The sequence below is a fragment of the Streptomyces sp. NPDC000594 genome, assembly GCF_040299965.1.
GTDB lineage: Bacteria > Actinomycetota > Actinomycetes > Streptomycetales > Streptomycetaceae > Streptomyces.
Window position 1 is genome coordinate 56307 of sequence record NZ_JBEPCY010000026.1, and the last position, 53518, is coordinate 109824.

Annotated in this window: 56 protein-coding genes; 44 read left to right on the forward strand and 12 right to left on the reverse strand. The window is 71.4% G+C overall.

What is annotated here, in order from left to right:
* The first annotated feature begins 26 nt into the window (after nt 1-26).
* The 16 genes from rpsH to truA all read left to right on the forward strand — a co-directional run bounded on the left by rpsH (nt 27) and on the right by truA (nt 10560).
* Nucleotides 27-425, forward strand: a complete 399-nt coding sequence (gene rpsH, locus ABT354_RS27975; protein WP_006347222.1) for a 30S ribosomal protein S8 — start codon at nt 27-29, stop codon at nt 423-425.
* A 20-nt stretch (nt 426-445) separates the two neighbouring features.
* Nucleotides 446-985 (forward strand): 50S ribosomal protein L6, encoded by a 540-nt coding sequence (gene rplF / locus ABT354_RS27980; RefSeq protein ID WP_351498719.1) that lies wholly within the window; start codon nt 446-448, stop codon nt 983-985.
* 3 nt (nt 986-988) lie between these two features.
* On the forward strand, nt 989-1372 hold the full coding sequence (gene rplR / locus ABT354_RS27985) for a 50S ribosomal protein L18 (RefSeq protein ID WP_351498721.1): 384 nt from the start codon (nt 989-991) through the stop codon (nt 1370-1372).
* Nucleotides 1373-1439: 67 nt separating this feature from the next.
* On the forward strand, nt 1440-2045 hold the full coding sequence (gene rpsE, locus ABT354_RS27990) for a 30S ribosomal protein S5 (protein WP_323449572.1): 606 nt from the start codon (nt 1440-1442) through the stop codon (nt 2043-2045).
* The gene (rpmD, locus tag ABT354_RS27995; RefSeq protein WP_073792865.1) at nt 2045-2227 is read left to right on the forward strand and encodes a 50S ribosomal protein L30; all 183 of its coding nucleotides are present in this window, start codon (nt 2045-2047) and stop codon (nt 2225-2227) included. The genes rpsE and rpmD overlap by 1 nt, the downstream gene beginning before the upstream one ends.
* A gap of 1 nt (nt 2228) precedes the next feature.
* Complete coding sequence (gene rplO, locus ABT354_RS28000) at nt 2229-2684, forward strand: 50S ribosomal protein L15 (RefSeq protein ID WP_351498724.1); 456 nt, start codon at nt 2229-2231, stop codon at nt 2682-2684.
* Between the two features lie 259 nt (nt 2685-2943).
* A complete protein-coding gene (gene secY / locus ABT354_RS28005; protein WP_351498726.1) occupies nt 2944-4263 on the forward strand; it encodes a preprotein translocase subunit SecY in 1320 nt (439 codons plus the stop codon).
* Nucleotides 4263-4928 (forward strand): adenylate kinase, encoded by a 666-nt coding sequence (locus ABT354_RS28010; RefSeq protein ID WP_351498728.1) that lies wholly within the window; start codon nt 4263-4265, stop codon nt 4926-4928. Before secY ends, ABT354_RS28010 begins: the two co-directional genes overlap by 1 nt.
* 164 nt (nt 4929-5092) lie before the next feature.
* The gene (gene map, locus ABT354_RS28015; protein WP_351498730.1) at nt 5093-5929 is read left to right on the forward strand and encodes a type I methionyl aminopeptidase; all 837 of its coding nucleotides are present in this window, start codon (nt 5093-5095) and stop codon (nt 5927-5929) included.
* A 188-nt stretch (nt 5930-6117) separates the two neighbouring features.
* Nucleotides 6118-6339 (forward strand): translation initiation factor IF-1, encoded by a 222-nt coding sequence (gene infA, locus ABT354_RS28020; protein WP_003956442.1) that lies wholly within the window; start codon nt 6118-6120, stop codon nt 6337-6339.
* A gap of 54 nt (nt 6340-6393) precedes the next feature.
* Nucleotides 6394-6507 (forward strand): 50S ribosomal protein L36, encoded by a 114-nt coding sequence (gene rpmJ, locus ABT354_RS28025; protein ID WP_003956441.1) that lies wholly within the window; start codon nt 6394-6396, stop codon nt 6505-6507.
* A 207-nt stretch (nt 6508-6714) separates the two neighbouring features.
* Nucleotides 6715-7095 (forward strand): 30S ribosomal protein S13, encoded by a 381-nt coding sequence (rpsM, locus tag ABT354_RS28030; protein ID WP_351498732.1) that lies wholly within the window; start codon nt 6715-6717, stop codon nt 7093-7095.
* Between the two features lie 101 nt (nt 7096-7196).
* Nucleotides 7197-7601, forward strand: a complete 405-nt coding sequence (rpsK, locus tag ABT354_RS28035) for a 30S ribosomal protein S11 (protein ID WP_003956432.1) — start codon at nt 7197-7199, stop codon at nt 7599-7601.
* Nucleotides 7602-7853: 252 nt separating this feature from the next.
* Nucleotides 7854-8876, forward strand: coding sequence for a DNA-directed RNA polymerase subunit alpha (locus ABT354_RS28040; protein ID WP_351498734.1), 1023 nt, complete (start codon nt 7854-7856; stop codon nt 8874-8876).
* A 216-nt stretch (nt 8877-9092) separates the two neighbouring features.
* Nucleotides 9093-9605 (forward strand): 50S ribosomal protein L17, encoded by a 513-nt coding sequence (gene rplQ / locus ABT354_RS28045; RefSeq protein ID WP_351498736.1) that lies wholly within the window; start codon nt 9093-9095, stop codon nt 9603-9605.
* 97 nt (nt 9606-9702) lie between these two features.
* Complete coding sequence (gene truA / locus ABT354_RS28050) at nt 9703-10560, forward strand: tRNA pseudouridine(38-40) synthase TruA (protein ID WP_351498738.1); 858 nt, start codon at nt 9703-9705, stop codon at nt 10558-10560.
* Here the strand turns inward: truA and ABT354_RS28055 are convergent.
* Entirely contained in the window at nt 10543-11691 is a 1149-nt protein-coding gene (locus ABT354_RS28055; RefSeq protein ID WP_351498740.1) for a Fis family transcriptional regulator, read from the reverse strand. The two genes, truA and ABT354_RS28055, sit on opposite strands and share 18 nt — an antisense overlap.
* 56 nt (nt 11692-11747) lie before the next feature.
* Between ABT354_RS28055 and ABT354_RS28060 the strand changes: the two genes are divergently transcribed.
* The 4 genes from ABT354_RS28060 (at nt 11748) to glmM (ending at nt 16407) form a co-directional block, all read left to right on the forward strand.
* A complete protein-coding gene (locus ABT354_RS28060; RefSeq protein ID WP_351498742.1) occupies nt 11748-13370 on the forward strand; it encodes an ABC-F family ATP-binding cassette domain-containing protein in 1623 nt (540 codons plus the stop codon).
* Nucleotides 13371-13835: 465 nt separating this feature from the next.
* The gene (gene rplM / locus ABT354_RS28065; RefSeq protein WP_351498744.1) at nt 13836-14279 is read left to right on the forward strand and encodes a 50S ribosomal protein L13; all 444 of its coding nucleotides are present in this window, start codon (nt 13836-13838) and stop codon (nt 14277-14279) included.
* A gap of 41 nt (nt 14280-14320) precedes the next feature.
* On the forward strand, nt 14321-14839 hold the full coding sequence (gene rpsI, locus ABT354_RS28070; RefSeq protein WP_351498746.1) for a 30S ribosomal protein S9: 519 nt from the start codon (nt 14321-14323) through the stop codon (nt 14837-14839).
* A gap of 209 nt (nt 14840-15048) precedes the next feature.
* Nucleotides 15049-16407 carry a phosphoglucosamine mutase gene (gene glmM / locus ABT354_RS28075; RefSeq protein ID WP_351498749.1) on the forward strand — a complete coding sequence of 453 codons (1359 nt, stop codon included), beginning with the start codon at nt 15049-15051 and terminating at the stop codon, nt 16405-16407.
* A gap of 152 nt (nt 16408-16559) precedes the next feature.
* On the opposite strand, the gene coaA is transcribed toward glmM, so the two are convergent.
* On the reverse strand, nt 16560-17600 hold the full coding sequence (gene coaA, locus ABT354_RS28080; RefSeq protein ID WP_351498751.1) for a type I pantothenate kinase: 1041 nt from the start codon (nt 17598-17600) through the stop codon (nt 16560-16562).
* Nucleotides 17601-17671: 71 nt separating this feature from the next.
* Here coaA and ABT354_RS28085 point away from each other — a divergent pair, with 71 nt between their 5' ends.
* Both ABT354_RS28085 and ABT354_RS28090 read left to right on the forward strand, forming a co-directional pair.
* Nucleotides 17672-18469, forward strand: coding sequence for a glucosamine--fructose-6-phosphate aminotransferase (locus ABT354_RS28085; protein WP_351498753.1), 798 nt, complete (start codon nt 17672-17674; stop codon nt 18467-18469).
* A gap of 95 nt (nt 18470-18564) precedes the next feature.
* Nucleotides 18565-18933: a holo-ACP synthase gene (locus ABT354_RS28090; protein ID WP_351498755.1), complete on the forward strand. Its 369-nt coding sequence runs from the start codon at nt 18565-18567 to the stop codon at nt 18931-18933.
* Between the two features lie 130 nt (nt 18934-19063).
* On the opposite strand, the gene ABT354_RS28095 is transcribed toward ABT354_RS28090, so the two are convergent.
* A complete protein-coding gene (locus tag ABT354_RS28095) occupies nt 19064-21211 on the reverse strand; it encodes a neocarzinostatin apoprotein domain-containing protein (protein ID WP_351498757.1) in 2148 nt (715 codons plus the stop codon).
* Nucleotides 21212-21214: 3 nt separating this feature from the next.
* Complete coding sequence (locus ABT354_RS28100) at nt 21215-21787, reverse strand: hypothetical protein (protein ID WP_351498759.1); 573 nt, start codon at nt 21785-21787, stop codon at nt 21215-21217.
* Between the two features lie 204 nt (nt 21788-21991).
* Between ABT354_RS28100 and ABT354_RS28105 the strand changes: the two genes are divergently transcribed.
* From ABT354_RS28105 to ABT354_RS28125, 5 genes are all read left to right on the forward strand, one after another.
* Complete coding sequence (locus tag ABT354_RS28105) at nt 21992-23431, forward strand: NAD(P)H-hydrate dehydratase (protein ID WP_351498761.1); 1440 nt, start codon at nt 21992-21994, stop codon at nt 23429-23431.
* 413 nt (nt 23432-23844) lie between these two features.
* Entirely contained in the window at nt 23845-25026 is a 1182-nt protein-coding gene (alr, locus tag ABT354_RS28110) for an alanine racemase (protein ID WP_351498764.1), read from the forward strand.
* Nucleotides 25027-25127: 101 nt separating this feature from the next.
* Nucleotides 25128-26360 (forward strand): alpha/beta fold hydrolase, encoded by a 1233-nt coding sequence (locus ABT354_RS28115; RefSeq protein WP_351498766.1) that lies wholly within the window; start codon nt 25128-25130, stop codon nt 26358-26360.
* Nucleotides 26332-26895 carry a tRNA (adenosine(37)-N6)-threonylcarbamoyltransferase complex ATPase subunit type 1 TsaE gene (gene tsaE / locus ABT354_RS28120; protein WP_351498768.1) on the forward strand — a complete coding sequence of 188 codons (564 nt, stop codon included), beginning with the start codon at nt 26332-26334 and terminating at the stop codon, nt 26893-26895. Before ABT354_RS28115 ends, tsaE begins: the two co-directional genes overlap by 29 nt.
* Nucleotides 26896-27192: 297 nt before the next feature.
* Complete coding sequence (locus tag ABT354_RS28125; protein WP_351498770.1) at nt 27193-27453, forward strand: hypothetical protein; 261 nt, start codon at nt 27193-27195, stop codon at nt 27451-27453.
* Between the two features lie 148 nt (nt 27454-27601).
* On the opposite strand, the gene ABT354_RS28130 is transcribed toward ABT354_RS28125, so the two are convergent.
* On the reverse strand, nt 27602-28141 hold the full coding sequence (locus ABT354_RS28130; protein WP_351498772.1) for a hypothetical protein: 540 nt from the start codon (nt 28139-28141) through the stop codon (nt 27602-27604).
* A gap of 113 nt (nt 28142-28254) precedes the next feature.
* Between ABT354_RS28130 and tsaB the strand changes: the two genes are divergently transcribed.
* From tsaB to ABT354_RS28150, 4 genes are all read left to right on the forward strand, one after another.
* The gene (tsaB, locus tag ABT354_RS28135; protein WP_351498774.1) at nt 28255-28917 is read left to right on the forward strand and encodes a tRNA (adenosine(37)-N6)-threonylcarbamoyltransferase complex dimerization subunit type 1 TsaB; all 663 of its coding nucleotides are present in this window, start codon (nt 28255-28257) and stop codon (nt 28915-28917) included.
* Between the two features lie 71 nt (nt 28918-28988).
* Nucleotides 28989-29483, forward strand: a complete 495-nt coding sequence (gene rimI / locus ABT354_RS28140) for a ribosomal protein S18-alanine N-acetyltransferase (RefSeq protein WP_351498824.1) — start codon at nt 28989-28991, stop codon at nt 29481-29483.
* Nucleotides 29476-30615, forward strand: coding sequence for a tRNA (adenosine(37)-N6)-threonylcarbamoyltransferase complex transferase subunit TsaD (tsaD, locus tag ABT354_RS28145; RefSeq protein ID WP_351498776.1), 1140 nt, complete (start codon nt 29476-29478; stop codon nt 30613-30615). The genes rimI and tsaD overlap by 8 nt, the downstream gene beginning before the upstream one ends.
* Nucleotides 30612-30917: a hypothetical protein gene (locus ABT354_RS28150; protein ID WP_351498778.1), complete on the forward strand. Its 306-nt coding sequence runs from the start codon at nt 30612-30614 to the stop codon at nt 30915-30917. Before tsaD ends, ABT354_RS28150 begins: the two co-directional genes overlap by 4 nt.
* A gap of 60 nt (nt 30918-30977) precedes the next feature.
* On the opposite strand, the gene ABT354_RS28155 is transcribed toward ABT354_RS28150, so the two are convergent.
* Nucleotides 30978-31646 (reverse strand): TetR/AcrR family transcriptional regulator, encoded by a 669-nt coding sequence (locus tag ABT354_RS28155; RefSeq protein WP_351498781.1) that lies wholly within the window; start codon nt 31644-31646, stop codon nt 30978-30980.
* A 198-nt stretch (nt 31647-31844) separates the two neighbouring features.
* Between ABT354_RS28155 and ABT354_RS28160 the strand changes: the two genes are divergently transcribed.
* The 3 genes from ABT354_RS28160 (at nt 31845) to ABT354_RS28170 (ending at nt 35022) form a co-directional block, all read left to right on the forward strand.
* Nucleotides 31845-33317, forward strand: coding sequence for an MFS transporter (locus ABT354_RS28160; protein WP_351498783.1), 1473 nt, complete (start codon nt 31845-31847; stop codon nt 33315-33317).
* 44 nt (nt 33318-33361) lie between these two features.
* Nucleotides 33362-33718, forward strand: a complete 357-nt coding sequence (locus tag ABT354_RS28165; RefSeq protein ID WP_351498785.1) for a YciI family protein — start codon at nt 33362-33364, stop codon at nt 33716-33718.
* A gap of 71 nt (nt 33719-33789) precedes the next feature.
* On the forward strand, nt 33790-35022 hold the full coding sequence (locus ABT354_RS28170) for an RNA polymerase sigma factor (RefSeq protein WP_351498787.1): 1233 nt from the start codon (nt 33790-33792) through the stop codon (nt 35020-35022).
* A gap of 74 nt (nt 35023-35096) precedes the next feature.
* Here the strand turns inward: ABT354_RS28170 and ABT354_RS28175 are convergent, their stop codons facing one another.
* Complete coding sequence (locus ABT354_RS28175) at nt 35097-36254, reverse strand: THUMP-like domain-containing protein (protein ID WP_351498789.1); 1158 nt, start codon at nt 36252-36254, stop codon at nt 35097-35099.
* A gap of 90 nt (nt 36255-36344) precedes the next feature.
* On the opposite strand from ABT354_RS28175, the gene ABT354_RS28180 reads away from it, so the two are divergent.
* The 3 genes from ABT354_RS28180 to groL all read left to right on the forward strand — a co-directional run bounded on the left by ABT354_RS28180 (nt 36345) and on the right by groL (nt 39545).
* Nucleotides 36345-37298, forward strand: a complete 954-nt coding sequence (locus ABT354_RS28180) for a polysaccharide deacetylase family protein (RefSeq protein ID WP_502983515.1) — start codon at nt 36345-36347, stop codon at nt 37296-37298.
* Between the two features lie 203 nt (nt 37299-37501).
* Nucleotides 37502-37810, forward strand: a complete 309-nt coding sequence (groES, locus tag ABT354_RS28185; RefSeq protein ID WP_323449607.1) for a co-chaperone GroES — start codon at nt 37502-37504, stop codon at nt 37808-37810.
* Between the two features lie 112 nt (nt 37811-37922).
* Complete coding sequence (gene groL / locus ABT354_RS28190; protein WP_351498795.1) at nt 37923-39545, forward strand: chaperonin GroEL; 1623 nt, start codon at nt 37923-37925, stop codon at nt 39543-39545.
* Nucleotides 39546-39684: 139 nt separating this feature from the next.
* Here the strand turns inward: groL and ABT354_RS28195 are convergent, their stop codons facing one another.
* The 3 genes from ABT354_RS28195 to ABT354_RS28205 all read right to left on the reverse strand — a co-directional run bounded on the left by ABT354_RS28195 (nt 39685) and on the right by ABT354_RS28205 (nt 42289).
* Nucleotides 39685-40671 (reverse strand): hydroxyacid dehydrogenase, encoded by a 987-nt coding sequence (locus ABT354_RS28195; RefSeq protein ID WP_351498826.1) that lies wholly within the window; start codon nt 40669-40671, stop codon nt 39685-39687.
* A 148-nt stretch (nt 40672-40819) separates the two neighbouring features.
* Nucleotides 40820-41593, reverse strand: a complete 774-nt coding sequence (locus ABT354_RS28200; protein ID WP_351498797.1) for an SDR family NAD(P)-dependent oxidoreductase — start codon at nt 41591-41593, stop codon at nt 40820-40822.
* Nucleotides 41594-41626: 33 nt separating this feature from the next.
* Nucleotides 41627-42289: an MOSC domain-containing protein gene (locus tag ABT354_RS28205; protein ID WP_351498799.1), complete on the reverse strand. Its 663-nt coding sequence runs from the start codon at nt 42287-42289 to the stop codon at nt 41627-41629.
* Nucleotides 42290-42369: 80 nt separating this feature from the next.
* On the opposite strand from ABT354_RS28205, the gene ABT354_RS28210 reads away from it, so the two are divergent.
* Nucleotides 42370-43266, forward strand: a complete 897-nt coding sequence (locus ABT354_RS28210) for a LysR family transcriptional regulator (RefSeq protein WP_351498801.1) — start codon at nt 42370-42372, stop codon at nt 43264-43266.
* A gap of 40 nt (nt 43267-43306) precedes the next feature.
* On the opposite strand, the gene ABT354_RS28215 is transcribed toward ABT354_RS28210, so the two are convergent.
* Entirely contained in the window at nt 43307-43645 is a 339-nt protein-coding gene (locus tag ABT354_RS28215) for a WhiB family transcriptional regulator (RefSeq protein ID WP_351498803.1), read from the reverse strand.
* A gap of 427 nt (nt 43646-44072) precedes the next feature.
* Here ABT354_RS28215 and ABT354_RS28220 point away from each other — a divergent pair, with 427 nt between their 5' ends.
* The 4 genes from ABT354_RS28220 (at nt 44073) to ABT354_RS28235 (ending at nt 48558) form a co-directional block, all read left to right on the forward strand.
* Entirely contained in the window at nt 44073-44684 is a 612-nt protein-coding gene (locus tag ABT354_RS28220; protein ID WP_003948568.1) for a response regulator transcription factor, read from the forward strand.
* 289 nt (nt 44685-44973) lie between these two features.
* Nucleotides 44974-45549: a sigma-70 family RNA polymerase sigma factor gene (locus ABT354_RS28225; protein ID WP_351498805.1), complete on the forward strand. Its 576-nt coding sequence runs from the start codon at nt 44974-44976 to the stop codon at nt 45547-45549.
* Nucleotides 45550-45803: 254 nt separating this feature from the next.
* Nucleotides 45804-47306, forward strand: a complete 1503-nt coding sequence (gene guaB, locus ABT354_RS28230; RefSeq protein ID WP_351498807.1) for an IMP dehydrogenase — start codon at nt 45804-45806, stop codon at nt 47304-47306.
* 127 nt (nt 47307-47433) lie between these two features.
* A complete protein-coding gene (locus tag ABT354_RS28235) occupies nt 47434-48558 on the forward strand; it encodes a GuaB3 family IMP dehydrogenase-related protein (protein ID WP_351498809.1) in 1125 nt (374 codons plus the stop codon).
* A gap of 122 nt (nt 48559-48680) precedes the next feature.
* On the opposite strand, the gene ABT354_RS28240 is transcribed toward ABT354_RS28235, so the two are convergent.
* Nucleotides 48681-49919, reverse strand: coding sequence for a nucleotide sugar dehydrogenase (locus ABT354_RS28240; protein WP_351498811.1), 1239 nt, complete (start codon nt 49917-49919; stop codon nt 48681-48683).
* Between the two features lie 363 nt (nt 49920-50282).
* Here ABT354_RS28240 and ABT354_RS28245 point away from each other — a divergent pair, with 363 nt between their 5' ends.
* Both ABT354_RS28245 and ABT354_RS28250 read left to right on the forward strand, forming a co-directional pair.
* Nucleotides 50283-51989 carry a glycerol-3-phosphate dehydrogenase/oxidase gene (locus ABT354_RS28245; protein ID WP_351498814.1) on the forward strand — a complete coding sequence of 569 codons (1707 nt, stop codon included), beginning with the start codon at nt 50283-50285 and terminating at the stop codon, nt 51987-51989.
* Between the two features lie 184 nt (nt 51990-52173).
* A partial coding sequence (locus ABT354_RS28250) for a protein kinase domain-containing protein (protein ID WP_351498816.1) occupies nt 52174-53518 on the forward strand: 1345 nt, incomplete at its 3' end.

Sequence of the window (53518 nt, forward strand, 5' to 3'; positions counted from 1 at the left end):
CGGCGAGAGAGGCCGAAGGCCAATTCATGACCATGACTGATCCGATCGCAGACATGCTGACCCGTCTGCGTAACGCGAACTCGGCATACCACGACTCCGTGACGATGCCGCACAGCAAGATCAAGTCGCACATCGCAGAGATCCTCCAGCAGGAGGGCTTCATCACGGGCTGGAAGGTCGAGGACGCCGAGGTCGGCAAGAACCTCGTCCTCGAGCTCAAGTTCGGCCCGAACCGTGAGCGCTCCATCGCGGGCATCAAGCGGATCTCGAAGCCGGGTCTCCGCGTGTACGCGAAGTCCACCAACCTGCCCAAGGTGCTCGGTGGCCTCGGCGTGGCGATCATCTCCACGTCCCACGGGCTGCTCACCGGCCAGCAGGCGCAGAAGAAGGGCGTGGGTGGGGAAGTCCTCGCCTACGTCTGGTAGTCGGGAACGGAGGAAAAGCAATGTCGCGTATCGGCAAGCTCCCCATCCAGGTTCCCGCCGGTGTGGATGTCTCCATCGACGGCCGCACGGTCGAGGTGAAGGGCCCGAAGGGCACCCTGACCCACACCGTTGCCGCGCCGATCGAGATCGCCAAGGGTGAGGACGGCGTTCTGAACGTCACCCGCCCCAACGACGAGCGTCAGAACAAGGCCCTGCACGGCCTGTCCCGCACGCTGGTGGCGAACATGATCACCGGTGTGACCAAGGGGTACACGAAGGCGCTCGAAATCAGCGGTGTCGGTTACCGCGTCGCCGCGAAGGGCTCCAACCTGGAGTTCCAGCTCGGTTACAGCCACTCGATCCTGGTGGAGGCCCCCGAGGGGATCTCCTTCAAGGTCGAGTCGCCGACCAAGTTCTCGGTCGAGGGCATCGACAAGCAGAAGGTCGGCGAGGTCGCCGCGAACATCCGCAAGCTGCGCAAGCCCGACCCCTACAAGGCCAAGGGCGTGAAGTACGCGGGCGAGGTTATCCGCCGCAAGGTCGGAAAGGCGGGTAAGTAAGCCATGGCATACGGTGTGAAGATCGCCAAGGGTGACGCGTACAAGCGCGCCGCCATCAAGCGCCGCCACATTCGCATCCGCAAGCGTGTCTCTGGCACGGCGGAGCGTCCGCGCCTGGTCGTGACGCGTTCCAACCGTCACATCGTCGCGCAGGTCATCGACGACATCGCGGGCCACACGGTGGCCTCGGCGTCGACCCTGGACAGCTCGATCCGCAACGGTGAGGGCGACAAGAGCGCCCTGGCCAAGCAGGTCGGCTCCCTGGTCGCCGAGCGTGCCAAGGCCGCCGGTGTCGAGTCCGTCGTGTTCGACCGTGGTGGCAACCAGTACGCCGGGCGCATCGCCGCCCTGGCGGACGCCGCTCGTGAGGCCGGGCTCAAGTTCTGAGCCGCCGTTCGCGCATGCGACTTACGAGTCGTTGCGTAGCTAGCGGAAATAGAGAGAGGTAATTCCAATGGCTGGACCCCAGCGCCGCGGAAGCGGTGCCGGTGGCGGCGAGCGGCGGGACCGGAAGGGCCGTGACGGCGGCGCAGCTGCCGCCGAGAAGACCGCTTATGTTGAGCGCGTCGTCGCGATCAACCGCGTCGCCAAGGTTGTGAAGGGTGGTCGTCGCTTCAGCTTCACCGCGCTGGTCGTGGTGGGCGACGGTGACGGCACCGTTGGTGTCGGTTACGGCAAGGCCAAGGAGGTGCCGGCCGCCATCGCCAAGGGTGTGGAGGAGGCCAAGAAGCACTTCTTCAAGGTTCCCCGTATCCAGGGCACCATCCCCCACCCGATCCAGGGTGAGAAGGCGGCGGGCGTCGTCCTGCTGAAGCCTGCTTCCCCCGGTACCGGTGTTATCGCCGGTGGTCCGGTGCGCGCCGTTCTGGAGTGCGCCGGTATCCACGACATCCTGTCGAAGTCGCTCGGCTCCGACAACGCGATCAACATCGTGCACGCGACTGTGGCGGCCCTGAAGGGCCTCCAGCGTCCCGAGGAGATCGCGGCCCGCCGCGGTCTGCCTCTGGAGGACGTGGCCCCGGCGGCCCTGCTCCGTGCGCGTGCGGGGGCGGGTGTCTGATGGCCCGCCTCAAGATCACGCAGAAGAAGTCGTACATCGGCAGCAAGCAGAACCACCGCGACACCCTCCGTTCGCTGGGCCTCAAGCGGCTCAACGACGTGGTTGTCAAGGAGGATCGTCCCGAGTTCCGCGGCATGGTGCACACCGTCCGCCACCTCGTGACGGTCGAGGAGGTCGACTGACATGGCGGACAACAACCCGCTGCGCCTCCACAACCTCGCCCCCGCCCCGGGCGCCAAGACCGCCAAGACCCGTGTGGGTCGTGGTGAGGCGTCCAAGGGTAAGACCGCAGGTCGTGGAACCAAGGGCACCAAGGCCCGCTACCAGGTTCCGGAGCGCTTCGAGGGTGGGCAGATGCCCCTCCACATGCGTCTTCCGAAGCTGCGTGGGTTCAAGAACCCGTTCCGCACCGAGTACCAGGTCGTGAACCTGGACAAGCTGGCCGCGCTCTACCCGCAGGGTGGCGAGGTCACGGTGGCCGATCTGGTCGCCAAGGGTGCGGTGCGCAAGAACCAGCTCGTCAAGGTCCTGGGCCAGGGCGAGATCTCCGTGGCGCTGGCGGTGACGGTTGACGCCGTCTCCGGCTCCGCCAAGGAGAAGATCACCGCCGCTGGCGGTACGGTCACCGAGCTCGTCTGAGACGGGCTCAGCGTGGCTGACAGCTGAAACACCCGACCGGGGATGCCCTCTCAAATGGGGCATCCCCGGTTGGTCGTTCCAAGGGGGGCACCGTCGCCGGTAAGGTGGCGTGCACTGTTGCTGTAAAGATGCGGGGGCTCTGTCCTCGTACCCGTAAGGTCCGCTTTCATCGGGACCGTACGGGATTGCCTGAATCGTATTCGTCGATCCTCAAGACCGTCACCTCTGACGCACTTGCGCGGGGGTCGCAGGAGGCACCGTGCTCACCGCGTTCGCCCGGGCGTTCAAGACGCCCGACCTGCGCAAGAAGCTGCTGTTCACGCTCGGCATCATCGTGCTGTACCGGCTCGGGTCACATGTCCCGGTACCAGGCGTCGATTACCAGAACGTACAGATCTGCGTCGCCCAGGCCCAGGAGAACAACAACAGCCTGTTCGGCCTGGTGAATATGTTCAGTGGCGGTGCGCTGCTGCAGATCACCATCTTCGCTCTGGGCATCATGCCGTACATCACGGCGAGCATCATCCTCCAGCTGCTGACCGTGGTCATTCCACGGCTGGAAGCCCTCAAGAAGGAGGGTCAGTCCGGAACCGCGAAGATTACGCAGTACACCCGTTATCTGACCGTCGCGCTGGCGGTGTTGCAGGGCACCGGCCTGGTGGCGACCGCCCGTAGTGGCGCTCTCTTCAGCGGCTGTCGAGTCGCCAATGAGATCGTTCCAGACCGGTCCATGTTCACCACCATCACGATGGTCATCACCATGACCGCCGGTACCGCCGCAGTCATGTGGCTCGGTGAGCTGATCACCGACCGGGGCATCGGTAATGGCATGTCCATCCTGATGTTCATCTCCATCGCGGCCGGATTCCCCGGCTCGCTCTGGGCCATCAAGGAGAGCGGCACGCTCGCCAAGGGCTGGATCGAGTTCGGCACGGTCATCGTGATCGGCTTTGTGATGGTGGCCCTGGTCGTCTTCGTGGAGCAGGCTCAGCGCCGAGTTCCGGTCCAGTACGCCAAGCGCATGATCGGCCGGCGTTCCTACGGCGGAACGTCCACGTACATTCCGCTCAAGGTGAACCAGGCCGGTGTGATCCCGGTCATCTTCGCCTCGTCGCTTCTCTACATTCCGGCCCTGGTGGCGCAGTTCTCCAGCGGGACTTCAGAGTGGAAGACCTGGATCGAGTCATACTTCGTCACAGGTGACCATCCCTACTACATCACCGCTTACTTCCTTCTCATCGTTTTCTTCGCCTTCTTCTATGTAGCCATCTCGTTCAACCCCGAAGAAGTCGCGGACAACATGAAGAAGTATGGTGGCTTCATCCCGGGTATCCGGGCTGGTCGACCTACTGCCGAGTATCTGAGCTATGTGCTCAACAGGATCACTTGGCCGGGCTCGCTGTATCTGGGCCTGATCGCTCTTGTCCCGACGATGGCGTTGGCGAGCTTCGGTGGCGCGAACCAGAACTTCCCGTTCGGCGGGACGAGCATCCTCATCATCGTGGGTGTGGGTCTGGAGACCGTGAAGCAGATCGAGAGCCAGCTCCAGCAGCGCAATTACGAAGGGTTCCTCCGCTAATGCGAATCGTCCTCGTCGGACCACCCGGTGCGGGCAAGGGAACGCAGGCCGCGTACCTCGCTCAGAACCTGTCGATCCCGCACATCTCAACGGGCGATCTCTTCCGGGCCAACATCAGCCAGGGGACAGACCTCGGGCGGAAGGCCAAGTCCTACATGGACGCGGGAGAGCTGGTGCCCGATGAGGTCACCATCGGCATGGCCAAGGACCGGATGGAGCGGCCGGACGCCGCCGGGGGCTTTCTGCTCGACGGCTTCCCGCGGAATGTCTCGCAGGCCGAGGCGCTGGACGCGATGCTGAAGTCCGAGGGCATGACCCTCGACGCGGTGCTGGACCTGGAGGTCCCCGAGGACGAGGTCGTGAAGCGGATCGCCGGTCGGCGCATCTGCCGCAACGACTCCAGCCATGTCTTCCATGTCACCTACTCGCCGCCGGCCCAGGAGGGCGTCTGCGACGTCTGCGGCGGCGAGCTGTACCAGCGCGACGACGACTCCGAGGAGACCGTCCGCAAGCGTCTGGAGGTCTACCACACCCAGACCGAGCCGATCATCGACTACTACCGGGGCCAGGGCCTCGTGGTGACGATCTCGGCGCTGGGCAAGGTCACCGAGGTGACAGAGCGGGCGATGACCGCGCTGAAGGGCCAGACCGGGGACGCCGCGTAGCTCCAGCGGTAGAGCAGTGCAGTGGTAGAGCAGTGCAGCAGTGCATGACAGCCGGCCGCGGTGTCCGATGGGCACCGCGGCCGTACTGTTGAGCGGGGGCCGCGACGGCGCGGGCCCGCGGGCGACACGGCCCATCCGAGACGACAGAGGTGGAAGGCAAGGCCATGGTGCAGATCAAGACCCCGGAGCAGATCGCGAAGATGCGTGAGGCGGGGCTGGTCGTCGCGGCGATCCACGCCGCGACCCGTGAGGCCGCCGTGCCCGGCGCCACCACCAGGGACCTGGACGAGGTCGCCCGCAAGGTGATCGCCGAGCACGGGGCGAAGTCGAACTTCCTGGGGTACGGGGGCTTCCCCGCCACCATCTGCACCTCGGTGAACGAGGTCGTGGTCCATGGCATCCCGGACGACAAGACGGTCCTGCGGGACGGCGACATCATCTCCATCGACGCCGGCGCCATCGTGGACGGCTGGCACGGCGACGCCGCGTACACCGCCTTCGTCGGCAGCGGTCACGCACCGGAGCTGGTCGAGCTGTCCCGGGTGACCGAGGAGTCGATGTGGGCCGGGATCGCCGCCATGAAGGCGGGCAACCGCCTGGTGGACATCTCCCGGGCGATCGAGACCTACATCCGCCGCCAGCCCAAGATCGGCGGCGGTCGGTACGGCATCGTCGAGGACTACGGCGGCCATGGCATCGGCACCGAGATGCACATGGACCCGCATCTGCTGAACTATGTGGCCCGCAAGCGCGGCAAGGGCCCCAAGCTGGTCCCCGGCTTCTGTCTGGCGATCGAGCCGATGGTGTCGCTGGGCACCCCGCGGACCGAGGTGCTGGCCGACGACTGGACGGTGATCACCACCGACGGCACCTGGTCCTCGCACTGGGAGCACTCGGTGGCGCTGACCGAGGAGGGGCCGCTGGTGCTCACCTCCCCGGACTGCGGCCGGGCCAAGCTGGCCGTCCTGGGCGTCACCGCCGCCCCGGACCCGCTGGGCTGATCCCGGGACCGGCCGGACCCGGCCACTCCCGGACGCGGCCCCGCGTAAGGATCACGATCCCTGGGCACACTCCCTGGATTCGTCTTTTCCCAGGGCCTGACGTAGACTGATGCGTCGGCTCTCGTGTACCCGTGTGTCCGCACATGGCGACGGGAGTCGATCAAGGTAGCCGATTCGAAGGGCGAAGCGTGGCCAAGAAGCAAGGTGCCATCGAAATCGAGGGCACCGTGATCGAGTCCCTCCCGAACGCGATGTTCAAGGTGGAGCTTCAGAACGGTCACAAGGTCCTCGCGCACATCTCCGGCAAGATGCGGATGCACTACATCCGAATCCTCCCGGACGACCGGGTCGTCGTGGAGCTGTCTCCGTACGACCTGACGCGTGGCCGGATCGTCTACCGCTACAAGTAGATCTTGTCGAGCCCCTTCCGGGGGCGTCGGCACTGACCCGGAGAACCTCACCCCATGAAGGTCAAGCCGAGCGTCAAGAAGATCTGCGACAAGTGCAAGGTGATCCGCCGTCACGGTCGGGTCATGGTCATCTGCGACAACCTGCGCCACAAGCAGCGCCAGGGCTGACGCACGCCGACCTGCACTTTCCGCAGTTCTTCGCGCGACGCGAGCATAAAACGTACATACGCAGAACACGTCCGGCCGCTCATCGGCGGCTGACGACACCTCCGGCGGGGGCCGGAGACCCGGTTCGTACCACTCCTCTGCATCGTCAGGGAGTCGGCGGGCGGGAGTGGTTCTGCGGAAGACCCCCGAACACACAGGAGCCATTGCATGGCACGCGTTTCCGGTGTTGACATCCCTCGCGAGAAGCGGGTGGAGATCGCACTCACCTACGTCTTCGGCATCGGCCGCACCCTGGCGCAGGAGACCCTCGCCGCCACCGGTGTGAACCCGAACACCCGCGTTCGTGACCTGTCCGAAGAGGACCTGGTCAAGATCCGCGAGTACGTGGACAACAACATCAAGACCGAGGGTGACCTCCGTCGCGAGATCCAGGCCGACATCCGCCGCAAGGTCGAGATCGGCTGCTACCAGGGTCTGCGCCACCGCCGCGGTCTGCCGGTCCACGGCCAGCGCACCAGCACGAACGCCCGTACCCGCAAGGGCCCGCGTCGCGCCATCGCCGGCAAGAAGAAGCCGGGCAAGAAGTAGTCCTCAGCGGACACGGCGGATGTTCCGGGGGGAGACCCCCGGGCGCCGCGATATCCAGCGGTCTTCGCTGCAGGACCGACCACCTCCCGTAGGAGTAAGAGATGCCCCCCAAGGGACGTCAGGGCGCTGCCAAGAAGGTGCGCCGCAAGGAAAAGAAGAACGTCGCTCACGGCCACGCGCACATCAAGAGCACGTTCAACAACACGATCGTCTCGATCACGGACCCGTCCGGCAACGTGATCTCCTGGGCCTCCGCCGGCCACGTCGGCTTCAAGGGCTCGCGCAAGTCCACCCCCTTCGCCGCGCAGATGGCCGCCGAGTCGGCCGCCCGCCGCGCGCAGGAGCACGGCATGCGCAAGGTCGACGTCTTCGTCAAGGGTCCCGGCTCCGGCCGTGAGACCGCGATCCGCTCCCTCCAGGCCACTGGCCTCGAGGTCGGCTCGATCCAGGACGTCACCCCCACGCCGCACAACGGCTGCCGTCCGCCGAAGCGCCGCCGCGTCTGACGCACGGGCTCGGCCCGGCCGGTTGTCGACTGGGGGTGTGGGGGTTATCCCCCTCATACCGCAGTACGGCTGCCGTCCGCCGAAGCGCCGCCGCGTCTGACGCACGGCCGTAGGCCGAAGCGCTGTCCCCGGACACGCTTCACTCTGAGTGTTCGGGCGGTACGACCCCTTCCGGGACGTGCCGCCCGTACCCTTGCACCATGCATGCCGGGCATCAAATAGCGGGTGCCCCTGACTGAAGGACCGATGCACATGCTGATCGCTCAGCGTCCCTCGCTGACCGAAGAGGTCGTCGACGAGTACCGCTCGCGGTTCGTGATCGAGCCGCTGGAGCCGGGCTTCGGCTACACACTCGGCAACTCCCTCCGCCGTACCCTCCTCTCCTCGATCCCGGGTGCGGCGGTCACGTCCATCCGTGTCGATGGCGTGCTGCACGAGTTCACCACCGTGCCGGGCGTCAAGGAGGACGTCACGGACATGATCCTCAACATCAAGCAGCTGGTCGTCTCCTCGGAGCACGACGAGCCGGTCGTGATGTACCTGCGCAAGCAGGGCCCGGGTCTGGTCACCGCCGCCGACATCGCGCCCCCGGCCGGTGTCGAGGTGCACAACCCCGACCTGGTCCTCGCCACCCTGAACGGCAAGGGCAAGCTGGAGATGGAGCTGACCGTCGAGCGCGGTCGCGGCTATGTCTCCGCCGTGCAGAACAAGCAGGTGGGCCAGGAGATCGGCCGTGTGCCGGTCGACTCCATCTACTCCCCGGTGCTCAAGGTCACGTACAAGGTCGAGGCCACCCGAGTCGAGCAGCGCACCGACTTCGACAAGCTGATCGTCGATGTCGAGACCAAGCAGGCCATGCGCCCGCGTGACGCCATGGCGTCGGCCGGTAAGACCCTGGTCGAGCTGTTCGGTCTCGCCCGCGAGCTGAACATCGACGCCGAGGGCATCGACATGGGTCCGTCCCCGACGGACGCCGCGCTCGCCGCGGATCTGGCGCTGCCGATCGAGGAGCTGGAGCTGACGGTCCGCTCCTACAACTGCCTCAAGCGCGAGGGCATCCACTCCGTGGGTGAGCTGGTCGCCCGCTCCGAGGCCGATCTGCTCGACATCCGCAACTTCGGTGCGAAGTCGATCGACGAGGTCAAGGCGAAGCTGGCCGGCATGGGCCTGGCGCTCAAGGACAGCCCGCCCGGATTCGACCCGACGGCTGCGGCGGACGCGTTTGGCGCGGACGACGACGCGGATGCCGGGTTCGTGGAGACTGAGCAGTACTGAGGCTTCCCGGGGAGCGGGGACGGTGCGGCGCCGTAGTGGCCTGTCGCGCAGTTCCCCGCGCCCCTGATGGGGCTTGAGCCGCGTTTTCGGCCGCGTGCACGCGGTGGCTGATCGCGCAGTTCCCCGCGCCCCTCAAAAACTGCCCGTAGGCACCCGCCTGCGGGGTCCTGACACCGGTACCTGGTACGGCCGGTGCAGCACACAAGGAGAAACACCATGCCGCGTCCCGCAAAGGGTGCCCGTCTGGGCGGCAGCGCCGCGCACGAGCGTCTGCTTCTCGCGAACCTCGCGAAGTCGCTGTTCGAGCACGGTCGCATCACCACGACCGAGGCCAAGGCCCGTCGCCTGCGTCCGGTCGCCGAGCGTCTGATCACCAAGGCCAAGAAGGGCGACATCCACAACCGTCGCCTGGTCCTGCAGACGATCACGGACAAGGGCATCGTCCACGCCCTCTTCACCGAGATCGCCCCGCGTTACGCCGAGCGCCCGGGTGGCTACACCCGTATCACCAAGATCGGCAACCGCCGTGGTGACAACGCGCCCATGGCCGTGATCGAGCTGGTCGAGGGCGAGATCGCCAAGAAGGCGACCGTCGCCGAGGCCGAGGCCGCCACGCAGCGCGCGGTCAAGGAAGACGCCCTCAAGAAGGAGGAGGCGCCCGCCGAGGACGCCCCCGCCGCCGAGGTCGTCGAGGACGCCAAGCCGTCCGAGGAGTCCAAGGACGCCTGATCGCCTCCGGGTGATCGCCGAACGGGTCCGTTCCCTCCGGGGAGCGGGCCCGTTCCGCATGTGCCGGGCACCCGGCGCGCTCTGAGAGGATCTAGGGGTGAGTGATGAGGTGGAGCCCGGTTTCGTCCGGGTACGGCTGGACCTTTCCTACGACGGCGCCGGGTTCTCCGGCTGGGCCAAGCAGGCGGGTGGCCGGCGGACCGTCCAGGGGGACATCGAGGACGCGCTGCGGACCGTGACCCGGTCGTCCCGGACGTATGAGCTGACCGTCGCCGGGCGGACCGACGCCGGGGTGCACTCCCGGGGCCAGGTGGCCCATGTGGACCTCCCCGTCGAGCTGTGGGCCGAGCACCGGGAGAAGCTGCTGAAGCGGCTGGCCGGGCGGCTCTCCCGGGATGTGCGGATCTGGCGGGCCGAGGAGGCCCCGGCGGGGTTCAACGCACGTTTCTCGGCCATCTGGCGCCGCTATGCGTACCGGGTGAGCGACCACCCGGGCGGGGTCGACCCGCTGCTGCGCGGCCATGTGCTCTGGCACGACTGGCCGCTGGATGTGGCGGCCATGAACGCCGCCGCCGAGCGGCTCCTCGGGGAGCACGACTTCGCCGCGTACTGCAAGAAGCGCGAGGGCGCGACGACGATCCGTACCCTCCAGGAGCTGTCCTGGGTGCGGGACGCCTCCGGGGTGATCACGGCCACCGTGCGGGCCGACGCGTTCTGCCACAACATGGTGCGTTCGCTGGTGGGCGCGCTGCTCTTCGTCGGCGACGGTCACCGGCCGGTCGAGTGGCCGGGGAAGGTGCTGGCCGCGGGGGTACGGGACTCGGCGGTCCATGTCGTACGCCCCCACGGTCTCACCCTGGAGGAGGTCGGCTACCCCGCCGACGAGCTGCTGGCCGCCCGGAACCGGGAGGCCCGCAACAAGCGGTCGCTGCCGGGGTCAGCCGGCTGCTGCTGACGCCCTGTCCTCGCCGCGCCGCACGATCTCGCGGAAGACGAATTCGGCCACGTCGTCACCGGCCTTGAAGGCGGCCTCGTCGCCCTTCTCGACCGACTTGTCGTTGGTCAGGCCGGTGGTGGTGAAGTAGGCGTAGCGGCCGTAGGAGTTGGCCGTGAAGCGGCAGACCGGGCCGCCCTTGCAGAACTCGGGGCCGCCCTTGGCCTTGAGCGGGGCGATATTGCCCCGGGAGTCCTGCACGGCCTTCTTGGCCTCGCGCTCATTGCCGAAGACGGCGACACCGACGGTGACGGCGATCTTGTCCTTGCCGTAGGTGGCGCGGAGGACCTGGTCGCAGCCGTTGCGTTCGAGGACATCGCCGAGACCGCTCTGGGTGACCTCGGAGCAGGCGTCGGCGCGGGCCACCGTGGACTTGGTGTAGACGCGGTCGCCCATGGTCAGCTTGCGGCCGGGGAAGACGGTGTCGACGGTGAGCGGCGCGGTGTCCAGCTTCTCGTCGGAGACGATCTCCTTGGCGGTGGGCGGGGGCTTCTGCTCGCCGGGGGTGCCGGAGGCGGAGGCGCCGCCGGTGGGCTTGGCCTCGTTGTTCTTGGCGTTCTTGGAGTCCTGGGGGTCATCGCCGGACAGCAGCACCACCGTGGTGACGACCGCGACGGCGGTGGCGGCCACGGCGGCGCCGACGATCGTCATCAGCCGCTTGCGGCGGTTGCGGGCGGCGGAGGCGTCGGCCAGCGCGGCCCAGTCGGGGGTGGCACTGGCCGCGGGGAGCCGCTGGGGCTGCTGGTACCCCTGCTGCGGGGCCTGCGGGGCCTGAGGTGTCTGTGGGGGCTGCTGCTGGTACGGGGGCTGCTGAGGGTGCGGATACGGCTGCCCCTGCTGGTACGGGTTGGGCTGCTGCCCCCCGGGCCCGGCGCCCTGCCCCTGTCCCTGCCCCTGGCCTCGTCCCGGTCCCTGCCCTTGGCTCGATCCCTGCCCCTGGCCCTGGCTGTACGGGCCGGGCTGCTGGTACGGCCCCGGGGTGCCCTGCTGACCACCGTACGGACTCTGCTGAGGGTTCTGCTGACCGGATCCGTACGGATTTCCGTCCTGTCCGCCGGACCCCCACTGAGGTCCCCCCTGACCGATGCTCATGCCGCGCATCCTAAACCGGTTGGGTGCCGGTGGCGCGGGAGGACAGAATCAGGGGCATGGGACATCTCGAAGCCGGACACCTGGAGTACTACCTGCCGGACGGGCGGGTGCTGCTCGGTGATGTGTCGTTCCGGGTGGGCGAGGGCGCGGTGGTCGCCCTCGTCGGGGCGAACGGCGCCGGCAAGACCACTCTGCTGCGATTGATCGCGGGGGAGCTGCAACCCCATGGCGGCTCCGTCGCCGTCAGTGGCGGCCTCGGGGTGATGCGCCAGTTCATCGGCTCGGTACGGGACGAGCGCACCGTACGGGATCTGCTGGTCTCGCTCGCCCAGCCCCGGGTACGGGAGGCCGCGCGGGCCGTGGACGAGGCCGAGCACCTGATCATGACGGTGGACGACGAGGCCGCGCAGATGCGGTACGCCCAGGCGCTGAGCGACTGGGCGGAGGCGCGCGGCTACGAGGCCGAGACCCTCTGGGACATGTGCACCATGGCGGCGCTCGGTGTCCCCTATGAGCGGGCCCAGTGGCGCGAGCTGAGGACCCTCAGCGGCGGTGAGCAGAAGCGGCTGGCCCTGGAGGCGCTGCTGCGCGGCCCCGACGAGGTGCTGCTGCTGGACGAGCCGGACAACTATCTGGACGTCCCGGGCAAGCGCTGGCTGGAGGAGCGGCTGAAGGAGACCCGTAAGACGGTCCTCTTCGTCTCCCACGACCGGGAGCTGCTGTCGCGCGCCGCGCAGAAGATCGCCAGTGTGGAGCCCGGCCCCGCCGGGTCGGACGTCTGGGTGCACGGCGGTGGCTTCGACACCTATCACGAGGCACGCGCCGAGCGCTTCGAGCGCTTCGAGGAGCTGCGCCGGCGGTGGGACGAGAAGCGGGCGCAGCTGAAGCGGCTGGTGCTGGACATGCAGCAGTACGCGTCCCGGAGCGACGAGATGGCCTCCCGCTATCAGGCGGCCAAGACCCGGCTGCGCAAGTTCGACGAGGCCGGGCCGCCGCCCGAGCCGCCCCGGAAGCAGGAGATCCGGATGCGGCTGCGGGGCGGCCGGACCGGGGTGCGCGCGGTGACCTGCCGGCAGCTGGAGCTGACCGGGCTGATGAAACCGTTCGACCTGGAGGTCTTCTACGGCGAGCGGGTCGCGGTCCTGGGGTCGAACGGCTCGGGGAAGTCCCACTTCCTGCGGCTGCTCGCGGGGGACACCTCGGTGGCGCACACCGGTGAGTGGAAGCTGGGCGCCCGGGTGGTGCCCGGCCACTTCGCCCAGACCCATGCCCATCCGGAGCTGCTGGGCCGCACCCTGGTGGACATCCTGTGGACCGAGTACGCCAAGGACCGGGGGGCGTCGATGTCCGCGCTGCGCCGGTACGAGCTGGAGCGACAGGGGGACCAGACCTTCGACCGGCTCTCCGGCGGTCAGCAGGCGCGTTTCCAGATCCTGCTGCTGGAGCTGGCGGGGACCACGGCGCTGCTGCTGGACGAGCCGACCGACAACCTCGACCTGGAGTCGGCGGAGGCGCTCCAGGAGGGGCTGGAGGCGTACGACGGGACGGTTCTCGCCGTCACCCACGACCGCTGGTTCGCCCGGTCCTTCGACCGCTATCTGGTCTTCGGCTCGGACGGGGTGGTGCGCGAGACGCCCGGCCCGGTCTGGGACGAGCGCCGGGTGCGGCGGGCGCGGTGAGTGGGGGCAGACGCCCGTAGCGGCCGATAGTGACCGGTAGCCGCCGCTGGGCAGTGGCCGCTCGGCGGTGACCGACAGTGATCGGCGGTGATGAGCGGTGGCCGGCGGTAGGATGATCCGGGTGATGGTGGCCACGGGTGGCCCGTCCGTCACTTTCGGCCACCGGCACCGGGGCCTTCCGGGCGGGTCCGGAGGTCCCGTCCGACCCCCTCGGGCAGATCGTTTTGACCCGTCCGGCGGTGCGCGGGTAGTCTTCTGCTTCGTTATGCGTATTGGCTTGCTCTATCTCACGTGAGGGGCCCTTACGCCGGTCCACCGGACCGATGACCAGCGGTAGGCGATCGGGTTGCGTCCCCGGGATCCACCACAGCTGTCGTGCATCGTTCGGGTGGCCTTGTCAGGACCCGCTCCCGGGACCCTTGGGTCCGGGGAGTCCCACTCACTGAAGAAGCGAAGGCTACGACCGTGCGTACGTACAGCCCCAAGCCCGGCGATGTGACGCGTCAGTGGCACGTCATCGACGCGCAGGACGTTGTCCTGGGCCGTCTGGCGACCACCGCCGCCACCCTGCTGCGCGGCAAGCACAAGCCGATCTACGCCCCCCACGTCGACGCTGGTGACTTCGTCATCATCATCAACGCGGACAAGGTGCACCTCTCCGGCAACAAGCGGACCCAGAAGATGGCGTACCGCCACTCGGGTTACCCGGGTGGTCTGCGCTCCGTCCGCTACGACGAGCTGCTGGCGAAGAGCCCGGAGAAGGCCGTGGAGAAGGCCATCAAGGGCATGCTCCCCAAGAACACCCTGGGCCGTCAGATGCTCTCGAAGCTGAAGGTCTACGCGGGTGAGAACCACCCGCACGCTGCTCAGCAGCCGGTCCCGTTCGAGATCACCCAGGTCGCGCAGTAGTTCCGGCCACCCCCTAAGACGAAAAGAATCTGAGGAGCATCGTGGCCGAGACCACCGCTGAAATCCCCGTCGAGGGCGAAGAGACCTACGCTGAGGTCACCACCTTCGAGTCCGAGGTGCCGCTGGAGGGTGAGTACACCTCCGAGTCCCTCGCCTCGCGCTTCGGCGACCCGCAGCCGGCCGCCGGCCTGGGCCGTCGCAAGAACGCCATCGCCCGTGTCCGGATCGTTCCGGGCTCCGGCAAGTGGAAGATCAACGGTCGCACCCTTGAGGACTACTTCCCCAACAAGGTGCACCAGCAGGAAGTCAACGAGCCCTTCAAGGTGCTCGAGCTCGACGACCGGTACGACGTTGTCGCCCGTATCTCCGGTGGCGGCGTCTCCGGCCAGGCCGGTGCCCTGCGCCTCGGCGTGGCCCGTGCGCTGAACGAGGCGGACGTGGACAACAACCGCGGCCCGCTGAAGAAGGCCGGCTTCCTGAGCCGCGACGACCGTGCGGTCGAGCGCAAGAAGGCCGGTCTGAAGAAGGCCCGTAAGGCCCCGCAGTACAGCAAGCGTTAATCGCTCGCTCGGTCTGCTTGTACATACGCCCCGGCGGCACTCCGTGCTGCCGGGGCGTACGTCTTTCCCCGACCGGGCCAGCCGCATCGGCCGGAGCGCCCCCTTTCGGCCCAGTCTGGGCATACTCGGCCCACCTGGGGCATAGAACGAACAGGAAGCGTTCATAGGCTTGCCTTTTTGGAGATTCACGGAGATTCCGGAGGACAGCTGTGGGACGACTCTTCGGCACGGACGGGGTACGCGGTGTCGCCAACGCGGACCTGACGGCTGAGCTGGCGCTGGGCCTCTCGGTCGCCGCCGCGCATGTGCTCGCCGAAGCGGGAAGCTTTGCCGGGCACCGCCCGACCGCCGTGGTCGGCCGTGATCCACGGGCCTCGGGTGAGTTCCTGGAGGCCGCCGTGGTCGCCGGGCTCGCCAGCGCGGGCGTGGACGTCCTGCGCGTGGGTGTCCTGCCCACTCCCGCGGTGGCCCACCTCACCGGGGCGCTCGGCGCCGACCTCGGGGTGATGCTCTCCGCGAGCCACAACGCCATGCCCGACAACGGCATCAAGTTCCTCGCCCGCGGCGGTCACAAGCTCGCCGACGAGCTGGAGGACCGTATCGAGTCGGTGTACGAGCAGCATCGCGCGGGCGAGCCCTGGAACCGCCCCACCGGTGCCGGGGTCGGCCGGGTCCACGACTACGACCAGGGCTTCGACACCTATGTCGCCCATCTGGTGTCCGTACTGCCCAACCGCCTCGACGGACTGAAGGTCGTCCTGGACGAGGCGCACGGCGCCGCCTCCCGGGTCTCCCCGGAGGCCTTCGCGCGGGCCGGGGCCGAGGTGGTCACCATCGGCGCCGAGCCGGACGGGCTCAACATCAACGACGGCTGTGGCTCCACCCACCTCGACCCGCTCAAGGCCGCGGTCGTGGCGCACGGCGCCCACTTCGGCATCGCCCACGACGGCGACGCCGACCGCTGCCTCGCCGTCGACGCCACCGGCACCGAGGTCGACGGCGACCAGATCATGGCCGTCCTGGCGCTGGCGCTGCACGAGGCGGGCGCGCTGCGCGGCAACACCGTCGTCGGCACCGTGATGTCCAACCTCGGCTTCAAGCTGGCGATGGAGCGCGAGGGCATCGAGGTGGTGCAGACCGCGGTCGGCGACCGCTATGTCCTGGAGGCGATGAAGGAGCACGGCTACGCCCTCGGCGGCGAGCAGTCCGGCCATGTCATCGCCCTGGACCACGCCACCACCGGCGACGGCACCCTCACCGGTCTGCTGCTGGCGTCCCGGGTGGCCGCCACCGGCCGTTCGCTGGCCGAGCTGGCCGCGGTGATGGAGCGGCTGCCGCAGGTCCTGATCAACGTTCCCGATGTCGACAAGGCCCGGGTGCACACCTCCGGCGAGCTGGCGGCCGCGGTCGCCGAGGCCGCGCGGGAGCTGGGCACCAGCGGCCGGGTGCTGCTGCGCCCCTCCGGTACGGAGCCGCTGGTCCGGGTCATGGTCGAGGCGGCCGACATCGATCAGGCGCGCGCGGTGGCGGAGCGTCTCGCGGATGTGGTGAAGTCCGCCCTGGGCTGATCCCCGGGCGTACGCGCTGTTGGAGGCCCCGCCGGTCCGCCGGCGGGGCCTCGTCCGTACCGGGCCTCCCGGGTTACCGAGCCTCCCGGGTTACCGAGCCTCCCGGGTTACCGGGCCTCCCGGGGCGGCGGGTTCAGAGCTTGCGCAGGCGTTCAGAGCTTGCGCAGCGAGAGCCGCCGCACCTTGTGGTCGGCGCCCTTGCGCAGCACCAGCGTGGCCCGGCCCCGGGTGGGCGCCACATTCTCCAGCAGGTTCGGCTTGTTGATGGTCCGCCACATCGTGCGGGCGTACTCCAGCGCCTCCTCCTCGGAGACCTGGGTGTACTTGCGGAAGTACGAGGACGGGTCCTGGAAGGCGGTCGCCCGCAGCTTGCGGAAGCGGCTGAGGTACCAGCTCTCGATGTCCTCGGGCCGGGCGTCGACATAGACCGAGAAGTCGAAGTAGTCCGCGAGACCCATCCGGGTGCGGCCGTCCTTGCCGGGCTGCGCGGGCTGGAGGACGTTCAGCCCCTCCACGATGAGGATGTCGGGGCGGCGGACGGTCAGCCGCTCCCCGGGCACGATGTCGTAGATCAGATGCGAGTAGACGGGGGCGGTGACCTCGTCCTTGCCGGACTTGATGTCCGCGACGAAACGGGTGAGCGCCCGCCGGTCGTAGGACTCGGGGAAGCCCTTGCGGGACATCAGCCCCCGGCGGGTCAGCTCCTTCATCGGATACAGGAAGCCGTCCGTGGTGACCAGCTCCACCCGGGGGTGCTCGGGCCAGCGCGCCAGCAGCGCCTGGAGCAGCCGGGCGACGGTGGACTTGCCCACCGCGACCGAGCCCGCCACCCCTATGACGAAGGGGGTGCCGTGCTGCTCGCCCTGGCCGCCCCCGGCGTCCCCGAGGAAGGTGTTGAGGGCGCCCCGCAGCTCCCCGGTGGCCCGGACATAGAGGTTGAGCAGCCGGGAGAGCGGGAGATAGACGTCCCGTACCTCGTCCAGGTCGATGACGTCGCCGAGCCCGCGCAGCCGTTCCACCTCCTCGGCCGAGAGCGGCAGCGGCGTCCGGTCGCGCAGGGCGCTCCACTCCTCCCGGCTGAGGTCGACATACGGCGTCGTCGCCGGCTGGCCGGTGCGGCGGGGGGTGCCCGCGCCGGTGGCCCGGGGGGCGTCCGCTGATGTGCTCGGGAGAGACGAAGGGATCACCCGCATATTGTCGGGGGTGGGGGACCTCCACGGGTGGTGTGCTCGGTCACGCGGTGGCGTCGCCGTAGGCTGCGGCCATGTGCGCACTCGTGGGGTATGTCGGTGGCCGTTCGGCGCTCGATGTGGTCATGGCGGGTCTGGAGCGGTGGGAGCGGCGGGCGGAACAGCCGTACGACGCGGCCGGGGTGGCGATCCTCGCCGACGGCGGTCTCGCCACCGCGCGGACGGTGGGGACCGTCGGCGATCTGGGGGAGGAGCTGCGCCGCAGGCCGCTGCCGAGTGGCTCGGCGGGGCTCGGACAGCTGCGGGCGGCGGGGGACGGATGGTCCGGGGGTACGGGAGACGGACCGTCCGGGGGTACGGGGGAGGGGGCCGGCGGGGTCCCGGAGCGGGACGCCCCGCCGCAGCTGGACCACGCGGGCCGGGTCGCGGTCGTCCAGGACGGGGTGATCGAGAACCATGCCGTGCTCCGGGCCGAGCTGGCGGGGCGCGGCCAGGTCCTCTCCTCGGGGACACCGGCGGAGGTGGTGGCCCATCTGCTGGCCGGGTCCTTCTCCTCCTGCGGGGATCTGGCGGAGGCGGTGCGGCAGGTGCACGGGCTGCTGCGGGGGGTGTACGCGCTGGCGGCGGTGGACGCGGACGAGCCGGACACCGTGGTGGCGGTGGGCCGGGGGATTCCGCTGGTGGTGGGGGTGGGCGACGGGGAGACCTTCCTCGCCCCGGATCCGGCCGCCTTTGTGGACGGGGTGTTCTCGGTGGTGGAGCCGGGGCCGGACCGGGTGGTGGAGCTGGGCCGGGACGGGGTGGTGGTGACCGATCCGCAGGGGGTGCCGGTGGATGTCCGTCCGTACGGGACCGGGGTCCTGAACTCCTGAGGGCCGGGACGGTCGATACGAGTGGGACGGCCCGGTGCGGGCGAGTGAGGATGGCGGGTGCGACAGGTGCGGCCAGTACGACGGTGGAGCGAGCGATGATCATTGGGGTGGGGATCGATGTGGCGGAGATCGAGCGGTTCGCCGCGTCGTTGAGACGGACGCCGGGGCTGGCCGGGCGGCTCTTCCTGGAACGGGAGCTGCTGCTGCCCAGCGGTGAGCGGCGGGGCGATGCCTCGCTGGCGGCGCGGTTCGCGGCGAAGGAGGCGGTGGCGAAGGCGCTGGGCGCGCCCGCCGGGCTGCACTGGACGGACGCGGAGATCTATGTGGAGGAGGGCGGCCGTCCCCGGCTGCGGGTGACCGGCACGGTGGCCGCCTGCGCGGCGGAGCTGGGGGTCCGGTCCTGGCATATCTCGCTGAGCCATGACGCGGGGGTGGCCTCGGCGGTGGTGATCGCCGAGGGGTGACGGGTCCCCGGACTCCCCGGAGGGCTCGGACTCCCCGAAGGGCCCGGAACGGCCCCGGACATGGCTCGGTCCCTCCCGGCCGATGAGCGGGAGGGACCGAGGTCCTTGAGGGGTCCCTGGGGACCCTGGGTCAGGCGCGAACCCTGCGGCGCAGGAAGAGCGCCGCCGCGCCCAGCGCGGTGAGAACCGCCGCGCCGATGGTGAAGGGCATCAGGGACATTCCGGTGGAGGCGAGACTTCCGCCGCCGCCGATGTCTCCGGAGCCGCCGGCCGTACCGCCGCCGACCGAGCCGCCGGAGCCGCCCGACGAACCGTCGCCGGTGCCGCCGTCACCCGTACCGCCGTCGGAGCCGCCGTCCCCATCTCCGCCGTCACCGTCTCCGGGGGTATCGCCGTCGCCGCCGTCACCCGGTTTGTCCGGGTCGCCGGGGTCGGGGTCGCCCCCGTCACCGGGACCCTCGGGGTCCTCCGGTGCGGTGACCGTCAGCCCGGCGGAGGCGGTCCTGACGGACCCCACCGGGTTGGAGAGCACCGCGCGGTAGCGGTTGCCGTCGTGCTCCACCGTGCCGGCGAAGCTCAGCTTCCCGCCGGTGACGCCCGCCACCGCCCGCCAGGTGTCGCCGTTGTCGGAGCTGACCTCCCAGATCACCTGGGGGGCCGGGGTGCCCTTGCCGGCGGCCGTGAACTCCGCCCGCTTGCCCGCCTCGACGGAGACCGTCTTCGGCGCGGTGGTGACACTGGGGGAGACCAGACGCTGGGACTGGACGACCTCTCCGGTCCCGTTGGAGAGCGTGAAGAGGGTGTGGGCCGTCCTGTCCAGGGCGAGCGCCTCCGGCCCTTCGCCGGTCTCCAGGTTCTGGACGACCTCCTTCTTGGCGGTGTCCACCACGGCGACGGTGCCCGCCGAGGTCTGCCCCGCGTAGAGGGTGCCGGTGACCGGGTCGAACGCCAGCTCCCTGGGGCCGCCCCCGACCTCTATCGCACCGGTGACCTTCTGCTCCTCGAGGTCCACGATGGACACCGTGCCCTCCGCCATATTGGCGACATAGCCGATGCCCTTCTCCGGGTCGACGGCGACGCCCCGGCTGTTGAGCGGGTCCCGGCTGAGTTCGAGGGTGCTCACGAGCCTGCCGCTGTCCCCGTCGATCCCGTGGAGCTGATTGCTGAGGTACTTCTTCTCGGTGCCGGGTTCGGTCACCCAGCCGATGCCGACGGCGTAGGCCCGGTTCTCCTTGGTGTCCACGGCGAGTCCGCCCGCCGGGATCGGCAGTGCGGCGTGGGTGCCGACCTGCTTCCAGGTGGTGGTGGAGTAGACCGTCACCCGGTGGTCCGACTTCTGGTGGTTCGAGGTGGCGAAGTAGAGCCGGTCGGCGCCCGGGTCGGCGGCGATCAGCGCGATGTTCTCCTCCGACAGCGGAGTCCGGTTGTCGGTGATCTCCCCGGTGTCCGTGGCATAGGTGGCGATCCGGGTGCCGAGCCCGAGGTGCAGGGTCTTCGACTCCGCGTCCAGCGCCAGCGCGGTGGCCACTTCGGGCAGGGCGACGGGGTCGCCGATCCGCTCACCGTTGGTGGTGTCGTACGTCGTCAGATGGTGGTCGGTGCCGTCGCTGCTGCTCAGGTAGAGCCGCTTGGCCTTCGGGTCGACCTCGATGTCCAGCGCGCCGCCGGAGGGCGGTTTGATGGTCCGTACCGCGTCATGGCGGACGGTGCCCGGCGGGACCTCGGGCTTCGGCACGCCGCCGCCGGTCCCGAAGGTGATCGGCACGATCACATCGGCGCTCCGGTCGGCCGAGGCGGTGTGGTCCGCCCGGGTGACGACCGCGCAGGCGGCCTGGGTGCAGTCGGCGTTCTTGTCCTGGGCCTTGAGCTTCAGGTCCAGGGTGAAGCCGCCCTTGCCGTCCTTCACGGTGAAGGGTTTGACGAGTTTCTCGGCACCGGTCGGCGGGTTGTTGGTGATCCAGTACGAGGATCCCGACTTGCCGGTCATATCGGCGCCGCCGATGCAGGGGCTGGGTGCCTTGCCCGGCTCGGGCAGCACACAGATGGCGAGATAGACGCCCTGGCCCGGGTCGTAGCCGGTGCCGGTGATGGTGACCTTCTGCCCGGCGGGGTCGATGTCCTTGGTCGCGGAGACCGTGAGTTTCTGCCCCGAGGGCCCGGTGGCCTCGCCGGGATCGTCCGCCCGCGCCGTGCCCGCGGCGGCGAGCCCCGCCGCGAGCAGCAGCGTGGCCACCACGACCCGCCGCGTTCTCCGGGGTCCTGTGGTGAGTCTGGGCATGGATTAGGAGAACGTCACCGGCACGTACACGTCGTACTTGCGGTCGTTGCTGTCGAAGTGGTCGGCGCGGGTGACGATGGCACAGGTGACGCCGCCCTGGCCGCAGGTGACGGTGCTGGAGATCTGCGCCTTCACATGGATGTTCACCGAGAAGCTGCCGCGGTTGCCCGGGGCGTTGGTGTACTTGGAGGAGTTGCTCGGGGACATCCAGGACCAGTCGTTGTTGATCCAGTGCGAGGCGCCGGTCGTGCCGTTCTGGTCCTGGCCGCCCAGGCAGGGGGTGGGCTTGCTGTTCCAGGTGGCCGGGTTGTTCACGTTCACGCCCGCGGGGACCGCACAGAGGCCCACGTAGATGCCCTGGGTCTTGTTGTACCCGGTGCCGCTCACCGTGACGTTGGTGCCGGAGGCCGCGGCGGTGTTCGGCGCGGTCACGGAGAGGTTGTAGGTCGCCCCCGCGTCGGTGACCGTGCGGTTCACGGTGGCGGCGGAGGCGGTGGAGGCGAGGCCCAGGGTGAGGGCGCCGGCGCCGATGACGGCCACGGCGGCACGGCTGACGGTGCGAGCGGCAGAGCGCATGGGAAGTACACCTTTCTAGGCGCGGACACTGACCGGTGTCCGCTTAGGTAAGGCAAACCTAAGTTCGAAGTAAGGGTTCGTCAACCCTCCCCGCGTGTCGCCCCATCGGGCAAGTCCGTCTGGGAATGGTGCTTTTGACCCGCTCTGGCGGCCGGATCCCCTGACGGGGTGCCGGGCCCGGTCCTCCGGGGGCAGACTCGGGCCATGCGAACCGCTCACCGTGTGGAGAAGGTCAGACAAGCCGAGGCCGAACTGATGGCACGGCTGCCGGAGGGCGCGCTGATGCAGCGGGCCGCCGCCGGACTCGCCGCCGCCTGCGCCGATCTGCTCGGACGGGTCTACGGGGCCCGGGTCGTGCTGCTCGTCGGCAGCGGCGCCAACGGCGGCGACGCGCTCTGGGCCGGGGCCCGCCTCGCCCGCCGGGGCGCCGGGGTGCATGCCGTCCTGCTCGCCCCCGACCGCGCCCACGCCGCCGGGCTCACCGCCTTCCGCGCGGCGGGCGGGCGGGTCGCCGACGACCCCTTCGCCGTCCTCGCCGGGGCCGATCTGGTGCTGGACGGCATCACCGGCATCGGCGGCAGCGGCGGGCTGCGGCCCGACGCGGTACCCGTCGCCCGCGCCGCCCGGGGCTCCGGCGCGGTCGTCGTCGCCGTCGACCTCCCCAGCGGGGTCGAGGCCGACACCGGCGAGGTACGCGGCGAGGCGCTGCGCGCGGACGCCACGGTCACCTTCGGCACCTGGAAGCCGGGGCTGCTCATCGACCCGGCGCGGGAGTACGCGGGGACCGTCCGCCTGGTCGACATCGGAATCGGCCCCCAGCTCCCCTCCCTGCCCGAGGTGGCGGCGTTCCAGCACACCGATGTCGCCCGGCTGCTCCCCGAACCGGCCGCCGAGAGCGACAAGTACCGGCGCGGTGTGGTCGGGGTCGTCGCCGGCTCCGCGCGCTACCCCGGCGCCGCGGTCCTCGCCGTCGCGGGCGCGCTGCGCGGGGGAGCGGGCGCGGTGCGGTACGTGGGGCCCGCCGCCGACGCCGTGATCGCCCGCTTCCCCGAGGCCCTGGTGCACAGCGGGCCGCCCGCGCGGGCCGGACGGGTGCAGGCGTGGGTGGTCGGCCCCGGGCTCGGTGAGGACGCCGACGCGGTACGGGAGGTCCTGGCGTCGGAGGTGCCGGTCCTGGTCGACGCGGACGGGCTGCGGCTGCTGGACCCGGCGGCGGTACGGGCCCGCAGCGCCCCCACCCTGCTCACCCCGCACGCCGGGGAGGCGGCGGCGCTGCTGGGCCGCGACCGGGCGGCGGTGGAGGGCGCCCGTCTGGACGCGGTACGGGAACTCGCCGCGCGCTTCGGGGCGACCGCGCTCCTCAAGGGCTCCACCACCCTGGTCGCCGCCACCGACGGAACACCGGTCCTCGCCAATGCCCTGGGCACGCCCTGGCTGGCCACCGCGGGCAGCGGCGATGTCCTCGCCGGACTGGCCGGCTCACTGCTCGCGGCCGGACTGCGCACCCCCGACGCCGCCGCCGTCGCCGCCTACCTCCATGGCCTCGCCGCCCGCCTCGCCGCGGCCCGGGGTACCCCCATCACCTCCTTCGACGTCGCCGACACCCTGCCGGCGGCCTGGCACGACATCCGTACGGCGCCCTGAGCCCGCCCGTCCCGGTCCGGGGGCCGACCGCCCCGGGGCGCCGGGCCCGTCGCGGGCCTCCGGCCGGCCCGGGCCACCGCCGGGGGCGGGCTGTGCGCGGATGGGCGCCCCGCTGGGCTGGGGCGGCAGGGCCGTGGCGGGTCCTCGCCGAGGGCGCCGGCGGCGGGCGGTTCGGATGGCTCCGGGCCGGGCCCGGGCGTGGTGGCCGGGCTCCCGGGGCGGGGCTGTGGCATCCCGTGCGCCCGATTGGCCGGGGCGGCGGATCCGCGTCCTCCCGAGGGGCCTCGTCGCGCGAGGCGGGGCCAGGCGCACGGAACGAGAGGTTCCGGGTGTGGGGGGCGTGAGGAAGGGCACAGCGGGGTGCGGGAGTCGGCGCCGGGGGCCGGTCCGGCGGCTCTGAGAGACTGTGCGCGATGACCCAGACAACACCGCACATCCGAGCCCGTGCCGAGATCGATCTCGCCGCCCTGCGCGCCAATGTGCGCGCGCTGCGCGACCGGGCCCCCCGGTCCGCGCTGATGGCCGTGGTGAAGGCCGACGGCTACGGCCATGGCGCCCTTCCGTGCGCCCGTGCGGCCATCGCGGCGGGCGCCGGCTGGATCGGGACCGCCACCCCCCAGGAGGCGCTGGCGCTGCGGGCCGCCGGGATCCCCGGGCGGATCATGTGCTGGCTCTGGACCCCCGGCGGCCCCTGGCGGGAGGGGATCGAGGCGGATCTCGACATGTCCGTCAGCGGGCGCTGGGCCCTGGACGAGGTGGTCGCCGCCGCCCGCGCCACCGGCCGCACCGCCCGGATCCAGCTCAAGGCCGACACCGGCCTCGGCCGCAACGGCTGCCAGCCCGCCGACTGGGCCGACCTGGTGGGTGCCGCGCGCGCCGCCGAGGCCGAGGGCGCCGTCCGGATCACCGGCCTCTGGTCCCACTTCGCCTGCGCCGACGAGCCGGGCCACCCCTCCATCGCGCACCAGCTCACCGCCTTCCGGGAGATGGTCGGCCACGCCGAGAAGGAGGGCGTCGACCCCGAGGTCCGCCATATCGCCAACTCCCCGGCGACCCTGACCCTCCCCGAGGCCCACTTCGACCTCGTACGCCCCGGTATCGCCGTGTACGGAGTCTCGCCCGCCCCCGAGATCGGCACCCACCAGGAGCTGGGGCTGCGCCCGGTGATGACGCTCGCCGCCTCGGTCGCCCTGGTCAAGCGGGTCCCCGCGGGCCATGGCGTCAGCTACGGCCACCACTACACCACCCCGGAGGCGACCACCCTCGGCCTGATCCCGGTCGGCTATGCCGACGGGGTGCCGCGCCATGCCTCCGGCCAGGGCCCGGTCCTGGTCGGCGGCCGGGTCCGGACGGCGGTGGGACGGATCGCGATGGACCAGTTCGTCGTGGACCTCGGCGGGCAGGAGATCCCCGAGGGCAGCGAGGCGCTGCTCTTCGGCCCCGGCACCCGGGGCGAGCCCAGCGCCGAGGACTGGGCACGGGCCGCGGGGACCATCGCCTACGAGATCGTCACCCGCATCGGTGCGCGGGTCCCCCGGGTGCACCTCCACGAGGAGCCCGTGCCCGGCGCAACGGCCGCCACCACCGGGGGCTGACCGCCGGTCCGCCCCGGTCCGCCCCCAGAGGTGCGGCGCCGGGCGGCGTCCAGGGCACCGACACCCATCACAGGCACGCACCCGGGAGAACGGACGGCACGGTGAGCGAGACCAGCACGGGGGAATCCGTCGTGGCCGCGGTGGACGCCGCCGCCTCCACCGCCGGCACCTGGAGCCGCGCGGGCATCGCTGGGGCAGCGCTCGGCGTGCTCGCCGCGGGCGCCGCCGCGGCCGTCGCCGTGGACCGGCTCACCGTCAGCCGCTCCACCCGCCGCAAGGCCCGGCTCGCCCTGGATGTCTCCGGCCCCTACGGCGCCCTGCGCGGCACCCCCGGCACCGCCCGCGCGGACGACGGCACCGCCCTCCACTACGAGGTGGACGAGGTCGACCCGGAGGTGGCGCAGCCCCGCCGCCGCAGGCTCTTCGGCCGTCGCCCGCCGACCCCCGTCACCGTGGTGTTCTGCCATGGCTACTGCCTCAACCAGGATGCCTGGCACTTCCAGCGGGCGGCCCTGCGCGGCCTGGTCCGTACCGTCCACTGGGACCAGCGCAGCCATGGCCGCTCCGCCCGGGGCGCCGACCAGACCGGCCCCGACCCCGTCCCCGTCACCATCGACCGGCTCGGCCGCGATCTGCGGGCCGTCCTCGACGCCGCCGCACCCGAGGGGCCGCTGGTGCTGGTGGGGCACTCCATGGGCGGGATGACGATCATGGCCCTGGTCGACCAGTTCCCGGAGCTGGTACGGGAGAGGGTGGCCGGGATCGCCTTCGTCGGCACCTCCAGCGGACGGCTCGGCGAGGTCAGTTACGGTCTGCCGGCCGCCGGGGTCAACGCGGTCCGCCGGGTGCTCCCCGGAGTGCTGCGCGCCCTCGGCTCCCGGGCCGAGCTGGTGGAGCGGGGCCGCAGGGCCACCGCCGATCTCTTCGCCGGCCTGATCAAGCGGTACTCGTTCTCCTCCAAGGAGGTCGACCCGGCGGTGGTCCGCTTCGCGGAGCGGATGATCGAGTCCACCCCGATCGATGTGGTCGCCGAGTTCTATCCGGCCTTCGACGAGCACGACAAGGCCGCCGCGCTGCCCGCGCTCGGGGATCTCCCGGTGCTGGTGCTCGCGGGGGAGCGGGATCTGGTCACCCCCAGCGCGCACAGCGAGGCCATCGCCGATCTGCTGCCCGGCGCCGAGCTGGTGATCGTCCCGGACGGGGGTCATCTGGTGATGCTGGAGCATCCGGAGGTGGTCACCGACCGGCTGACGGAGCTGCTCGCGCGGGCCGGCGCCGTACCCGCAGCGGCTAACGTTGTTCCGTATGGAAGCACCGCACAGCCCGGCGGCTGAGATCGCCGCCGCCCGCCTCGCCGTCGACTCCGCCGAAGAGATGCGGGAGCTGGGACGACGGCTCGCCGCCCTGCTCCGCCCCGGTGATCTGGTGATGCTCACCGGAGAGCTGGGCGCGGGCAAGACCACGCTCACCCGGGGCCTCGGCGAGGGGCTCGGGGTACGCGGCGCCGTGACCTCGCCGACCTTTGTGATCGCCCGGGTGCACCCCACACTGACGGGTGGTCCGGCCCTGGTCCATGTGGACGCCTACCGTCTCGGCGGCGGGCTGGACGAGATGGAGGACCTGGACCTCGATGTCTCGCTGCCCGACTCGGTGGTGGTCGTGGAGTGGGGCGACGGCAAGGTCGAGGAGCTGTCCGACGACCGGCTGCATGTGGTGATCCACCGGGTCATCGGCGACGGACCCGCCACGGGTGCCGCCCCGGGTACCTCCGAGGACACCGACGGCATCGGGGAGACCGACGACCGCCGCACGGTGACCCTGACCGGCTATGGCGCCCGCTGGGCCGGGGTGGCCCTCCCGGCCGTCTGACCCCGGCACCGGCTTTCTCCCTCCCCGCGACACCACCGCCACCGCCACCGCACCGCCTCCCGCCCGCACCGGCGCCCTCCGCCCGGTGCGGCGATCAGCCATGCCCGCGCCCGGTGGGCCCCCGCCCGCGCCCGGTCGCGCGACCGATCCCGGGGACACGCGGAACGCCGGACCCTGGATTTTCCGACAAGTCGTCGGGAAAATGTTGCGCACGCCGTGCCGCCCGTGGTCACATGGTACGGAGGCGTGGTTAGGTATACCTAACTAACCTGCCCCCGAAACGCAGGAGGCGACCCCATGCCGGCATCCGAGCGCGACATCGAGCACCAGGCCGGGCGGCGTCCGGCCACCGGGGAGCGGTCGACGGTACGGGCGGTCCACACCGCCCCGCGAGCGCTGTTCGCCACCCCGGGGACCTCGGGAACCCCAGGGACCTCGGGAGGGCTGTCCATGCGCGATCTGCTGGCCTCCTGCGCGGCGGCCAGCGCCCTGTCGACCCCGCCGCGCTACACCGTGCGGACCGACACCGTGCGCCCCGAGGCCCCCGAGGCCGCCTGACCCCCGCCCCGTACCCCGTACCCGTAACGCTGTCCCGCGCGGGCACCCGTACCCCCGTACCCCGCCGTCCACCCGTCGCCGCAGTCCCTCGTACGGGCGAATTCCCCGCCGGGGCGGTCCCGGGGTGGCCCCGGGTGCGACGGGGGTTCTACGGCACCACGACGACCTTCGAGCCGATCGTGGCGAAGCGCCACATCGCGTCCCCGTCCGACCGCATCATCCGGATGCCACCGGTCTTGCGGCGCCGGTCGGGCTGGGCCAGTGAGCCGTTCACCGCGGCGCTGAAGCCGACCACCACATCCCCCGCGTGCGCGAACCGCACCACATGCTCGATCGCCACCCCGTCCGACCCGGTGACCTGCCCCGACCGTGAGGTCACCGCATAGCTCCCCACCCGGGGGTGCACGGTCGACGGCATCACCTCAAAGGTGCGCAGCACCTTGCGCGCCCCGCTGACCAGCCAGATCCGGCGGTCCGAGAGGTCGTACACCACCCGCATCCCGGAGCCCGAGCCCCGGGGCAGCTCCGTGCTGCCCGGCTTGCGCTCCGGCAGCTGCTGGGGCGCCGCCGCCGCCCGCGCCCGCTGGCCCGAGGGGGCGTTCGCCGAGGCGTGGAAACCGAGGAAACCGATGGTGACGAGAGCGGCCGCCGACAGCCCCGCCACGAGTCCCGCGCTGCTGGGTGCCACCACGTCCACCTTTCGCGGCCTTTTGAATGGTTATGTCTTCGGGCGACGGTAGCAGCAGGGGCCGGTCCCGGCGGGGCGCAATGCCCCGGGCGCGGGGGCCGTAGGCTGTTTGCGTGCTCTTGCTCGCCGTAGATACCGCCACCCCCGCCGTCACCGCCGCCCTGCACGACGGCTCGTCCGTCGTCGCCGAGTCCAGCAGGGTGGACGCGCGCCGCCACGGCGAACTCCTGCTGCCCGCCGTCGACCGGGTCCTCGCCGAGGCGGGGGTGAAGCTCGACGCCGTCACCGCGGTGGTCACCGGTGTCGGCCCCGGCCCCTACACCGGGCTGCGCGTCGGCCTGGTCACCGCCGCCACCTTCGGCTCCGCGCTCGGCGTACCGGTGTACGGGCTGTGCACGCTGGACGGGCTCGCCCATGCGAGCGGGCTCACGGAGCCCTTCGTGGTGGCGACCGACGCCCGCCGCAAGGAGGTCTACTGGGCCAGGTACGACGCCGCCGGCGAGCGGGTCTCGGGCCCGGCCGTGGACCGCCCCGCCGAGATCGCCGAGCAGCTCGCCGGGTTGCCCGTGGTGGGCGCCGGCGCGCTGCTCTACCCCGACAGCTTCCCCGACGCCCGCGGCCCCGAGCATGTCTCCGCCGCCGCGCTGGCCTCGCTCGCCGCGGCCCGGCTGGCCGCCGACCCCTCCGGGGCGGACTTCCTGCCGCCGCAGCCGCTCTATCTGCGCCGCCCGGACGCCCAGGTGCCGAAGAACTACAAGGTGGTCACCCCCCAGTGAGCACCGTCGCCGACCCCGTCCGGGGCGCGGGCGGGGACCCGGAGCCGGGCGGGGAGCCCGAGCTGCGCGAGATGCGCTGGTGGGACATCGGGCCCGTGCTCGAACTCGAACACACCCTCTTCCCGGAGGACGCCTGGTCACCCGGGATGTTCTGGTCGGAGCTGGCCCACGCCCGGGGGCCGCGCGCCACCCGACGCTATGTCGTCGCCGAGTCCGGCGGGCGGATCGTCGGCTACGGCGGTCTGGCGGCGGCGGGCGACCTCGGGGACGTCCAGACCATCGCCGTCGCCCCCGGACAACAGGGCACCGGCCTCGGCTCCCGGATCCTGACCGATCTGCTGCGGCACGCCACCGCCTTCGAGTGCGACGAGGTCTTCCTCGAAGTGCGGGTCGACAACACCAGGGCGCAGAAGCTGTACGAGCGGTTCGGCTTCGCGCCCGTCGGCTTCCGGCGCGGCTACTACCAGCCCGGGAATGTCGACGCGCTCGTCATGCGGCTCCCTCTGCACGAAAACCCGCACGGAAACCCGCACGGAAACACCGAAGGAATGCTCTCCGATGGCTGACGAACCTCTCGTACTCGGTATCGAGACCTCCTGCGACGAGACCGGGGTCGGCGTGGTGCGCGGCACGACGCTGCTCGCCGACGCCGTCGCCTCCAGCGTGGACTCCCATGCCCGCTTCGGCGGGGTGGTCCCCGAGATCGCCTCCCGGGCGCATCTGGAGGCGATGGTCCCCACGATCGAACGCGCCCTGAAGGAGGCCGGGGTCTCCCCCCGGGACCTGGACGGCATCGCGGTCACCGCCGGGCCGGGGCTCGCGGGCGCGCTGCTGGTGGGGGTGGCGGCGGCGAAGGCCTACGCGTACGCCCTCGGCAAGCCCCTGTACGGGGTGAACCACCTCGCCTCGCACATCTGTGTGGACCAGCTGGAGCACGGGAAGCTGCCCGAGCCCACCATGGCCCTGCTGGTCTCCGGCGGACACTCCTCGCTGCTGCTCGCCCCGGACATCACCAGCGATGTCCGGCCGCTGGGCGCGACCATCGACGATGCGGCGGGCGAGGCGTTCGACAAGATCGCGCGCGTGCTCGACCTGGGCTTTCCCGGCGGTCCGGTGATCGACCGGCTGGCCCGGGAGGGCGACCCGGCGGCCATCGCCTTCCCGCGCGGGCTCACCGGCTCCCGGGACCCCGTGTACGACTTCTCCTTCTCCGGCCTCAAGACCGCCGTGGCCCGCTGGATCGAGGCGAAGAAGGCGGCGGGCGAGCCGGTGCCGGTGCGCGATGTGGCGGCCTCGTTCCAGGAGGCGGTGGTGGATGTGCTGACCCGCAAGGCGGTCCGCGCCTGTGTGGACGAGGGGGTCGACCATCTGATGATCGGCGGCGGGGTCGCGGCCAACTCCCGGCTGCGGGCGCTGGCCCTGGAGCGCTGCGAGCGGGCGGGCATCCGGCTGCGGGTGCCCCGGCCGAAGCTCTGCACCGACAACGGGGCGATGGTGGCGGCGCTGGGCGCGGAGATGGTGGCGCGGAACCGGCCGCCGTCCGATCTGGAGCTGTCGGCGGACTCCTCGCTGCCGGTGACGGATCCCCATGTGCCCGGTGACCCTGATGCGATGGGCCACAGCCACAGCCACAGCCACAGTCACAGCCACAGCCATGACCATGTTCATGAGATCAGCAAGGACAATCTGTACTCATGAGCGGGGGGACGAGCGTGACGGGTGTGACGGGCGGTACGGACCGGGTGATCGCCCTGATGTGGGAGGCGCGTGCGGTACGGGGCCGGGGCGCGGAGCTGCTGGCCTGGGCCCGCACCCGGGAGCTGCCCGGGGAGCCGCTGCGGCGTGAGTCCTTCGCGGCGGGGGAGGACCGGGTCCTGGTCATCACCTGGTGGCGGGCGGACGGGACCGGCGCCGAGCCGCCCGAGCTGCCCGAGCCGGCGGCGGAGCTGATCGTACGACCGGTGCACCGCTGGCGTTTCGAGTCACTGGGCACCGGCTGACACCCGGCTGGCCCGTCACCCGCTGATCCACTGCCGGCGGGCCCGTCACCGGCTGACCCATTACCGGTGGGCCCGGCTCAGCAGGCCGTCGACCACGGCGGTCAGCTGCTCCACGATGTCGTACCGCTGCATCCCCTCCCAGCGGTCGGCCAGGGCGGTCAGCCTGGGCAGCTCCTTCGCGTCCTCCTCGGTGAGGGTGGCCGGGAAGGAGGGCCGGTGGTCCGGATCGGCCGCCCGCCGCTCGCGGGCGGCCCGGAATATCAGATCGCCGTACACGAAGTGCCAGATCGTGCGGTACGCGTGGACGGCCTGCTCCTCGCCCAGCCCGCCGGCGATGGCCGAGTCGATGATCGATTCGGCCATCCACAGCGCCTGCCGGTCGGTGAGATCACCGCGTACCAGCACCTTCAGCACCCAGGGCACCCGTTCCAGCAGGGCGTGCATATGGGCCGCGACCGTGATGATCCGGTCCCGGGGACTCTCCGGCAGCGGCGGGCGGGGCAGTGCGTTCGAGGCGCCCGCGAGGGTGAGCAGCAGCAGCTCGTCCTTGTCCCGGACATGGTGGTAGAGGGCCATCGGGGTGCTGCCGACCTCCTTGGCCACCCGTCGCATCGAGAGGGCGTCCACCCCTTCCTCGTCGATGATCCGGCGGGCGGCGGCGACGATCGCCCCGGGGTCCAGCCTGCGGGGACGGCCTGGGGTACGCCTCTTCTTCTCTCCCTCGGTCATCCGCTTCTCTCCTTCGGCCACCTGCGCATTCTCCATCGGATCGCCATCGGATCGAACGTACGGCCCGGTACGGGGCCGGGGTCGGCGCTGCGCCGGCCACCGGGTTCCGGCCGGGCCGGATCTATTTCTATACGCGTACAGTAATCTGATCACGGGACCGGGGGACGGGACAGGAGCAGGAGAAGAGGGAGGGGTCCGATGGAGAGCCGCACGGAGAATCCGCGCTGGCTGCTGGCGGCGGTGCTCGTCGTGCAGTTCCTGGTGGCGCTGGACATGTCGGTGGTCAATGTGGCCCTGCCGGACATGCGGGACGACCTCGGTTTCACCTCCGGCGGGCTGCAATGGGTGGTGGGGGCGTACGCACTCGCCTTCGGCGGTCTGATGATGCTCGGCGGGCGGCTGGCCGACCTGATCGGCGGGCGGCGGCTGCTCCCGGCGGGGCTGACCCTCTTCGGTCTGGCGAGCCTGGTCGGCGGGCTGGTCTCGGAGCCGGGCGCGCTGATCGCCGCACGGGCCGCCCAGGGGGCCGGCGCGGCGGCCGTCTCACCGGTCGCCCTGGCGCTGATCACGCTGAGCTTCGCGGAGGGCCCGGCCCGGTCGAAGGCGCTGGGGCTGTGGGGGATGTCGGGCGCGGTCGGCGGCGCGGTCGGGGTGCTCGCCGGCGGGGTGCTCACCGATCTCGCCGGATGGCGCGCGGTGATGCTGGTCAATGTCCCCATCGTGCTCCTCGCCCTGCTGGCCGCCGCCCGCGCCGGGCTCCCCGGCCCCCGGGAGCGGCCGGCGGCCCGGCTGGACACCGCCGGGGCGCTGCTGGTCACCGCCGGGATGTCGCTGCTGGTCCTCGGCGTGGTCCGGACCGAGAGCCACCCCTGGGGATCGGCCGCGACCCTGCTGCCGCTGGGCGCCGCCGTGGTTCTGCTGATCGCGTTCGTCCTGGTGGAGCGGCGCGTTCCGCAGCCCCTGCTGCGGCTGGGGCTCTTCGGGATCCGGCCGGTGCTGGGTGCCAATCTCTTCACCCTGCTGCTCTGCTCCGGCCAGTTCTCGTCGTTCTACTTCTGCTCGCTCTATATGCAGCAGGTCCTGGGGTACGGGGCGACCGCCACCGGGGCCGCCTTTCTGCCGTTCAGCGCGGGGGTGGTGGCGGGCGCGCTCTTCGCCTCCCGGGTCGTGGCCCGGACCGGTGTCCGCGATCTGCTGGTGCCGGGCGGGCTGCTGAGCGCCGCCGGGCTTGCCCTCTTCGCCGTCACCGCGACCCCGGACGGCAGCTTCCTGACCTCGATCCTGGGGCCGTCGCTGCTGGCCAGTGTGGGGATAGGGATGAGCTTCGTCCCCCTGGCCACGGCGGCGGTGACCGGGGTCGCCCCCGGTGAGGCGGGTATGGCCTCCGGGCTGCTCAACAGCTCCCGCCAGCTCGGCGGCTCGCTGGGGCTCGCGGCCCTGGTGACGGTCGCCGCCTCGGTCACCGGCGACGGTACGGGCCGGGCGGCGCTCGCGGCGGGCCACCGGGCGGCGTACGGGGTCAGCGCCGTACTGATCGCCCTGGGCACGGTGCTGGCCTGTGTGCTGATCCCGGGCCGGTCGGCGGCGGCCCGGATGGCAGCGGCGGAAAAAAGTCAGAAGAATTCCGGGGGAGATGTCGATCCGGAGGTCTCCCGTTCGACATCAGGGTGAGAGACGGGGAAAGGCCCCGGCTCGACCCCGACCGAGGAGTCACCATGCCCCGCTTTCTGACGATGGTCCGCATCGACGAGCAGAACGTCCCCGCCGAGGGCATCAGCGAGGGGCTGATGGAGCGGATGGGGGCGCTCATCGAGGAGATGACCAAGGCGGGCGTCCTGCTGGAGACCGCCGGACTCACCCCGACCGCCGAGGGGACCAGGGTCACCTGGTCCGGGGGGCGGCTGAGCGTCACCGACGGGCCGTTCACCGAGACCAAGGAGGTCATCGGCGGCTATGCCATCCTCCAGGCCAAGGACCGGGCCGAGGCGATCGAGTGGACCAAGCGGTTCCTGAAGGTCCACGAGGACTACTGGACCATCACCTCGGAGGTCCGCCAGATCACCGAGGGCTGATCGCCACAGGGTGCGCAGGCTGATCACCGGAGGGTTTTGCCCCGCGCCCGGGCGGGTGTTCTGATGGGCCGGTGACGGCACAGGACGCCGTGGAGGCGGTCTTCAGGATCGAGCGGGCGCGGATCATCGCCGGGGTCACCCGGATCGTCCGCGATGTGGGCATCGCGGAGGAGATCGCGCAGGACGCGCTGGTCGCGGCGTTGGAACAGTGGCCCGGGGAAGGCGTTCCGGAGAACCCGGGCGGCTGGCTCCTGGTCACCGCCCGGCGCCGGGCCGTCGACCTCGTACGGCGCAAGGAGACCTACGCGCGCAAGCTCGCGGAGGTCGGCCGGGCGCGGGAGGACATCCCCGAGCCGGAGCCGCCCGACCCCGACTCCATCGATGACGACATGCTGCGGCTGATCTTCACCGCCTGTCATCCGGTGCTCTCCACGGAGGCCCGGATCGCGCTCACCCTGCGGCTGGTGGGCGGACTGACCACGGCGGAGATCGCCCGTGCCTTTCTGACCGGCGAGGCGACCGTCGCCCAGCGGATCGTCCGCGCCAAGCGGTCCCTGGCCCGGGCGGGGGTCCCGTTCGAGGTGCCGGAGGGACCGGACCGTACCGCCCGGCTGGGCTCGGTCCTGGAGGTCATCTATCTGATCTTCAACGAGGGGTACGCGGCGACGGCCGGCGACGATCTGCTCCGCCCGGCGCTCTGCGAGGACGCGCTGCGCCTGGGCCGGGTGCTGGCGGCGCTGATGCCGAAGGAGTCCGAGGTACACGGGCTGGTGGCGCTGCTGGAGCTCCAGGCCTCCCGTACCGCCGCACGGACCGGTCCGGACGGGCGGCCGGTGCTGCTCGCGGAGCAGAACCGCACCCGCTGGAGCCCGCTGCTCATCCGCCGGGGGTTCGCGGCGCTCGACCGGGGGAGCGAGCTGGCCGGGACCCCGGGGCCGTATCTGCTCCAGGCGGCCATCGCCGCGTGCCACGCCCGTGCGGTGCGGTACGAGGAGACGGACTGGGCCACCATCGCGACCCTGTACGGGCTGCTGGCGCGGGCGGCGCCGTCCCCGGTGGTGGAGCTGAACCGCGCGGTGGCCGTCTCCATGGCGTACGGGGCCGAGGAGGGGCTGGCCCTGGTGGACGCGCTGGCGGCGGACCCGGCGCTGAGCGGCTATCACCTGCTGCCCAGCGTCCGGGGCGATCTGCTGGCCCGGCTCGGCCGGGAGGCGGAGGCCCGTTCGGAGTTCCGCCGGGCCGCTGCCCTGACCCGTAACGCCCGTGAGCGGGTCCTTCTCCTGGCCCGCGCCGAACAGCCCTGAGCCGACCGCGCGGCGAACGGCCCTGAGCCGGACAGCCCTGACCCGCGGGCCGGGCCCGGGCCCGGGCCCGCAGGTCACCTGGACAGGAGCATGCTGGGGGCTCCGGCGACCCGGGTGAGGAAGACGGTGGCCGCGTTCGGCCCCTGCGGCCGGACCCGGCGCCGTACCTCCTCGGGCTCCACCGCCGATCCCCGCTTCTTGACGGTGAGGGTGCCGATGCCCCGCTCGCGGACGAGTGCCTTGAGGCGCTTCAGATTGAAGGGAAGCACCTCGGTGATCTCGTAGCCGGTGGCGAACGGTGTGCCGGGGTGGTGCTCGTCGGAGGTGATGTACGCGATGGTCTCGTCGATCAGCCCGCCGCCCACCTCCTCGGCGACCTCGGCGACCAGATGGGCCCGGATGACCGCGCCGTCCGGCTCGTACAGATAGCGGCCGACGGGGCGGACGGCCGGGTCGGGCAGCCCCCGTCCGATGAGGGTGTGGCCGCCGGGGAGCAGGGTGGCCCGGACGGTCCCGGGCTCGGTGCCGTGCCAGAGGACGGCCTCCTTGACATCGCCGTCGCAGGAGATCCACTCGGCGGCGAAGTCATCGGGGACCAGCTCGTGGGGGATCCCGGGGGCGATCTTCAGCGCGGCGTGCGGGCGGGCGCGGGCGGCCTCGATCGCCCAGGACAGCGGGGGTGAGTACGCCTCGGGGTCGAAGATCCTGCCCCGGCCGCCGCGCCGGGCGGGGTCCACGAAGACGGCGTCGTACCCGCCGGTGTCCACCTCGGTGACATCCGCCTCGCGCACCTCGATCAGATCGGCGAGACCGAGCGCCTCCGCGTTGGCGCGGACGGTCGCCGCGGTCAGCGGGTCGCGGTCGACGGCGAGGACCCGGATCCCGGCGCGGGCGAGGGCGATGGCGTCCCCGCCGATGCCGCTGCACAGATCGGCGACCGAGCGGACACCGAGCGCGGCCAGCCGCCGGGCGCGGTGCTCCGCGACGGGCCGTCTGGTCGCCTGTTCCACGCCGTGGGGCGTGAAGTACATGCGGTACGCGTCCTGCGCGCCGAATTTCGCCACCGCGCGCTGCCGGAGCCTGGCCTGTCCGATGGCCGCCGAGACCAGTTCGGCGGAGTGGTCGCGGCGCAGCCGGGTCGCGATGGCCAGCTCCCGCGCGGGGTCGTGGTCGCGGAGGGCGTCCAGCAGGGTCTGGCCCTCTTCGGTGAGGAGCGGGGAGAGGTCGTTCACCTGGCCATTGTGGGCCAGCCGGGGGACGGTCCGCCGCCGCTGGCGGTGTCGGAGGGGCCCGGGGCGGTCGCCCTGACAGGATCCAGCGCCATGAAGCAGATCAGACAAAACGAAAAAAATACTGCAAAGTGCAGACGGGTGAAACGCCGCCGGACCGCGACCGCCGTCGCCGCGCTGCTCGCCGCCGTCGCCGCCTCCGCCTGCACGGCCGGGCCCTCGGGGTCCGCCATGTCATCGGGGGCATCCGGCTCCGGGCCGCGCACCGCCCGTCAGCAGGCCGGGCCTCCCGGGGCGCCGGCCTCCCGGGCCGAGCGGGAGCGGCACAGCCGGGCGCTGCGGGCCGCGGCGGCGGCCAAGTGGGGGCTGGAGCGGGTGCCGCTGGTCGCGCCCCCGCCGCCCGCCCGCAAGCCCCGGCTGACCACCCGGGACGGGTTCGAGGTCGCGGGCCACGACCGGCTGCCGCCGGTCTTCACCACGGTGCCGGTGACCGAACGGGTGGTCTTCCTGACCATCGACGACGGCCGGGAGAAGGATCCCGAGCTGCTGCGGATGATGTCCGAGCTACAGATCCCGTACAGCTCGTTCCTCAGCGACTATCTGATCCGCGACGACTACCCGTACTTCCGGGAGATGCGCGACCGGGGGGTCGCCCTGCACAACCACACCGTGAACCACCGGTACATGCCGGCCCTGGACTACGCCGAGCAGAAGCGGGAGATCTGCGGCCAGCAGGAGCTGCTCGCCCGGCGGTACGGGACCCGGCCGCCGCTCTTCCGTCCCCCGTACGGCAACTACAACCAGAACACCCTGCGCGCGGCGAAGGAGTGCGGGGTCAAGGCCGTGCCCCTGTGGGCGGCGGAGGCGTTCCCCGACCGTATGGAGTGGCGGGAGTGGGACCGGGACCTCCATCCCGGGGACATCATCCTGACCCACTTCCGGGGGACGGACGAGTGGGACGGCAGCATGGCGGACATGATCCGGCAGGTGCTGCGGACCGTGACGGAGAAGGGGTACGCGGTGGCCCGTCTGGAGGACTACGTCTGACCCTCCTGGGGGCGGCGCCAGGGTACGTATCTGGCACTCCGCTTGACCGAGTGCTAAGCGCGGTCATAGTCTCGGGTCTGGCACTCCCCATTGGAGAGTGCCAACACAGCGACGGGCAGGTCCGGCACCCGCGACGACGGATCGACCTGGTCGCCACCTCAGACAGTAAACCCCGTGAGATCTCCGAAGGGGGAGGTCGGATCGTGACGACCACCAGCTCCAAGGTTGCCATCAAGCCGCTTGAGGACCGCATTGTGGTCCAGCCGCTCGACGCCGAGCAGACCACGGCCTCCGGCCTGGTCATCCCGGACACCGCGAAGGAGAAGCCCCAGGAGGGCGTCGTCCTCGCGGTCGGCCCGGGCCGCTTTGAGAACGGCGAGCGCCTGCCGCTCGACGTGCAGACCGGCGACGTCGTGCTCTACAGCAAGTACGGCGGCACCGAGGTGAAGTACAACGGCGAGGAGTACCTCGTCCTCTCCGCCCGCGACGTGCTCGCGGTCATCGAGAAGTAATTCACCCCATTTTTTGAGCTGCGCCCCTGGCCCCCTGACTCTGAAAACTCCGGGCGCTGGGGGCGCCGTTCGTTATCGCGGTTCGCATCACGAAGAGGACTGAGACGCTCCCATGGCGAAGATCCTGAAGTTCGACGAGGACGCCCGTCGCGCCCTTGAGCGCGGCGTCAACAAGCTTGCCGACACGGTGAAGGTGACGATCGGCCCCAAGGGTCGCAATGTCGTCATCGACAAGAAGTTCGGCGCCCCCACCATCACCAACGACGGTGTCACGATCGCCCGTGAGGTCGAGCTCGACGACCCGTACGAGAACCTCGGCGCCCAGCTGGTGAAGGAGGTGGCGACCAAGACCAACGACATCGCGGGTGACGGCACCACCACCGCCACCGTGCTGGCCCAGGCGCTGGTCCGCGAGGGCCTGCGCAACGTCGCCGCCGGCGCCTCCCCCTCTTCGCTGAAGAAGGGCATCGACGCCGCGGTCAAGGCCGTGTCCGATGAGCTTCTCGCGACCGCCCGTCCGATCGAGGACAAGTCCGACATCGCCGCCGTGGCCGCGCTCTCCGCGCAGGACCAGCAGGTCGGCGAGCTGGTCGGCGAGGCCATGGACAAGGTGGGCAAGGACGGTGTCATCACCGTCGAGGAGTCCAACACCTTCGGCCTGGAGCTGGACTTCACCGAGGGCATGGCCTTCGACAAGGGCTACCTCTCCCCGTACATGGTCACCGACCAGGAGCGGATGGAGGCCGTCCTGGAGGACCCGTACATCCTGATCAACCAGGGCAAGGTCTCCTCCATCCAGGACCTGCTGCCGCTGCTGGAGAAGGTCATCCAGGCGGGTGGCTCCCGGCCGCTGCTGATCATCGCCGAGGATGTCGAGGGCGAGGCGCTCTCCACCCTGGTGGTCAACAAGATCCGTGGCACCTTCAACGCCGTCGCCGTCAAGGCCCCCGGCTTCGGTGACCGCCGCAAGGCGATGCTCCAGGACATCGCCGTCCTCACCGGCGCCACCGTCATCGCCGAGGAGGTCGGCCTCAAGCTCGACCAGGCCGGTCTGGACGTGCTGGGCTCCGCCCGCCGCGTCACCATCACCAAGGACGACACCACCATCGTCGACGGTGGCGGCGACTCCGAGGACGTCAAGGGCCGCGTCGCCCAGATCAAGGCCGAGATCGAGTCCACCGACTCGGACTGGGACCGCGAGAAGCTCCAGGAGCGCCTGGCCAAGCTGGCCGGCGGTGTCTGCGTGATCCGTGTCGGCGCCGCCACCGAGGTGGAGCTGAAGGAGAAGAAGCACCGTCTGGAGGACGCCATCTCCGCGACCCGCGCCGCGGTCGAGGAGGGCATCGTCTCCGGTGGTGGCTCCGCGCTCGTCCACGCCGTGAAGGTGCTGGAGGGCAACCTCGGCAAGGAGGGCGACGAGGCCACCGGTGTCGCCGTCGTCCGCCGCGCCGCCGTCGAGCCGCTGCGCTGGATCGCCGAGAACGCCGGCCTGGAGGGCTACGTCATCGTCTCCAAGGTCGCCGAGCTGGAGAAGGGCCAGGGCTACAACGCCGCCACCGGCGACTACGGCGACCTGGTCAAGGCCGGCGTCATCGACCCGGTCAAGGTCACCCGCTCCGCCCTGGAGAACGCGGCCTCCATCGCCTCCCTGCTGCTCACGACCGAGACCCTGGTCGTCGAGAAGAAGGAAGAGGAGTCCGGCGACGCCGGTCACGGTCACGGCCACTCGCACTGAGGCACGGCGCCGTAAGGCGCCCACGGGGCCCTGGCGCTCCGTCCGGCCCGGTATCCCCGTCGCGGGGGTACCGGGCCGGGCCCGTTTCACCGGCCTTCTCTTGGTGTCCCGGGTGTCGGGGCCCGTGCTCCGGGAGCGCTCAGGCCCCGTGCTCCAGCGCCTCGGGTCCCACCGGCTCCGCGAAGGGCAGCCCCCGGGCGAAGCGCTCCAGCTCGTCCAGGGCCGCCTCCGCCAGCCGGTGCAGCTCCCCGCCGAGCGAGCCCGCCAGATGCGGGGTCAGCAGCACATTCGGCAGGGTGTAGAGGGGCGAGCCCACCACCGGGGGCTCCGGGTCGGTCACATCCAGGACCGCGTGCAGCCGCCCCGGCACCAGCTCCGCCAGGAGCGCCCGCTCGTCGATCAGCGAGCCGCGCGCGGTGTTGACCACCGTCGCTCCGTCCCGCAGCAGCGCCAGCCGGCGGCCGTCGATCATCTGGCGGGTCTCCGGCAGCTCGGGGGCGTGCACCGAGAGGACATCACTGGCCCGGCACAGCTCGTCCAGCCCCGTCCGCACCACGCCCAGCGCCGCCGCGTCCCCGTCCGTGAGGTACGGGTCGTGGACCAGTACCCGCAGATCGAACGGGCGCAGCAGCTCGATCACCCGCCGTCCCACCCGGGAGGCGCCGACGACACCGACCGTCCGGCCGTAGTTGCCCCGCTCCACCGGCACCCGCCGCCAGTCGGGGAGGGCGCGGGTCCGTGCGTACGACCGGGCGGAGGTGAGCACCCCTTTGCCCGCGAGGAGCACGGCGGCGAGGGTGTACTCGGCGACCGGCAGGGCGTTGGCGGCGGCGGCCGAGGAGACGGCGATACCGCGCCGGCGGCAGGCGTCGGTGACATGGTGGCGCACCGATCCGGCGGCATGGACGACCGCCCGCAGCCGGGGTGCGGCGGCGAGCGCCTCGGGGCCGATCACCGGTGCTCCCCAGCAGGTCAGCAGGGCGTCGGCGGTCGCAAGGGCGGCCCGTACGGCGGGGGACGGGTCGGTCAGGTCATGGGCGACCAGCTCCGGATCGGTCCGGGCCAGCGAGGTCAGCCGGGTGCGCTGGGCGGGGGTGAGGAGTCTTTCGGCCACCCCGGGGCCCATGGCGAGCAGCACCTCGGGCCGCGTGCCGCGAGGGTCGGTGCCGGGCGATCCACTGGGGGATTCACTGTGGGGTGCACGGGGAGGTACGCCGGGAGGGCCCATGCGGTACGGCTGCCCGCGCGCCCGGTGCCGTATGCCGACAACGCGGTCAGCGCGGCCCGTACTTCCGTCCCGCCGAGGAGCTGACCCCGCCCAGCAGTCCGCGCGGTGCCAGCTTCACCAGCCCGGTCAGCGCCTTGTACCGGGGGTCGGGGATGGAGACCGTACGGCCCCGGGTGAGGTCGGTGAGGGCGGCGCCCACCACCTTGTCCGCGTCCAGCCACATCCAGCCGGGGATGTTGTCGGTACCCATCCCGGCCCGCTGGTGGAACTCGGTCCGTACGAAACCGGGGCAGAGCGCCATCAGCCGTACCCCCGAGCCGCTCAGCTCCCGGGCCACGCCCTGGGTGAACTGCACCACCCACGCCTTGGAGGCGCCATAGGTGCCCCGGGGGAGGAAGGCGGCCACCGAGGCCACATTGATCACGGCGCCCCGGCGGCGCTCCTTCATGGACTCGGCCGCCGCCGAGGTGAGCCGCAGCACCGCCTCGCAGTGGACCTTGAGCATGGTCAGCTCATCGGCCATGGAGGCTTCGAGGAAGGGGCCCTTGTTGCCGAAGCCCGCATTGTTGACCAGCAGGTCCACGGCGTTGCGACGGTCCGAGAGCCGCTTCTCGACCAGGGCGATGCCATCGTCCAGCGAGAGGTCGGCGGTCAGCACCTCGACCTCGACGCCATGGCGGTCGTGCAGCTCGGTGGCGTGTTCCTGGAGCCGCTTGGTGTCGCGCGCCACCAGCACCAGGTCGTGTCCGTCGGCGGCGAGCCGCCGTGCGAACGCGGCGCCGATGCCCGCGGTCGCTCCCGTGATCAATGCGGTCGTCATAGGGGAACCGTAGTGCCCCTTGGCCGTGGACGGTCAGGCACGACCGTACTTCGCCACATATTCATCCGCGATCCGCCGCAGTTCACCATGGAGGGCGTCGCCCGCCGCCAGTACCTCGGGGAGCAGGGTGCGCTCGGTGGTGGCCGCCCGGAAGCCCATGCTCGCCGTCACCCCGTGGTCGGGCCGGTACACGATCTCCACCCGGTCGCCCGCGCGGACCCCGCCCGGCTCGATCACCCGCAGATACGCCCCGGTCCTGGCGCGCTGGGTGAATCTGCGGACCCAGCCCTTCTCGCCCAGCCAGCCCTGGAAGGTACGGCAGGGGATCCGGCCGTCCGTCACCTCCAGGAGCGGCCCGCCGCCGATCCGCCAGCGCTCGCCGATCAGGGCGTCGCTGACCTCCAGGCCCTCGGTGGTCAGATTCTCGCCGAAGATCCCGTTGTGCAGGGGGCGGCCCAGCTCCCGCTCCCAGTCGTCGAGATCCTCCCGGGCGAAGGCATAGACCGCCTGGTCGGAGCCGCCGTGGTGGCGCAGGTCGCCGATCATGTCCCCGGCGAGCGCGCTGCCGCCGATCCCGGACGGCCCGGGCTCGGCCACCTGGACGGTGCCCTCCACGGGACGCTTGTCGATGGCGGTGGGGCGGTCGCTGTACTCCACAGCCCGGGTGCGGCCGACATTGACGGTCAGAACTCTCATGGCTCTACGCTACGGGTCATCACCTCAAATGCTCCAGTGAATAATTCGGTGGACCCCCAAGTGGGACTTATGCTTGAGGGGTGATCGAAGCCCGTCATCTCCGAGTCCTGCGCGCGGTGGCCGCCACCGGGTCGTTCTCCGCCGCCGCCCGCACCCTGGGCTGCACCCAGCCCGCCGTCAGCCAGCAGATGAAGGCCCTGGAGACCTCGGCGGGGACCCCGCTGCTGATCCGTACCGGCCGGGAGATGCGCCTCACCCAGGCGGGTGAGGCGCTGGTGCGCCATGCCTCGGGCATCCTCGCCGGGCTCACCGCCGCGGAGGAGGAGATCGCCGCCATCGCCGGGCTGCGGGCGGGGCGGGTGCGGCTGGTCTCCTTCCCCAGCGGCAGCTCCACCCTGGTGCCCACGGCCCTCGCCGCGCTGCGCGCCGCCCATCCCGGCACCCGGGTCTCCCTGGTGGACGCGGAGCCGCCGCGCTCGGTGGAGATGCTGCGCGAGGGGGACTGCGATGTGGCGCTGGCCTTCCGGTACGCGGGGGCCGAGCGCGAGGGGGAGTGGGACGACCTGGTGGTCCGGCCGCTGCTGACGGACCGGCTCGTGGGGCTGGTCCCGGAGGGGCACCGGCTCGCGGACGCCGGTGCGGTCACCATCGGCGACCTCGCCGACGAGCCCTGGATCGCGGGGTGCCCGCGCTGCCGCCGGCAGCTGGTGGAGGTCTGTGAGACGGCCGGTTTCACCCCCCGTATCGACTTCGCGACGGATGACTATCCGGCGGTGATCGGCCTGGTCGGAGCGGGTCTCGGGGTGGCGGTCCTGCCGGAGCTGGCGCTGGAGTCGGTACGTCCCAAGGGGACCCGCACGGTGGTGGTGGAGCCCCGGGTGGCCCGCGAGATCGTGGCGCTGACCCTGCCGGATCTGCACCGGGTGCCGGCGGTCGGCGCCACCCTGGAGCAGCTGGCACGGGCCGCCAGCCGCTGATCCGCCGCACCGCTGTTCACCCCGGGGTGGATCCCCGGGCTCAGCTCTGGGCCGGGTCGGCCGCCCCCCGGGCCGGGGCGCCCGTCGCCGGGACCAGTCGATGCCGGGCCCGGCCCATCAGCTCCTCGCGCTCGTCCTCGGTCAGCCCGCCCCAGACCCCGTACGGCTCCCGTACCGCCAGGGCGTGCGCGGCGCACTCGGCGCGGACCGGGCATCTCATGCACACCTCTTTCGCCGAGTTCTCACGCGCGCTGCGCGCCGCGCCCCGCTCTCCTTCGGGGTGGAAGAAGAGCGAACTGTCCACCCCACGGCAGGCCGCGAGGAGCTGCCAGTCCCACAGATCGGCGTTGGGTCCGGGAAGGCGGGAGAAATCTGCCATAGCGCTTGCCCCTTGAAACCGTGCTGACTGGATCGGTCAGGTCGCGCGCGGAGCGGGATACGGGCCGCACCCGGCACCCGCACACTGCCTCACGACCGTACATCTAATGTGTAAGTAGATGTAAATATGATTCATTGCGAATCTAGCCATAGACACCACCCAAAGTGAAGAAAAGCCGCTAAATGGGGCATGCCTGATCCGTGAAGAACCGTTCACCCCTGGTGGCGGCCCCGTTCGCGCGGAGTGCCGAAGAATGCGGGCCGACCCGTAACTCTTTCGAGTGACCATCGTTGGTAGTGCTGAAGCGGTTGAAGCGACAAGCGCTCGGTCGCATGTCCGACACATGTCCGGAGCGTTCAACCGCACAGGTGACAACACGTACAGCCTGGAGGCACAAGGTGACGCGCATCAGCTGCGGAGGGCGGCCATGACATCCGTCCTCGTCTGTGACGACTCCCCGCTCGCCCGAGAGGCGCTCCGCCGCGCGGTCGCGACCGTGCCCGGCGTCGAGCGTGTGACGACCGCGGCCAACGGCGAGGAAGTCCTCCGCCGCTGGGGCGCCGACCGCTCGGATCTGATCCTGATGGATGTGCGCATGCCCGGACTGGGCGGCGTCGAGACCGTGCGGCGGCTGCTCTCGGCCGACCCCGGCGCCCGGATCATCATGCTCACCGTCGCCGAGGACCTCGACGGGGTGGCGCTGGCCGTCGCCGCCGGGGCCCGCGGTTATCTGCACAAGGACGCCTCCCGCGCCGAGCTGCGCGCGACCGTCACCCAGGCGCTCGCCGACCCGACCTGGCGGCTCGCCCCCCGGCGGCTGCGCTCGGCCGAGATGGGCGCCGCGCCCACCCTCACCGCGCGGGAGATCCAGGTGCTCGAAGGGATGAGCCACGGCCGGTCCAACGCGGAGATCGGGCGTGAGCTGTTTCTCTCGGAGGACACGGTCAAGACGCACGCCCGGCGTCTCTTCAAGAAGCTGGGGGCCTCGGACCGGGCCCACGCCGTAGCCCTGGGATTCCGCTGGGGCCTGGTCCGTTAGTCCCTCGCGGGACCCCGGCGGACGGCCGTCCGGGGGGCGCCGGAAGCGCGCCCTCCGGCCCCGCCCGCCCCCTCGGTGGGCGGGGATCGGCGAGGACGCCGACGACCGCGGGCGTCCGTTTCCGGCGGGATGCCGCATCCTTGAGGTTGTGGAGTTCCTCGGGGACGAGTCCGGCGAGCGGAAGGGGAGGGCGCAGGCCATGAGTTCCGGCGCACCTGCTCATAACGCTTCGGTGCACAACATGGGACACGGTGCCACGGATCAGCGGCCACCAAGGCACCATGGACCGATGCGTGACGACAACACCACGGTGATCGGTGCACTCGTTCACCGTGCCGTCGAAGGAGACGCGCAGGCCACGCACGATCTCCTCGCGCATGTTCATCCGCTCGCGCTGCGCTACTGCCGCACCCGGCTCAACCGGCTGCCCGGCGACGCGCGTCACTTCGTGGAGGATCTCGCCCAGGAGGTCTGTGTCGCCGTCCTCATGGCCCTGCCCCGGTACCGGGACACCGGCAGACCCTTCGAGGCCTTTGTCTTCGCCATCGCCTCGCACAAGGTCGCCGATCTCCAGCGGGCGGCCATGCGCCACCCGGGATCGACGGCGGTGCCCTCCGACGAGATGCCCGAGCGGGCCGACGACTCCCTCGGCCCGGAGGAGCGCGCCCTGCTCAGCGATGACGCCGAGTGGGCCCGCAGACTGCTGGCCAACCTCCCGGACAACCAGCGTGAGCTGCTGGTCCTGCGGGTGGCGGTCGGGCTGACGGCGGAGGAGACCGGGCAGATGCTGGGCATGTCCCCGGGTGCGGTCCGGGTCGCCCAGCACCGGGCGCTCAGCCGGCTGCGGGCGCTCGCGGAGCAGTGACACCCGCGCGGTGACTTCCGCGCGGGGCGGCGGCACGCGGGCCGGGCGGTGGTCCACCCGGGCCGTGTGGTGACCCGCGCGCCGGGCCGTGACCTGCGTCTCGGCCCGGCGCCCGTAATGATCACGTGTTCCCCTTCCCGGACATGTGTATCAACCCACAAACTGTTCGGGCGATCTTGTTCGTGGAATGAGTCGGGGTCCCAGGCCGTTAGCATGGACATCCGCACCGATCAAGGCCATTTGGGGAAGGTGTCATGACCAACGTCGACGGAGTGCCCGAGAAATTCGCGACACTCGGGCTGACCTACGACGATGTGCTGCTGCTGCCGGGCTCCTCCGACATGGCGCCCGACCAGATCGACACCTCCTCGTATCTCTCGAAGAACGTCCGGGTGAACATCCCGCTGCTCTCCGCGGCGATGGACAAGGTCACCGAGTCCCGGATGGCCATCGCCATGGCCCGCCAGGGCGGCGCGGGCGTGCTGCACCGCAATCTCTCCATCGCCGACCAGGCCAACCAGGTCGACCTGGTGAAGCGCTCCGAGTCCGGCATGGTCACCGACCCGATCACGGTGCACCCCGACGCCACCCTCGCCGAGGCCGACCAGCTGTGCGCGAAGTTCCGTATCAGCGGTGTCCCGGTCACCGACCCCAGCGGTCGGCTGCTGGGCATCGTCACCAACCGTGACATGGCCTTCGAGTCCGACCGCGGCCGTCAGGTGCGCGAGGTCATGACCCCGATGCCGCTGGTCACCGGCAAGGTCGGCATCTCCGGTGTGGACGCCATGGAGCTGCTGCGCCGCCACAAGATCGAGAAGCTGCCGCTCGTCGACGACACGGGTGTCCTCAAGGGCCTGATCACGGTCAAGGACTTCGTCAAGGCCGAGCAGTACCCCAACGCCGCCAAGGACAAGGAAGGCCGGCTGATCGTCGGCGCCGCCGTCGGTGTCGCCGGTGATGCCTTCGAGCGCGCCCAGGCCCTGATCGAGGCCGGTGTCGACTTCATCGTCGTGGACACCGCCCACGGCCACTCCCGGCTGGTCGGCGACATGGTCTCCAAGATCAAGTCGAACTCCGCCGGTGTCGATGTCATCGGCGGCAACATCGCCACCCGCGACGGCGCCCAGGCGCTGATCGACGCCGGTGTCGACGGCATCAAGGTCGGGGTGGGCCCCGGCTCCATCTGCACCACCCGGGTCGTCGCCGGTATCGGCGTCCCCCAGGTCACCGCGATCTACGAGGCCTCGCTGGCCGCCCGCGCCGCCGGGGTCCCGGTCATCGGCGACGGTGGCCTCCAGTACTCCGGCGACATCGCCAAGGCGCTGGTCGCGGGTGCCGACACGGTGATGCTCGGCTCCCTTCTCGCGGGCTGCGAGGAGTCCCCGGGCGAGCTGATGTTCATCAACGGCAAGCAGTTCAAGTCCTACCGGGGCATGGGCTCCCTGGGTGCCATGCAGTCCCGTGGCGACCAGCGCTCGTTCTCCAAGGACCGGTACTTCCAGGAGGGCGTCGCCTCCGACGAGAAGCTGGTGCCGGAGGGCATCGAGGGCCAGGTTCCCTACCGGGGCCCGCTCTCCGCCGTCGTCCACCAGCTGGTGGGCGGGCTGCGCCAGTCGATGTTCTACGTCGGCGGCCGCACCGTGCCCCAGCTCCAGGAGAACGGCCGGTTCGTCCGGATCACCTCCGCGGGGCTCAAGGAGAGCCACCCCCATGACATTCAGATGACCGTCGAGGCGCCCAACTACAGCAGGAAGTAGCCGCTCAGCGGTGTACGGGGGCGGCTCCGGGCTCCGGGGCCGCCCCTGCGGCACGTCCGCAGCCGCCCCGGTCCGACGGGTCGGGGATACTGGTAGGCGCCAGACGTAGAGGGAAAGGCCACACAAGGTGACTGAGATCGAGATCGGGCGCGGCAAGCGCGGTCGCAGGGCGTACGCGTTCGATGACATCGCCGTCGTACCGAGCAGGCGCACACGGGACCCGAAGGAGGTCTCGATCGCCTGGCAGATCGATGCCTACCGCTTTGACCTGCCCTTCCTGGCCGCCCCCATGGACTCCGTGGTCTCCCCGCAGACCGCCATCCGCATCGGCGAGATGGGCGGCCTCGGGGTGCTCAACCTGGAGGGGCTGTGGACGCGGTACGAGGACCCGCAGCCGCTGCTGGACGAGATCGGCGAGCTGTCCCCCGAGGCGGCCACCCGCCGCCTCCAGGAGATCTACGCGGCTCCGATCAAGGAAGAGCTGATCGGGCAGCGGATCAAGGAGGTGCGCGACTCCGGTGTGATCACCGCCGCCGCGCTCTCGCCGCAGCGCACCGCCCAGTTCTCCAAGGCCGTGGTGGACGCGGGTGTCGACCTCTTCGTCATCCGGGGCACCACCGTCTCCGCCGAGCATGTCTCCGGCGCCGCCGAGCCGCTCAACCTCAAGCAGTTCATCTATGAGCTGGACGTCCCGGTGATCGTCGGTGGCTGTGCCACCTACACGGCCGCGCTGCACCTGATGCGCACGGGCGCGGCGGGCGTGCTGGTCGGCTTCGGTGGCGGCGCCGCCCACACCACCCGCAATGTGCTGGGCATCCAGGTCCCGATGGCGACGGCGGTGGCGGATGTCGCCGCGGCCCGCCGGGACTACATGGACGAGTCCGGTGGCCGTTATGTGCATGTCATCGCCGACGGCGGTGTGGGCTGGTCGGGCGATCTGCCCAAGGCCATCGCCTGCGGTGCCGACGCGGTGATGATCGGGTCCCCGCTGGCCCGTGCCACGGACGCCCCCGGCCGGGGCCGTCACTGGGGCATGGAGGCCGCCCACGAGGACGTTCCGCGCGGCAAGCTGGTGGACCTGGGCATCGTCGGAACCACCGAGGAGGTGCTCACCGGCCCGTCGCACACCCCGGACGGCTCGATGAACTTCTTCGGGGCGCTGCGCCGTGCGATGGCGACGACCGGCTACAGCGAGCTGAAGGAGTTCCAGCGGGTCGAGGTGACCGTCGCGGACTCGCAGCACCGCCGCTGATCACGCGTGAGTGAGGGGCGGGACCCGATGACCGGGTCCCGCCCCTTCGCGTTGCCCGTACCTGTGTCGCGGCCTGTTTCACCGGTCGTACGGGGGGCTCGCGGTGCACCCGGGTGGTCGGTTCAGAGCCGGTGGGCCGCGCCCGCCGGGACGGCGCCCCGGGTGTCCAGCAGCAGCTGGGCCTTCACGGCGAGTCCTTGCAGGTCGTACGTGTGGTGATGCTGGAGCAGCACAGTGAGGTCGGCCTCGGCGGCGGCCTCGTAGAGAAGGTCCGCCCGGGGGATGGGCTGGTCGTGGACCCGCCAGTGCGGCACATAGGGGTCGTGGTAGCTGACGGCGGCGCCCAGCTCCATCAGCCGGCGGGCGATCGGGGTGGCGGGGGAGCCCGCGAGGTCGGCGAGATCCGGTTTGTAGGTGACGCCGAGGAGCAGCACCCGGGCGCCGCGGGCGGATTTCCCGTGTTCGTTGAGGAGGGTGGCGCAGCGCTGGATGACGTACTGCGGCATCCGGCCGTTGATCTCCTGGGCGAGGCCGACCATGCGCAGGGGTCCCAGGGCGCGTCCGCCGTACGGGTGGGTGCCGGGGTCCAGGGGGACGGCGTGGCCGCCGACGCCGGGTCCCGGGCGGAAGGAGTGGAAGCCGTACGGTTTGGACTCGGCGCAGCGGATCACGTCCCAGAGGTCGACCCCGAGGTCGTGGCAGAGCACCGCCATCTCATTGACCAGGGCGATATTCACATGGCGGAAGTTGGTTTCCAGTACCTGGACGGTCTCGGCCTCGCGCAGTCCCCGGGCGCGGACGACCTTGTCGGTGAGGCGCCCGTAGAAGGCGGCGGCGGCCTCGGTGCAGGCGGGGGTGAGGCCGCCGATGACCTTGGGGATGTGGTCATAGCCGGGGGTGCGGCGGCCGGGGTCGACCCGGCCGGGGGAGTAGGCGAGGTGGAAGTCGCGCCCGGCGGTGAGGCCGGAGCCCTCCTCCAGCAGGGGGCGGAGCACCGAGTCGGTGGTGCCGGGCTGGACGGCCGACTCGACGACGACGGTGGTGTGCGGGCGCATCCGGGCGGCGAGGGCGCGGGTGGCCTCGGTGAGCGGGCCGAGGTCGAGGGCTCCGTCGGGGCCGGGCGGGGTGGGTGCGCAGAGGGCGGCGGTACGGACGCGGCCGAGCGCGGCCGGGTCGGTGACCGCGCGGAATCCGCCGGACACCATGCGGCGGATGTCGGCGGGGGTGCGTCCGGCGGCCGGTTCGCTGAGCTGCCGGGGGTCCGGGTCGTAGCCGATGGTGGCGATTCCGGCGGCCACGGCGGCCTGGGCGAGAGGCAGGCCGTGATGGCCGAGTCCGATGACGACGAGATCTGCGGGCATGGGGTGGCTGGCGTCCTTCCCTGAGCCGTCCATAGCCGGGGTCGAGCGGTGGCGCAACCCCTGTGGGCGGAATGGGCGGCGCGCAATGTCACACTAGGCGTAAATATGACCGATATGCCGCATTGGTTGAGCGTGGCGGACCGAGTGTTGTCCACAGGCGGTGGCTGAAGTCGGTGACTGCGGACAGAATCGATGTTGTGAGCCCGATCGCGAGTTCGCCGTCACGACATCCGTACGGCGATCTCCGCGCGGCGACGTCCGTGCGGTGACCTCCGCGGGGAGGGCCGGGCGGACGGAGCGGACGCGGGCCGGGCGGGTCCCGGCACGGGCAGGGGTACACGGGGGCGACGGGAGGCAAGTGCGGTGAAGACAGCGACACTGGGGCCCGAGGAGCGGGTGCGGGCACTCACCACCATGGCCGAGCGCGGGCTGGATGTGCTGGTCGTCGGCGCCGGAGTGGTCGGCGCGGGCACCGCGCTGGACGCGGCGACCAGAGGGCTCGCCACCGGCCTGGTGGAGGCCAGGGACTGGGCGTCGGGCACCTCCAGCCGCTCCAGCAAGCTCATCCACGGCGGACTCCGCTATCTGGAGATGCTGGACTTCGCGCTGGTGCGCGAGGCACTCAAGGAGCGCGGGCTGCTGCTGGAGCGGCTGGCGCCCCACCTGGTCAAGCCGGTTCCCTTCCTCTACCCGCTCCAGCACAAGGGCTGGGAGCGCCTCTACGCCGGATCCGGCGTCGCCCTCTACGACGCCATGTCCGTCTCCTCCGGCCACGGCCGGGGCCTGCCGGTGCACCGCCATCTTTCCCGGCGCAACGCCCTGCGGGTCGCCCCCTGCCTCAAGAAGGACGCCCTGGTCGGCGCCCTCCAGTACTACGACGCCCAGATGGACGACGCCCGCTTCGTCACCACCCTGGTGCGCACCGCCGCCGGCTACGGCGCCCAGGCCGCCAGCCGCGCCCGGGTCATCGGCTTTCTGCGCGAGGGCGAGCGGGTCGTCGGCGCCCGCGTCCAGGACGTGGAGACCGGCGGGGAGTACGAGATCCGCGCCCAGCAGATCGTCAATGCCACCGGGGTGTGGACCGACGACACCCAGGCCCTGATCGGCGAGCGCGGCCAGTTCCACGTCCGCGCCTCCAAGGGCATCCATCTGGTGGTGCCCAAGGACCGGATCCACTCCACCACCGGGCTGATCCTGCGCACCGAGAAGTCCGTGCTCTTCGTCATCCCCTGGGGACGCCACTGGATCGTCGGCACCACCGACACCGGCTGGGACCTCGACAAGGCCCACCCCGCCGCCTCCAGCGCCGATATCGACTATCTGCTGGAGCATGTCAACTCGGTCCTCGCGGTGCCCCTCACCCGCGACGACGTCCAGGGTGTCTACGCCGGGCTGCGCCCGCTGCTCGCCGGGGAGTCCGACGCCACCAGCAAGCTCTCCCGCGAGCACACCGTCGCCCACCCCGTCCCCGGTCTTGTGGTGGTCGCGGGCGGCAAGTACACCACCTACCGGGTGATGGCCAAGGACGCCGTCGACGAAGCCGTCCACGGTCTGGACCAGCGGGTCGCCCCCTGTGTCACCGAGGAGGTCCCCCTGGCCGGCGCCGAGGGCTACCACGCCCTGTGGAACGCACGGGCGCGGCTCGCCGCCCGCTCCGGCCTCCATGTGGCCCGGATCGAGCACCTCCTCAACCGCTACGGATCGCTGACCGAGGAGCTGCTCGCCCTCATCGAGGCCGACCCCTCCCTCGCCGATGCCCTCACCGGGGCGGACGACTATCTGCGCGCCGAGGTCGTCTACGCCGCGTCCCATGAGGGGGCCCGCCATCTCGACGACGTCCTCACCCGGCGCACCCGGATCTCCATCGAGACCTTCGACCGGGGCACCCGCAGCGCCCGGGAGTGCGCCGAGCTGATGGCGCCGGTACTGGGCTGGGGCCCGGAACAGATCGACAAGGAGGTCGCCCACTACGAGAAGCGGGTGGAGGCGGAGCGGGAGTCGCAGCGCCAGCCGGACGATCTGACGGCGGACGCGGCGCGGTTGGGGGCACCGGACATCGTCCCGCTCTGACCGCGGGCGCCCGTCTCCTGGCATGGTGGATCCCCCAACCTTCCGGGCGCGGCCGGGCGGTCGGCGGACCCGGGAGAACCCCCGGTCCCGGAGTGAGGAACAATGAAGGCTCTGCCAAGGCGTGTTACCGCATCGCGCGGGAGCGGCGGGCGCGGGCGAAGACCAGGGATCGCAGAGGGGACGCATGTCGGAGGCGGAGCAGTCGCGGGAGCCCCAGCAGGACAGGTCCACCGCCCCCGGAGCCCCGGGGCCGGAGCGGACCGGCGAGGCACCCGAGAGGTCCGGCCGGGCCGGGGGCGCCCCCGCGCGGGGCGCGGGCGACGGCCCCGGTGCCCGGCGCGGCACCGGCCGGGCTGACACGGGTACAGACGCGGGCACCCCGGCGGAGGTTGAGCCGGCCGGCCGGGACGCCACATCCCCGGCGGCGCGGCCGGCGGCCGGGCGGGCCGCCGTGCCCCGGCAGGCCGGGGCACGGGAGCCGGTGGCCGCGGGCGACCGTGCGCCGGGTGAGCGGGGCGCCGCCGGGCGCCCGGCCCGCACAGGCGGCCGGGGGGCCGGCCCGGACGGGCCCGACGCGGAGGCCGGCCGGGACTCCGAAGGGAGGCTGCTCGCCGGGCGCTACCGGCTCGGCGGCGTCCTCGGGCGCGGCGGCATGGGCACCGTCTGGCGCGCCGTCGACGAGACCCTGGGCCGTACCGTCGCCGTCAAGGAACTGCGCTTCCCCACCAGCATCGACGACGAGGAGAAGCGCCGCCTCATCACCCGCACCCTGCGCGAGGCCAAGGCCATCGCCCGGATCCGGGACAACAGCGCGGTCACCGTCTTCGACGTGGTGGACGAGGACGACCGCCCCTGGATCGTGATGGAGCTGGTGGAGGGGAAGTCCCTCGCCGAAGTCATCCGGGAGGACGGCACCCTGACGCCCCGGCGGGCCGCCGAGGTCGGACTCGCCATCCTCGACGTGCTGCGCTCCGCCCACCGCGAGGGCATCCTCCACCGCGATGTGAAGCCGTCCAATGTGCTGATCGCCGACGACGGCCGGGTGGTCCTCACCGACTTCGGCATCGCCCAGGTCGAGGGCGACCCCTCCATCACCTCCACCGGCATGCTGGTGGGGGCCCCGTCGTACATCTCGCCGGAGCGGGCCCGCGGCCACCGGCCAGGACCCGCCGCCGACCTGTGGTCGCTCGGCGGTCTGATCTACGCCAGCGTGGAGGGCTGCCCCCCGTACGACAAGGGGTCGGCCATCGCCACCCTCACCGCCGTGATGACCGAGCCCCTGGACCCGCCGAGGAACGCCGGCCCCCTCCTGGAGGAGGTCATCTACGGGCTGCTCGCCAAGGACCCCGCCCAGCGGCTCACCGACGCGGGCGCCCGGGAACTGCTCCTCAAGGCGGTGCACGCCCCCGAGACCCCCAAGGGCCCGCCCCCCGCGGACGCCACCCGGGCGATGGCGCTGCCGCCGGTGCCGCCGCCGCCCGGCGAGCCCCTGGGCCGCTCCCGGGGTCCCGCCGCACGGCCGGGCGCCG

Excerpts from the sequence above, each read along its gene's own strand:
- rpsH (WP_006347222.1), top strand. The coding sequence starts at position 27 with ATGACCATGACTGATCCGATCGCAGACATGCTGACCCGTCTGCGTAAC.
- rplF (WP_351498719.1), top strand. The coding sequence starts at position 446 with ATGTCGCGTATCGGCAAGCTCCCCATCCAGGTTCCCGCCGGTGTGGAT.
- rplR (WP_351498721.1), top strand. The coding sequence starts at position 989 with ATGGCATACGGTGTGAAGATCGCCAAGGGTGACGCGTACAAGCGCGCC.
- rpsE (WP_323449572.1), top strand. The coding sequence starts at position 1,440 with ATGGCTGGACCCCAGCGCCGCGGAAGCGGTGCCGGTGGCGGCGAGCGG.
- rpmD (WP_073792865.1), top strand. The coding sequence starts at position 2,045 with ATGGCCCGCCTCAAGATCACGCAGAAGAAGTCGTACATCGGCAGCAAG.
- rplO (WP_351498724.1), top strand. The coding sequence starts at position 2,229 with ATGGCGGACAACAACCCGCTGCGCCTCCACAACCTCGCCCCCGCCCCG.
- ABT354_RS28010 (WP_351498728.1), top strand. The coding sequence starts at position 4,263 with ATGCGAATCGTCCTCGTCGGACCACCCGGTGCGGGCAAGGGAACGCAG.
- map (WP_351498730.1), top strand. The coding sequence starts at position 5,093 with ATGGTGCAGATCAAGACCCCGGAGCAGATCGCGAAGATGCGTGAGGCG.
- rpmJ (WP_003956441.1), top strand. The coding sequence starts at position 6,394 with ATGAAGGTCAAGCCGAGCGTCAAGAAGATCTGCGACAAGTGCAAGGTG.
- rpsM (WP_351498732.1), top strand. The coding sequence starts at position 6,715 with ATGGCACGCGTTTCCGGTGTTGACATCCCTCGCGAGAAGCGGGTGGAG.
- rpsK (WP_003956432.1), top strand. The coding sequence starts at position 7,197 with ATGCCCCCCAAGGGACGTCAGGGCGCTGCCAAGAAGGTGCGCCGCAAG.
- ABT354_RS28040 (WP_351498734.1), top strand. The coding sequence starts at position 7,854 with ATGCTGATCGCTCAGCGTCCCTCGCTGACCGAAGAGGTCGTCGACGAG.
- rplQ (WP_351498736.1), top strand. The coding sequence starts at position 9,093 with ATGCCGCGTCCCGCAAAGGGTGCCCGTCTGGGCGGCAGCGCCGCGCAC.
- ABT354_RS28055 (WP_351498740.1), bottom strand. The coding sequence starts at position 11,691 with ATGAGCATCGGTCAGGGGGGACCTCAGTGGGGGTCCGGCGGACAGGAC.
- ABT354_RS28060 (WP_351498742.1), top strand. The coding sequence starts at position 11,748 with ATGGGACATCTCGAAGCCGGACACCTGGAGTACTACCTGCCGGACGGG.
- coaA (WP_351498751.1), bottom strand. The coding sequence starts at position 17,600 with ATGCGGGTGATCCCTTCGTCTCTCCCGAGCACATCAGCGGACGCCCCC.
- ABT354_RS28085 (WP_351498753.1), top strand. The coding sequence starts at position 17,672 with ATGTGCGCACTCGTGGGGTATGTCGGTGGCCGTTCGGCGCTCGATGTG.
- ABT354_RS28090 (WP_351498755.1), top strand. The coding sequence starts at position 18,565 with ATGATCATTGGGGTGGGGATCGATGTGGCGGAGATCGAGCGGTTCGCC.
- ABT354_RS28095 (WP_351498757.1), bottom strand. The coding sequence starts at position 21,211 with ATGCCCAGACTCACCACAGGACCCCGGAGAACGCGGCGGGTCGTGGTG.
- ABT354_RS28100 (WP_351498759.1), bottom strand. The coding sequence starts at position 21,787 with ATGCGCTCTGCCGCTCGCACCGTCAGCCGTGCCGCCGTGGCCGTCATC.
- ABT354_RS28105 (WP_351498761.1), top strand. The coding sequence starts at position 21,992 with ATGCGAACCGCTCACCGTGTGGAGAAGGTCAGACAAGCCGAGGCCGAA.
- alr (WP_351498764.1), top strand. The coding sequence starts at position 23,845 with ATGACCCAGACAACACCGCACATCCGAGCCCGTGCCGAGATCGATCTC.
- tsaE (WP_351498768.1), top strand. The coding sequence starts at position 26,332 with ATGGAAGCACCGCACAGCCCGGCGGCTGAGATCGCCGCCGCCCGCCTC.
- ABT354_RS28125 (WP_351498770.1), top strand. The coding sequence starts at position 27,193 with ATGCCGGCATCCGAGCGCGACATCGAGCACCAGGCCGGGCGGCGTCCG.
- rimI (WP_351498824.1), top strand. The coding sequence starts at position 28,989 with ATGCGCTGGTGGGACATCGGGCCCGTGCTCGAACTCGAACACACCCTC.
- tsaD (WP_351498776.1), top strand. The coding sequence starts at position 29,476 with ATGGCTGACGAACCTCTCGTACTCGGTATCGAGACCTCCTGCGACGAG.
- ABT354_RS28150 (WP_351498778.1), top strand. The coding sequence starts at position 30,612 with ATGAGCGGGGGGACGAGCGTGACGGGTGTGACGGGCGGTACGGACCGG.
- ABT354_RS28155 (WP_351498781.1), bottom strand. The coding sequence starts at position 31,646 with ATGACCGAGGGAGAGAAGAAGAGGCGTACCCCAGGCCGTCCCCGCAGG.
- ABT354_RS28160 (WP_351498783.1), top strand. The coding sequence starts at position 31,845 with ATGGAGAGCCGCACGGAGAATCCGCGCTGGCTGCTGGCGGCGGTGCTC.
- ABT354_RS28165 (WP_351498785.1), top strand. The coding sequence starts at position 33,362 with ATGCCCCGCTTTCTGACGATGGTCCGCATCGACGAGCAGAACGTCCCC.
- ABT354_RS28180 (WP_502983515.1), top strand. The coding sequence starts at position 36,345 with ATGAAGCAGATCAGACAAAACGAAAAAAATACTGCAAAGTGCAGACGG.
- groL (WP_351498795.1), top strand. The coding sequence starts at position 37,923 with ATGGCGAAGATCCTGAAGTTCGACGAGGACGCCCGTCGCGCCCTTGAG.
- ABT354_RS28195 (WP_351498826.1), bottom strand. The coding sequence starts at position 40,671 with ATGGGCCCCGGGGTGGCCGAAAGACTCCTCACCCCCGCCCAGCGCACC.
- ABT354_RS28200 (WP_351498797.1), bottom strand. The coding sequence starts at position 41,593 with ATGACGACCGCATTGATCACGGGAGCGACCGCGGGCATCGGCGCCGCG.
- ABT354_RS28205 (WP_351498799.1), bottom strand. The coding sequence starts at position 42,289 with ATGAGAGTTCTGACCGTCAATGTCGGCCGCACCCGGGCTGTGGAGTAC.
- ABT354_RS28215 (WP_351498803.1), bottom strand. The coding sequence starts at position 43,645 with ATGGCAGATTTCTCCCGCCTTCCCGGACCCAACGCCGATCTGTGGGAC.
- ABT354_RS28220 (WP_003948568.1), top strand. The coding sequence starts at position 44,073 with ATGACATCCGTCCTCGTCTGTGACGACTCCCCGCTCGCCCGAGAGGCG.
- ABT354_RS28225 (WP_351498805.1), top strand. The coding sequence starts at position 44,974 with ATGCGTGACGACAACACCACGGTGATCGGTGCACTCGTTCACCGTGCC.
- guaB (WP_351498807.1), top strand. The coding sequence starts at position 45,804 with ATGACCAACGTCGACGGAGTGCCCGAGAAATTCGCGACACTCGGGCTG.
- ABT354_RS28240 (WP_351498811.1), bottom strand. The coding sequence starts at position 49,919 with ATGCCCGCAGATCTCGTCGTCATCGGACTCGGCCATCACGGCCTGCCT.